This window comes from Microbacterium sp. WCS2018Hpa-9 (assembly GCF_031843745.1).
Classification (GTDB): domain Bacteria; phylum Actinomycetota; class Actinomycetes; order Actinomycetales; family Microbacteriaceae; genus Microbacterium.
In genome coordinates this window covers 1-55,833 of sequence record NZ_JAVTIY010000005.1, presented here as the reverse complement: position 1 = coordinate 55,833, position 55,833 = coordinate 1, and the positions used below count along the sequence as shown (strand labels likewise).

Below are 55,833 nucleotides of genomic sequence, written 5' to 3'. Positions count from 1 at the left end.
GCCCGCGCCGCACACAGTGGAGACCCTCAACGGCAAGACCGAGCAGGAGGCCCGCGACTACCTCGCGGACATCAAGGTCAACGTCACCGAGACTCCCCTGCTCCTCTTCTCCGATGCCGAGGCCGGACGCGTGATCAACGCCTTCGTGACGCCCCGCGCCGGCGGCGAGGCCTATGCGTGCGCTGAGGGCTGCGAGCTGCTCGAGGACGACACCGTCGAACTCTACGTCTCGGCCGGCGCCTTCCCGGACGTCGCGGGGATGAGCGTGGACCAGGCGACGAACACACTCCGCGACAAGGGCGTCGAGGTCAACTCCGATTCGCAGTTCGTCTTCAGCGATTCTGTCGCGAAGGACATCGTCATCGGGGTCACCGACCGTGCCGAAGAGGGCAACCGACGCCCGGGCGACACCGTCCAGCTGATCGTCTCGAAGGGACCCGAGCTGTTCCCGGTGCCGAGTGTCGAGGGAATGAGCCGCGATGAGGCTGCCCAGACCATCCGCGATGCGGGCTTCGAACCGACCTGGAACGGCATCTGGAACGCGTTCCCCAACGACTTCACCGAGGTCACCGGGTCAGATCCCGGGGCAGGATCTCAGCGCGCGAAGGGCACGGAGATCACCCTTCAGATTCGAAGCAGCGCGTTCTAGGGCGGAGCTCGTCCTCGCCCCGCTCGTCCACTCCGCCGTGCGCGCCCTCTGCTGCTGACAGAAAGACGGCCCTCTCCGCGTGCGGAGAGGGCCGTCTTTCTGTGAGGTGAATCGGTCAGCGCTTCTCGAGCTCTTCCGCCACGAGGAAGGCCAGTTCGAGTGACTGCATGTGGTTGAGGCGAGGGTCGCAGAGGCTCTCGTAGCGGGTCGCCAGTGCGGCCTCATCGATGTGCTCGGAGCCTCCGAGGCACTCGGTGACGTCGTCGCCGGTGAGCTCGACATGGATGCCGCCGGGGAACGTCCCCACCGCGCGGTGCGCCTCGAAGAAGCCACGCACCTCGTCGACCACGTCGTCGAAGCGACGCGTCTTGTAGCCGGTGGGCGTCGTGATTCCGTTGCCGTGCATCGGGTCGGTGACCCACAGCGGCTGGGCGCCCGAATCACGGACGGCCTCGAGCAGCGGCGGCAGGGCGTCGCGGATCTTGCCCGCACCCATGCGCGTGATGAAGGTCAGACGACCGGGCTCGCGGTTCGGGTCGAGCTTGTCGATCAGCGCGAGAGCGGTCTCGGGCGTCGTGGTCGGACCGAGCTTGACGCCGATGGGGTTGCGGATCTTCGAGAAGTAGTCGACGTGCGCGCCGTCGAGTTCGCGCGTGCGCTCACCGATCCACAGGAAGTGCGCCGAGGTGTTGAACGGCGTGTCCGTGCGGGAGTCGATGCGGGTCATCGGACGCTCGTAGTCCATCAGCAGGCCTTCGTGGCCCGTGAAGAACTCGACGCGGGTGAGCTCGTCGAAGTCGGCGCCGGCCGCCTCCATGAACTTGATGGCCCGGTCGATCTCGGCTGCCATGCGCTCGTAGCGCTGGTTGGCCGGGTTCTGCGCGAAGCCCTTGTTCCACGAGTGCACCTCGCGCAGGTCGGCGAACCCACCCTGTGTGAAGGCACGGATCAGGTTCAGAGTCGACGCAGCGGTGTGGTAACCCTGCAGCAGACGACCCGGATCGGCTCGACGGGAGGCCTCGGTGAAGTCGTAGCCGTTGACGATGTCGCCCCGGTATGCCGGAAGCGTCACGTCGCCGCGGGTCTCGGTGTCGCTCGAACGCGGCTTGGCGAACTGGCCGGCCATGCGACCCATCTTGACGATGGGCATCGAAGCGCCATAGGTCAGCACGACCGCCATCTGCAGGACCGTCTTGATGCGGTTGCGGATCTGATCGGCGGTGGCGCCCGCGAAGGTCTCTGCGCAGTCGCCGCCCTGAAGCAGGAACGCCTTGCCGGATGCTGCGCGCGCGAGACGATCGCGGAGGTTGTCGACCTCGCCGGCGAACACCAGGGGCGGCAGCGTCGAGATCTGCGCGGATACCTCGGATACACGCTCGGCGTCGAGCCACTGAGGCTGCTGCTTGATCGGGAGCGAGCGCCACGCATCAAGCGCGTCGATGTGGTGCTGGAGCATGATGTCCAGCCTAGTGCTCGCGGCGAAGTCGGGATGCCTCAGGAGCGCTGTGTGACGCGGGCCGGAAGCCTGTCCTTCACGCTCGACGCGTACACGTCGTCGTACTGCTGCTCCCCCAGGCGCTGGAGGGCGACCATGATCTCGTCTGTGACGGATCGGAGGATGTAGCGGTCGTTCTCCATACCCGCGTACCGGGAGAAGTCGAGGGGTTCGCCGATGACGATCCCGACCCTCACCACGCGCGGCAGACGCTGCCCGATCGGCATCGCCGTATCGGTGTCGACCATGATCACGGGAACCACGGGAACCTTCGCCTCCATGGCCATCCGTGCGATCCCGGTGCGGCCGCGGTAGAGCCGTCCGTCAGGGCTTCGCGTGCCCTCGGGGTAGATGCCGAGCAGGTCTCCGCGGCCGAGCACCTGCAGGCCCGTGTTGAGAGACGCCTCCGAGGCCTTGCCGCCTGAACGGTCGATCGGGATCTGCCCTGTGGCCTTCATGAAGAACTTGGTGGCCCAGCCCTTGAGGCCGCGTCCGGTGAAGTAGTCGCTCTTGGCGAGGAAGGACATCGGGCGGTCGATCATCAGCGGAAGGAAGATCGAGTCGGCGAACGACAGGTGGTTGCTGGCGAGGATCGCGGCGCCGTTGGCCGGAATGTTCGCGCGCCCGACCACCCATGGTCGGAATATCGCTTTGACCACAGGGCCGATCGCCACGTACTTCATCAGCCAGTAGAACATCGAGGTGAAGTCTAGCGCCGCGATCGGCATCCGCCAGCGCCATGTACCGACGACGTGCGATTGGCGACTGAGTCCCAGCAAACATGCGACCGAGTCTCATGCTCTAGACTCGTGTGCAACCAGTGCCCGACCGGTACCGAAGGAGCTGCCGTGGTCCAGTTTGAAGTCCCCGCCGTCGTCCCCGCCGATCCCGAGGGGAACATCTCAGACCTCCTGGCGAAGCGCGTCAAGGCGACGCCGGATCGCCCCCTGTTCTCCGTGCCCGAAGGCGAGGGCTGGCGCGACATCACCGCAGCCGATTTCGAGACGGCCGTGATCGCACTGGCCAAGGGCTTCGTCGCCGCCGGCATCCAGCCGGGTGAGAAGGTGGGCTTCCTCGCCCGCACCACCTATGACTGGACCCTCGTCGACTTCGCTCTGTTCTATGCGGGCGCCGTGATGGTGCCGATCTACGAGACGAGCTCTCCGTCCCAGATCCAGTGGATCCTCGAGGACTCCGGCGCCATCGCGCTCGTGCTCGAGTCACCCGAGCATTTCGCGCGCCTCGATGAGGTGCGCGGCGACCTCCCGCTGCTCCGCGAGGTCTGGCAGCTGCACCTCGGCGCGATCGACTCGCTGACCGCTCAGGGCGCATCGGTGCCCGATTCCGAGATCGAGCGCCTGCGCAGCATTGCTGTCGGCTCCGACATCGCCACCCTCATCTACACCTCCGGCTCCACCGGTCGCCCGAAGGGCTGCGTGCTCACGCACAGCAACTTCGTCGAGCTGTGCCGCAACTCCGCCACGGCGCTGGACGCGGTCGTGCAGACGCCCGGCGCATCGACGCTCCTGTTCATCACCACCGCGCATGTCTTCGCCCGATTCATCTCGATCCTGAACATCCACGCCGGCGTCCGCACCGGGCACCAGCCCGACACGCGACAGCTGCTCCCGGCGCTCGGCTCATTCAAGCCGACGTTCCTCCTCGCGGTACCGCGGGTGTTCGAGAAGGTCTACAACTCGGCGGAGCAGAAGGCCGAAGCCGGCGGCAAGGGCAAGATCTTCCGCGCTGCGGCCGACGTCGCGATCCAGCACTCGAAGCTGCTCGAAGAGGGAAAGAGCGTCCCGTTCGGGACCCGTCTCAAGTTCGCGCTGTTCAACAAGCTGGTGTACAGCAAGCTGCGCGAAGCGATGGGCGGCAACGTCGTCTACGCCGTGTCGGGTTCGGCTCCCCTCGGTGCGCGACTCGGCCACTTCTTCCACAGCCTCGGCGTGGTGATCCTCGAGGGCTACGGCCTCACCGAGACGACCGCTCCCGCGACCGTGAACCTCGCAGACAAGTCGAAGATCGGCACCGTCGGCCCGGCCCTCCCCGGAGTGGGTGTGCGGCTCGCTGATGACGGCGAGATCGAGGTGCGAGGCGTCAACGTGTTCAAGGAGTACTGGAACAACCCCGCGGCCACCGCCGACGCGTTCAGCGAGGGCGGCTGGTTCCGCACGGGTGACATCGGCAGCTTCGACTCCGAGGGGTTCCTCACCATCACCGGTCGCAAGAAGGAGATCATCGTGACGGCCGGCGGCAAGAACGTCGCACCCGCCGCCCTCGAGGACCCGATCCGCGCGAACCCGATCATCGGACAGGTCGTGGTCGTCGGAGACCAGCGTCCGTTCATCTCGGCCCTCATCACCCTCGACCCCGAGATGCTGCCGACCTGGCTCGCCAATGCCGGACTCCCCAAGGAGATGTCGCTCGCCGAGGCCGCGAAGAACGACGCGGTCCGAGCCGAGATCCAGAAGGCGGTGGATGCAGCCAACGCCCGGGTGTCCCGCGCCGAGTCCATCCGCAAGTTCACGGTGCTCGACAGCGAGTGGACCGAGGCGTCGGGTCATCTCACGCCCAAGATGTCGATCAAGCGCAACGTGATCATGAGCGACTTCGCCGATGAGATCGCCGCCATCTACGACGAGCCCGTCACCACGACGAACGTCGCCCTCGGCGGCTGAAACCCGCCGGATACGAGAAAGGTCCCGCTTCGGCGGGGCCTTTCTCGTATCCATCTGGAGTTCAGAACCAGGCGCTCTCTCTGACCTCTCGCATCGCACGCTTGCGCGTCTCGGCATCGAGTCTCGTGAGGTAGAGCTTGCCGTCGAGGTGATCGGTCTCGTGCTGAAGCGCCTGAGCCATCAGGCCGCTTCCCTCCAGCACCACCGGCTCACCATCGAGGTCGATGCCCTCGACTCTGGCCCAGGGGTGCCGCAGGGCGTCATGCCAGAGCCCGGGGACGGACAGGCAGCCCTCCCCCGTCGGCACGGGCTCGCCACGGACCTCGGTCAGGACAGGATTGAGCACATAACCGATGTCGCCGTCGATGTTGTAGCTGAAGGCGCGGAGCGCGACACCGATCTGCGGGGCAGCGACGCCGGCGCGCCCCGGCACCTCGACAGTGTCGATCAGGTCGGCGACGAGCGCGCGGACACCGTCGTCGACAGCATCGATCGGCGCACAGACGGTACGAAGCACGGGGTCTCCGAAGACCCGGATCTCACGCACCGCCATCAGTCGACCTTCGCTCGCAGACCCTCGACGAGCAGCGCAGCGAGCTCGCGCGCCGCCACCCGGGTCTCCGGCTGCAGGTTGGCGAAGACGATGGTCCCGCCCCCCGCGATCTGCGCGTCGTACGGCATCCGCACCACATGCTTGGCCCGCGTGCGGAAGTGCGTCTCGAGTTCATTGAGACGCACGAGCGGGGCACCGGGAGTCGACTGGTTGAGCACCACGACGGCCTCGCGCGCCTGCTCGGCGTATCCGTTGCTCTCGAGCCAGGTCAGCGTCTCCGACGCCAGCCGTGCTTCGTCGACACTCAGCCCTGAGACGATCACGATCTGATCGGCGAGATCGAGTGTGGCCGACATCACCGAGTGCACGATGCCCGTGCCGGTGTCTGTGAGCACGAGCGAGTAGTAGTGCGCGGCGACGCCGGCCACGTCCCGGTAGTCGCTGTCACTGAACGCCTCTGCGATCCGCGGGTCGGAATCCGAGGCGAGCACGTCCAGACGCGTGGCGTCTCGCGCGACGATCGCGGAGATGTCGTGATATCCCCTGACCTCGTCGTGGATCCGAACGAGGTCGCGAACGGACTTGTTGTGGTTCGGGCGGACCACACGCTCGGCGAGGGTGCCGCGATCGGGGTTGGCGTCGACCGCGATCACGCGATCGTCACGGGCGTCCGCGAGGGCCATGCCCAGCAGAGCGGTGATCGTCGTCTTGCCGACTCCGCCCTTGCGGGACAGCACCGGAACGAACCGGGCACCGCCGACGATCGGCGCGGCGATCCTGGCGCTCAGCGCCTTGCGCTCGCGCGCGCGCCGTCCGTCTCCGATGTTGATCCGACGGCCGGAGATCGCATAGAGGAAGTGGCTCCAGGCGCCCTCGGGCTCTGGTTTGGTCATGCGGTGCGGATCGAGCAGACGGTCTGCGGTGAGCAGGTCGGCGCTCTCGCGGGAAGATTCGCCGAGATCATCCAGGCGCTTCGCGGAGAGCTGCACGTCGGCGCGGCCCGATCGGGTCGTCGGTGTCGCAGCCCGCTGGGGCTTCTCAACGTTCATGACCGAAGTCTCCTTCTTGGCGAGTGATGCTGCTGCCGACGATCTCCGTGAACTGGGCACGGCGTCGTTGTCGGCTTTCGCCCTGGCGATGAACGCCGCCGCTGCGGCAGCCTCCGCGGCGACGGCGTCAGCAGGCGCAGCATCCGATGCAGCGGAAGGGGCGGTGCCGACGGCTGTCAGGGGCGCAGTCCGCGGAGCGCGTTCACGAGTGCGAGCGGGCTCAGGCACGGGCTCGGGCTCGGGCACGAGGTCGGGCTCGGAAAGTGCTTCTTGCTCGGGCTCGGGCTCGGGCTCCGGCTCGGGCTCCGGAACAACCTCAACCTCGGGCTCGGGCTCCGGCTCCGGCTCCGGCTCCGGCTCCGGCTCAGGCTCGGCTTCGAGCTCCGTCTCCGGCTCGAGCTCAGGTTCCGACTCGAGTTCGGGCTCCGGCTCAGGCTCGGGCTCGGGCTCGAGTTCGGGCTCCGGCTCAGGCTCGGCCTCAGCCTCAGGCTCGGCCTCGGCCTCAGCCTCAGCCTCAGCCTCAGCCTCAGCCTCAGCCTCAGCCTCAGCCTCAGGCTCAGGCTCGATCGCCTCGGCCCGATCCTCATCCGAAGCAGGCTCCGGCGGCAGTTCGATGATCATCGGGGCCGCGCCGAGTGGTGCGGGTGAGATCTCTGCAGCCGCTTTCGCCGCCGCGACCGGCTCGCCGATGATCAGGTCGGCGACGACCTCGCCCTCGACGACGCCATCGTCCTCCAGGTCGTCGTCATCGTCCTTCGGGAGCACGACGCTCACCTGCGCCGTATTGCCGAGTATGCCGATGGCCGAGGTGTCCAGCGACGTAGCGTCGTCGAGCACCCCTCTGGACTCATCGTCCGGGTTCTCTGCCACGTTCTTCGGGGTCACTGTGTCACTCCAAGCTTGTGCGGGCCTCGGGTGCGTCGGGTCGAACGCGGCCTCGCCCGCACAAGATTAGTGCGCTGGGCGGATGACGACCAAAAGATCTCCGGCCTCGACCTGCTGCGTCGCGCCGATCGCGAGCCGCTCCACGACGCCGTCGACGGGCGCGGTGATGGCCGCCTCCATCTTCATCGCCTCGATGGATGCGACCGCCTCGCCCGCGCGCACCGAGTCACCGACCTCTGCCTTCAGGGTCACGACACCCGAGAACGGCGCGGCCACCTGACCGGGCACCGACGTGTCGGCCTTCTCGATCTCGTGCACGTCGACCGCCACTGATCTGTCGCGCACGAACACCGGCCGCAGCTGACCGTTGAGGGTCGTCATGACGGTGCGCATGCCCTTGTCATCCGCGTCTCCGATGGCTTCGAGACCCACGTACAGCTGGACGCCGCGATCGATCTCGACCACGTGCTCCTGGCCCTGCACGAGACCGTAGAGGTAGTCGGCGGTGTCGAGCACCGAGAGATCACCGAACAGTTCTCGCCTCTCGGTGAACTCGCGCATGGGCGCGGGGAACAGCAGCGTATTGAGCCGCGCACGTCGGGTCGCGCTGTCGCCCGCCAACGCTGCCTCGTCGTCGGCGGAGATCTCGGTCATGCCGATGCGCACCGAACGCCCCGTCAGCACCTTGGTGCGGAAAGGCTCGGGCCATCCACCAGGGAGGTCGCCGAGTTCGCCCGCCATGAAGCCGACGACCGAGTCGGGCACGTCGTACTTCTCGGGATTCGCCTCGAAATCAGCAGGATCGGCCTTCACCGCGGCCAAGTGCAGAGCGAGATCGCCGACCACCTTGGACGACGGCGTCACCTTCGGAACGCGTCCGAGAATTCGATCGGCCGCAGCGTACATGTCCTCGATCAGCTCGAAGTCGTCTGCGAGGCCGAGCGCCTTCGCCTGCTGACGGAGGTTCGAGAGCTGCCCGCCGGGGATCTCGTGGTGGTATACCCGCCCGGTGGGGCCGGGAAGTCCGGACTCGAACGGCGCGTACATCCGACGGACCGCCTCCCAGTACGGCTCGAGGTCCGAGACGCTGTCGAGAGAGATGCCGCTGTCACGATCCGTGTGCGCGAGTGCGGCGACGAGGGATGAGAGAGACGGCTGGCTGGTCGTGCCGGAGAGCGGAGCGGATGCCGCGTCGACCGCATCCACTCCTGCGGCGCTCGCAGCGAGCAGCGTGGCGAGCTGGCCGCCCGGGGTGTCGTGCGTGTGCAGGTGCACCGGCAGATCGAAGCGCTCGCGCAGTGCGGCGACGAGCTTCGCCGCCGCTGCCGGGCGCAGAAGCCCTGCCATGTCCTTGATCGCGATGATGTGCGCCCCCGCGGCGACGATCTGGTCTGCGAGGTTCAGGTAGTACTCGAGCGTGTAGAGATCCTCGGCCGGGTTCAGCAGGTCACCGGTGTAGCAGAGTGCCACCTCAGCGACCGCGGTGCCCGTGCTGCGAACTGCCTCGATCGCCGGCCGCATCTGCTCGACGTCGTTGAGCGCATCGAAGATCCGGAAGATGTCGACCCCGCTCGCCGCCGCCTCCCGCACGAACGCCTCGGTCACGGCCGTCGGGTAGGGCGTGTAGCCCACCGTGTTGCGTCCGCGCAGAAGCATCTGGATCGCGACGTTCGGAAGCGCCGCCCGCAGCTTGTCGAGACGCTCCCACGGGTCTTCCCCGAGGAAGCGCAGCGCGACATCATAGGTCGCCCCTCCCCAGGCCTCGACCGAGAGCAGCTCCGGTGTCAGCCGGGCGATGTGCGGTGCGGCTGACACGAGATCCTTCGTGCGCACGCGCGTCGCGAGCAGAGACTGGTGGGCATCGCGGAAGGTCGTGTCGGTGATCGCAAGAGCGCTCTGCGCGCGCAGGTGCTTGGCGAAGCCTTCCGGGCCCAGCTCCAGCAGGCGCTGTCGTGACCCGGCGACCGGGGTCGAGGCGAGGTCGACAGCTGGGAGCTTGGCAGCCGGATCGAGGGAACCCGGGTGTGCCCCGTGGGGCTTGTTGACCGTGACGTCGACCAGCCAGTTCAGGATCCGGGTGCCGCGGTCCTTCGACTCGCGGCCACGGAGAAGATCCGGGCGCTCGTCGATGAACGACGTGCTCACATCACCGGCGATGAACGCGTCATCCTCCAGCAGCGCCTGCAGGAAAGGGATGTTGGTCGAGACGCCACGGATGCGGAACTCAGCCAGCGCCCGCCGGGCGCGCGCCACCGCCGCCGGGTAGTCGCGCCCACGGCAGGTCAGCTTGGCGAGCATCGAGTCGAAGTGCGGACTGATCTGCGCGCCCTGGTGCACGGTTCCGCCGTCGAGGCGGATGCCCGCACCGCCCGGCGAGCGGTAGGTGGTGATCTTGCCCGTGTCTGGCCGGAACCCCTGAGTCGGGTCCTCCGTGGTGATGCGGCACTGCAGCGCCGCCCCGCGCACCTGCAGGTTGTGCTGTTCCAGTCCGAGCTCGGCAAGGGTCTGGCCGGCGGCGATGCGCATCTGGCTCTGCACGAGATCGACGTCGGTCACCTCTTCGGTGACGGTGTGCTCGACCTGGATGCGCGGGTTCATCTCGATGAAGACGACCTCGCCGGTGCGCTCCCCCGCGGTCTCGAGCAGGAACTCGACCGTTCCCGCGTTCTCGTATCCGATCGATCGCGCGAACGCGACCGCGTACCCGTGCAGCGCGGTGCGGATGCCGTCGTCGAGATTCGGGGCCGGTGCGATCTCGACGACCTTCTGATGACGGCGCTGCACCGAGCAGTCGCGTTCGAAGAGGTGGACGGTCTCGCCGGTCTTGTCCGCGAGGATCTGCACCTCGATGTGCCGAGGACGCAGCACCGCCTGCTCCAGGAACATCCGCGGGTCGCCGAACGCGCTCTCCGCTTCGCGCATCGCCTCTGCGAGTGCCGGCGCGAGCTCCGCCGCCGACTCGACCCGGCGCATGCCACGGCCGCCACCGCCGGCGACGGCCTTGGCGAACAGCGGGAAGCCGATGTCCTCAGCCTGGGCCACGAGCGCGTCGACGTCATCGGATGCCTCGGTCGAACGGAGCACGGGAACCCCGGCCTCGATCGCGTGGCGTTTGGCCTCGACCTTGTTGCCCGCCATCTCGAGCACCTTCGAGGGCGGCCCGATGAAGACGATGCCGTTCGCCGCAGCCTTCTCGGCCAGCTCGGGATTCTCCGACAGGAACCCGTAGCCGGGGTAGATCGCGTCTGCTCCCGCATCCTTCGCGACGCGGATGATCTCGTCCACGTTCAGGTATGCGCGGACCGGATGACCCCGCTCGCCGATCTCGTATGCCTCATCGGCCTTGAGCCGGTGGACGGAGCCGCGGTCCTCATGCGGGAAGACGGCGACTGTTCTCGCCCCGACTTCGAATGCCGCACGGAAGGCACGGATCGCGATCTCGCCGCGGTTCGCCACAAGGATCTTCTGGAACATGCACACCTCTGGAAGCTCGATGCGCACTTCTAATCGGCGCGCATGGGGCGGGGCTGAGTGTGCACCCAGCCTAGGGGAAGGTAACGTGGTGTTCGTGCACGTACTCAGCGTCAGCTCTCTCAAGGGAGGCGTCGGCAAGACGACCGTGACCCTCGGCCTGGCCTCAGCGGCCTTCGCCCGTGGTGTCCGAACGCTCGTCGTCGACCTCGACCCTCAGTCCGATGTGTCCACCGGAATGGATATCCAGGTGGCCGGTCGGCTCAACATCGCCGATGTCCTGGCCAACCCGAAGGAGAAGGTCGTCCGTCAGGCGATCACCTCCAGCGGCTGGGCGAAGGTGCACCCCGGAACCATCGACGTGCTGATCGGCAGCCCGTCCGCGATCAACTTCGACGGTCCGCACCCGAGCGTGCGCGACGTGTGGAAGCTCGAAGAGGCGCTGGCATCCGTCGAAGCCGACTACGACCTCGTCCTCGTCGACTGCGCTCCCTCGCTGAATGCCCTCACCCGCACCGCGTGGGCGGCGAGTGACCGCGTGATGGTCGTCACCGAGCCTGGCCTGTTCTCCGTCGCCGCAGCCGACCGCGCGCTGCGCGCGATCGAGGAGATCCGTCGCGGTCTTTCCCCCCGTCTGCAGCCGCTGGGCATCGTCGTCAACCGCGTGCGCCCCCAGTCGATCGAGCACCAGTTCCGCATCAAGGAACTGCGCGACATGTTCGGCCCCCTCGTGCTCTCCCCTCAGCTTCCGGAGCGCACGTCGCTGCAGCAGGCCCAGGGTGCGGCCAAGCCGCTGCACATCTGGCCCGGCGACTCGGCTCAGGAACTCGCTTCTGACTTCGACCAGCTCCTCGATCGGATCATCCGCACCGGGCGCATCCAGGTCGCGGATTCCGGCCCGCAGGCCTGACCCACCGCAGACAGCAGAACGGCCATCCTCTCTCGAGGGTGGCCGTTTCTTCGTGTGGGGCGACTCAGGTCGCAGTCGGTCAGGCGGAACGTTTGGTGCGGCGTGCCGACAGCTCGTCGACAGGGTCGGGTGACGTCGCGTCGAACTCGACGAGGGTCGACTCGACCTCGCGCAGCACCTTGCCCACGGCGATGCCGAACACGCCCTGGCCGCGGCTGACCAGGTCGATGACCTCGTCGTTCGAGGTGCACAGGTAGACCGACGCGCCGTCGCTCATCAGGGTCGTTCCTGCGAGATCGCGGATGCCCGCGCGGCGGAGTTCTTCGACCGCCGTGCGGATCTGCTGCAGAGAGATGCCGGTGTCGAGCAGGCTCTTCACGAGCTTGAGCACGAGGATGTCGCGGAAGCCGTAGAGACGCTGCGACCCCGACCCGCTGGCGCCTCGCACCGTGGGCTCCACGAGCTCGGTGCGTGCCCAGTAATCCAGCTGACGGTAGGTGATGCCCGCTGCACGCGCTGCCACCGCACCGCGGTAGCCGACCTCGTCGTCCATGGCCGGCAGGCCGTCGGTGAAGAGGAGTTCTGGCACGAACCGCGGGTCGCCTGCACGCTCGTCCGCATTCATTTGAAATCCTCCCTGGAGCTGTTACCTCCACGCTAGAGCAGCCCTCCGGCACCGGCAATGACATCCGTGGCACACCGAAGGTGTGTCGCAATCAGTTCGTTACGAAAGCAACCTGGTGAGTGCGTCCTTGACGAAGAGCGAGCGCACTTCGTCGATCTTCGCGGCGAGGTTGGGAGCCATGTCGCTCGCCTTCGCACGCGAGGCGGCGTCTGTGCGACGGAGCAGCGACGACATGGCGGACTCGATCAGCGCGACCTCGCGCTCGGCACCCTGCCTCAGCGACCGCAGGTGGCGCGGTTCGATGCCATGACGGTCGAGCGCGACCAGACCGCGCAGCAGGGTGACGGTCGACTCGGGGTAACTCTCCTGAGCGACGATGACACCGGTGCTGATCGCATCGTTGAGAAGCTGCGGGCCGGCCCCGGCCGCCGACAGCAGCTCACCGCGGCGGTATCGACGAGGCGTCGGCGTGATCGACGGCGGCGGCGCGAGGGCGGCAGAGTCGCCGTTCGCCTCGGCATCGTCGAGCTGCTCTCGGATGATGCTGAGAGGGAGGTAGTGGTCGCGCTGCAGCGTGAGACCGAGGCGAAGTCGCTCGATGTCTGCCTGCGAGAACTTGCGATAGCCCGATTCGGTGCGCGATGGGCTGACGATCCCCTGCACTTCGAGAAAGCGGAGCTTGCTGGAAGTGAGCTCGGGAAACTCCGGCGTGAGCCGAGCAAGCACCTGACCGATGCTCAGAAGGCCCGCGGACGCCGAGCGTTCGCGGGCGGGAGAAGCCGCCATCAGTCGATCGCCGCGACGCGATCGACGGGAGAGGCGAAGAAGTTCAACCGGAACTTGCCGACGCGAAGCTCGGTGCCGTCGACCAGCGCGCTGCGGTCGACGCGCTCGCCGTTGACGTACGTGCCGTTGAGTGAGCGCTGGTCGATGATCTCGAACGTCGAGCCGTTGCGAGTCACCTCTGCATGTCGGCGCGAGACGGTCACGTCGTCGAAGAAGATGTCGGCTTCGGGGTGGCGGCCCACGGTCGTCACGTCGGTGTCGAGCAGGTAGCGGGCCCCCGCGAGAGCGCCGGAGCGCACGAGAAGCAGTGCGGAACCGGAGGGAAGCGCTGCGATGGCGCCCTGCTCCACATCGGTGAGCTCCACGCCGAAAGGCACGAAGGAGAGGTCCGAATCGTGCCCGAACGTCTGCGTCACGTCGTGCCTCTGCTCGCCGGGACGGTGGATCGCGGCGTCTCCGCCCGATCGATTCTGGCTGTCTGTCACTATGCCCTCCTAGTCCTCCAGACTAACTGATCCGACGCCGCTCGCGGGAGCTCGCTTCACACTCAGGCATCGCATACCGACACTTCATAGGCTGGGGATGTGAAAACCACAGCTCGTCGCCTTCCTGCAGCTCCGGTCGCACTCGCCGCCGCCCTTCTGACCGCGTTCCTCGTGCTGTTCGCGCCTCTCTCCGCCTCAGCGCACGACAGTCTGCTCGCGTCGTCGCCCGAGGCCGACAGCACGGTCGACACACTCCCGGCAGAGTTGACGCTCACGTTCAGCGCGAAGCTCATCGACGAGACCGGCGCGACCGAGGTGGTCGTGACCGACCCGTCCGGCAATTCGGTCATCGAGGGCGCTGCGACCGTCGAGGGGGCGATCGTGACGCAGCAGCTCGCCACGGAGGCCGCCGCTGGTGCCTATCACGTGATCTGGAAGGTCGTCTCGAGTGACGGCCACCCGACCTCGGGAGAGTTCGACTTCACGGTTGCGAACAGCTCCGAGCCCGCCCCGACCGCGGAGCCCACCGCGGAGCCCACCCCCTCGGCCACGGCTGCTCCCGCTCCGGTCGCGACAGCAGGCCCCGGCACCGACGCCACTCCCGCCCCCGAGAGCGGCGACTCATCCGCCTCGTCGACGCTGATCTGGGTGCTCGCGATCGTCGGTGTGCTCGTGATCCTCGGCATCGTCGTCTGGCTCGTGGTCCGCGGGCGCCGCGACCCGGCTTCCACCGATTCCGACCTTCCCTCGGAGCGATAGGCTTAAGGCATGCCACATTACGATGTCGTCATCCTCGGTGCAGGTCCTGGCGGATACGTCGCTGCGGTTCGCAGCGCGCAGCTCGGTCTGTCCACCGCCATCATCGAAGAGAAGTACTGGGGTGGTGTCTGCCTCAACGTGGGCTGCATCCCCTCCAAGGCTCTCCTGAAGAACGCGGAGCTCGCGCACACGCTCAACCACAAGGCCGACTTCTTCGGCATCTCGGGTGAGTTCACGATCGACTACGGCAAGGCGTTCGACCGCAGCCGCGTCGTCGCCGACGGCCGCGTCAAGGGCATCCACTTCCTGATGAAGAAGAACAAGGTGACCGAGTACGACGGTCGCGGCACCTTCACCGGCCCGAAGGCGATCTCCGTCGCCAAGGCCGACGGCTCGACCGAAGAGGTCACCTTCGACAACGCGATCATCGCGACCGGCTCGAAGGTTCGTCTGCTTCCGGGCGTCCAGCTCAGCGACAACGTCGTGACCTACGAGGAGCAGATCCTCAGCCGCGAGCTCCCGAAGTCAATCGTCATCGTCGGAGCCGGAGCCATCGGCATGGAATTCGCGTATGTGATGACCAACTACGGCGTCAAGGTCACGATCATCGAGTTCCTCGATCGCGCGCTTCCCAATGAGGATGCGGATGTGTCGAAGGAGATCGCCAAGCAGTACAAGAACTACGGCGTCGACATCCTCACCTCCACCAAGGTCGAGTCCGTCGTCGACAACGGCTCGTCCGTCACCGTGTCGTACACCGGCAAGGACGGCCAGCAGAGCTCGATCGAGGCCGACAAGGTGCTCATGTCGGTCGGCTTCGCCCCCAACATCGAGGGCTTCGGGCTCGAGGCCACGGGCGTCAAGCTCACCGAGCGCGGCGCGATCGACATCGACGACCACATGCGCACCAACGTCGAGGGCATCTACGCCATCGGCGATGTGACCGCCAAGCTGCAGCTCGCCCACGTGGCCGAGGCTCAGGGCGTCGTCGCCGCCGAGACCATCGGCGGAGCAGAGACCCAGACGCTCGGCGACTACCGCATGATGCCTCGTGCGACGTTCTGCTCGCCACAGGTCGCCTCGTTCGGTCTGACCGAGCAGCAGGCGAAGGACGAGGGGCGCGAGATCAAGGTCGCGACCTTCCCGTTCATGGCCAACGGCAAGGCGCACGGCCTCGGCGAGCCCCTCGGATTCGTCAAGCTGATCGCCGACGCCGAGCACCTCGAGCTCATCGGCGCCCACATGATCGGTCCGGACGTGTCCGAGCTTCTGCCCGAGCTGACGCTGGCCCAGAAGTGGGACCTCACGGCTCTCGAGCTGGCTCGCAACGTGCACACCCACCCGACGCTGTCGGAGGCGCTGCAGGAGGGCTTCCACGGCCTCGCAGGTCACATGATCAACTTCTGATCCGAGGATCAGATCGAAGGCCCGGCACGCTCACGCGTGTCGGGCCTTCTTGTCCCAGCGCAGCTCCAGCCGCGAGGGAAGACCGAAGCGCACAGTCCATCCGGACGGCACGAGGGAGGCGAGTTCTGTCGGCGTGTACGAGCGACGGATGCTGATGAGGCCGTCCTCCCGGATGAACGAGCCGCGGAACAGCGTGCCCGAGAAGACCCACGTCGCGGCGTCATACAGCGCATAGGCGAATCGGGTGCGGGCGATGTCCCGGTGCACCACGACGCCGCCGACGCCGACGAGCGCTTCGGAGTCGCGCAGCAGACCGTCGAGCTCTGCCGTGGTGAGGTGATGCAGCACGTGATTCGAGAAGACCACGTCGTATTTCTCCCCCGCCGCCACGAGGTCTGCGGCGAAGGCGCAGCGATATCGAATGCCGGCTCCGTCGTCGTGATCCCCCGCCCAGCGGATCGCCCGCTCGTCGGCGTCGAGCGCCGTGATCTCGGCATCCAGCCCTGCTCGCCTCAACCGCGCCGCGATCATCCTGCATACGTCTCCGCCGCCCGCGCCGATGTCCAGGATCCGGATGGGACCACGACGGGCACGCGGTCGGATCTCCCGGCGATACAGCAGCCCTGGTCGCGAGACGAGCGCGTTCACCAGACGGAAGCGTCTGTAGGTGTGCTCGAGCATCCCGATGTCGGCAGCCGGATCGTCCATGAGCTCGCGCGCCTCGGTGGCGCGCGTCGAGAGGTCGTGTCTCACGAGACGCCGGTGGTGACCGTCATCAAGGCGCTCTCGGCGGTCAGTCCCGGCCCGAAGGCCATCGCCGCGACCCGCGACCCCTCGCTCGCGCCGTCATCGAGGATCCGTTTGATGACGAAGAGCACCGTCGCGCTCGACATGTTGCCGTTCTCGCGCAGCGTCTCTCGCGCCGGGTGCAGCTGCGCGTCGCTCAGGTGCAGTCGTTCCTGCACACGGTCGAGGATGCTGCGTCCACCGGGGTGGATCGCCCAGTGCTCCACGCGCTCCCCCACTCGTCCCTCGTCGAACGCGGCCTCGAGCTCGCCCTCGCGGGCGTAGAGCGGACGGATGGCGCCGTTGATGGTCTCGCCGATGATCTGCGGCACCTTCGTCGACAGGATCATCTCGAAGCCGTGGTCGCCGATGGTCCAGGCCATGTCCTTCTCACCCTCGGCCGCGATCGCCGTGTGGAATCCGTCGAGACGCACGGCAGGCACCGGAGTCGGGAGATCGCGCGCTGTGACGATGCCGGCGGCCGCCCCATCCGCGAAGAGAGAGTTGGCCACGATGAGATCCGGGTCCTCCGACGAGCGAAGGTGCACGGTGCACAGCTCGACGCTGACCACGAGCACCACCGCCGCGGGGTCGGCCGCGCAGAACTGACTCGCGGCACGAAGCGCAGGCATCGAGGCGTAGCAGCCCATGAACCCGAGGTGATAGCGCTGCACGCTGTCGGAGAGGCCCAGCCCCCTCACGATCTCGTACTCGGGGCCCGGTGCGTGGAAGCCCGTGCACGACGCGGTGATGACGTGCGTGATGTCCGCGGCGACGATGTCGGGGTCTGCGTCCAGGGCGCTGCGCGCCACCTCGACGAAGAGACGGGACGCCTCGCGTATGTAGAGGTCATTGCGTGCCCCGGTGCCCGGAGAGTGCAGAAGACCCGACTCTCGATCGAAGAAGACCGGCTCGTGGGTGGTCGCCGTGGGCGAGAGCTCTGCGATGACGGTGTGACGGGTGTCGATGCCCGATCCGTTGAAGGACGCTCCGATGATCCGCTGCGCGAGGCGACCGACGTCGGGCTGCGAGGCGAAGATGTCGCGCACCTCGTGCTGCTCGATGACGGTGTCGGGAACGATCGTCCGCAGCGAGCGGAGTACGGCGGAGCGGGTCATGTCTGTCACTCAAGCATGCGCCCGCGTCCGCACGGAAGGGGCTTGCGGCGTGGGTCAGAAACCCAGAGCGCGGGCGAGCTTGGAGCCGGATGACGAATCGCGACCCCCGACGGCGAAGATCACCGTCTCCACGGCCTCGAACAGGGCTGCTCGCCCTGCCGCGTCGGCGGGTGCCGCGGGCCCGAGCTCGAACTCCCACTCGCGCCATTCACGCTGCACGTCGTGTCGGAGGTCTGTCGCGCGAACGCGATCATCGACGAACTCGGCGACGACTCCGGTGGCTCCGGTCAGCAGATATGCCGTTCGGGTGTTCTCGATCCGAGCGAGGGGCGTCAACGGGCCCGTCGCCCATCGCGAGATGGTCGCGGTCACCGCATCCGGGATCCCGTCGTCGTCACCCAGCGGCCAGCCGATCTCGAGGCGGCCGTCGCCCTCGCGCGGTCCCTTGATATGCCAACCGGCATCAGGGCCGCCGGTGCGCCGACGAAGAGCCACCCCTGAGCGGGAGAGTCCGGCATCTGCAGTGTCGAAGTAGCGTGCGTCGAGTTCGCGCACCTCTCCGGACGACACGGCATCCACTCCGGGAATCCACACCCATTCAGGAAGGAGAGTGGCGTCGTCGACGTCGTACTTGCGCTCGACCTCGATGACCCTGGAGGGTTCGAGCCCGGACTTCGGAGCGTTGTGGTGCTCAGTCATCCGACGGGCTGATGTCCTCGAGGGATTCGTCGAACCAGTAGTCGATCTCGGTGGGACCGTCGGCGTCGCCGGTGTTCTGCTCGTCACCGCGCCGGTTGTACACCACCTGGGTCTCGCTGTAAGGGACGATGAGCTTGTCGTCCGCATCGCCGAGTGGAATGATCTGCCCGTCGAGCGGGCCGCCGTGAAGCCGTGCAAGTGCCATGTGCTCACCCTATCGCCGACGCGCTGCAAGACACCTCACTCCATGAGGATGCCGAGGAGCGCGCCGATGATCATCCACGGCCCGAAGGCGATGCGCGTCGAGCCGTCCGCCCTGCGGAGCATCATCAGCGATACGGAGAACAGAGCGCCGAGGAGGAAGGCGGATGCTGCTCCCACGGCGAGCGCCTGCCAGCTGTGCCAACCGAGGATCAGGCCGATGACGGCGGCGAGCTTGACGTCTCCTCCGCCCATTCCCTCGCGGCTGAGCAGACGGAGCGCCGCATAGAAGCCGCCGAGGATCAACATGCCGAATACGGCCCTGATCATCGCCGTGCTCTCACCGGAGGCGATGGCGTCGGCAACTCCGAGGACGACGAGTGCCGCGAGGGTGGGGAGCACGATCCGGTTCGGCAGTCGATGGGTGCGAATGTCGATGGCGACGAGTCTGCAGGCGATCACGAAGAGCATCAGATGGACGGTCACGACGGCCACGGTGCGGAGATCCATGCCGGAAGGCTAGGAGAAAGGCGGATGCCGACGAGAACGCCGTGTGGATAACCTTCCGTCCCGATGTCGGAGGTTCGAACTATCGTCATCTACTCCAGTTGCTTTATTAGTACATATCTTCGAGGATGGATTCATGGGGATCGGGCTCGATGCGGTGACCGCGCTCTCTCCGGCTGGCGACTCCCGCGCCGGAGAGGTTCTTCGGCTGCGCCGCGAGATCAGCCGAATGCAGCGCAGACGCAGTGAGCACCCGCTGCTCCCCCTCGAACCGGCCTTCGCCTCCCTGCTCCCTGAAGAAGGGCTGCAGACGGGGACGACATACACCGTCTCCCCCTCGCCCAGCCTCGTCCTCGCGTTGCTCGCTGCGGCGTCGCGCAAGGGCCTCTGGTGTGCGGTCGTGGGCATGCCCACGCTGGGCGTCGAAGCCGCAGCGGCGTTCGGAATCGAGCTGCCTCGACTGATCCTCGTCCCCGAGCCCGGAGACCGCTGGCTCGCCGTGACCTCTGCGCTCGCCGAGGTGGTTCCGCTGATCGCCGTGCAGCCGGGAGGCAGAGCACGCGATGCCGACGTGTCACGACTGAGCGCACGTCTGCGAGACCGCGGGAGCACCCTGCTCGTCACCGAGTCGACAGCGTCCGGCGCCTGGCCGCAGAGCGAGGGGTCCATCCGGCTGCACGACCAGCACTGGCTCGGCGTCGGCGAGGGATGGGGGCTGATCGAAGGTTCCACGGCGACGGTGTCGGCCCGAACGCGGCACAGTCCGCTGTCGTCGAGCGTGCGCGTACGCCTTCCCGGCGCCCACGGCGCGGTCGAAGAGCTGCCCGCCGAGCACATCGCCGTCGAGACCTTGGCTGAGATGACAGCTCTGCCCGGCCTGCGCGGTGCCGAGGCCGCTCCGCTCGAGTACCCGCGTCTGGCGGTGGCAGGATGACCGCTGCTCCGCTGCGGGTCCTCGTCCTGTGGTTTCCCGATTGGCCGTTGCGCGCCGCCCTGGGCGGGCCACCGCCTCACCCGCCGACAGCTCTGGTGCATGCGAACACCGTCGTCGCTTGCACCGCATCGGCGAGGGAGCACGGCGTGCGTGCCGGCCAGCGACGCCGCGTCGCTCAGGGGCACATCTCGTCGCTGCGTGTGCTGCCGCACGACGCCGCCCGCGACGAGAGAGCGTTCCTTCCGGTGCTGCAGCTCATCGAGAAGCACGCCCCCGGCGCCGCCCTGCTGCGTCCAGGACTCGCGGCAGTGCGGGCACGGGGCATCTCTCGCTACCACGACGGCGAGGCTGAGGCAGGTCGGGCCCTCATCGACGTCCTCACCGAGGCAGGCTTCCCCGAGGTGCGGGTGGGTATCGCCGACGGCCCCTTCACGGCAGAGCTCGCCGCGAGAGGAAGCCCCCCGTGCACCGTCGTGCCTGCAGGTCTCGCGAAGGACTTCCTCGCCCCGCTCCCCGTGGGGGTGCTGCGAGACGAACAGCTCACCGGTCTGCTCATCCGGCTCGGCGTGCGCACGCTCGGCGACTTCGCCGCCCTCGACGAGATCGAGGTGCGCGATCGCTTCGGCGAGCGCGGTGCCCGCCTGCACTCCCTCGCTGCCGGCGCCGATTCCCGCGCCGTGGTGGCACGACCGCCTGACCCCGAACTCGTGCGCTCCGTCGAGTTCGAACCGCCACTCGCGGGAGCCGATCAGGTGGCCTTCGCAGTGCGGCAGACGGCCGATGCGGTCATGCTCGCTCTCGGCGAAGCCTCGGTGGTCTGCACAGAGGTCCGCATCGACCTGATCGACGACGACGGCAAGGTGTTCTCCCGCCCCTGGCTGCACCCGACCTGCTTCGATGCCGCCGACCTCGTCGACCGGGTGCGCTGGCAGCTCGAGGCGCTGGGGGCGGAGTCCGCGAAGGAGCCGATCGATGAGGCTCGCGCGTTCGGCGGGATCGCCCTGGTGCGGATCGTCCCCGTGGCGGTCGATGATGCCGCCCACCACCAGCCCGGACTCTTCGGGTCGGGCACGGATGAGCGCCTGCACCATGCCATCTCCCGCGTGCAGACCATGCTCGGGCACGAGGGTGTCGTCACCGCCGCTCTTTCCGGCGGGCGCTGGCTCGCCGATCGACAGGTGCTCACTCCGTGGGGTGAACGCGCCGTCGCCCCCAGAGACCCAGGGCACCCCTGGCCGGGAAGCCTTCCCGATCCCCTTCCCGCCGAGGTGTTCCGACCACCTCGGCCTATCGGAGTGCTCGCTCCTGACGGCGAGACCGTCCTCGTCGATGACCGGGGGTCGTTGTCGGCGGCGCCCGCTCGCATCGACGGCGACGACGTCCAGGCCTGGGCTGGCCCCTGGCCCGTCCATGAACGCCGGTGGGAAGCCTCCGGTGGCAAGAGGGGGCACCGCCTGCAGATCATCGACGATCATGATCGCGCCTGGCTCGTCTTCTGCACCGGAGACCGCTGGTGGGCCGAGGGGAGGTACCGCTGATGGGCTGGCACAACCCTCCCCTGTCCTGGAACGAACTGGAGCGCACTCTCAGCGGCGAGGAATCTCCCTACCCGACCGGAGGCATGCCGCCAGGCAGCCGACCGGATCCCGGTCCCGTCAGCACCAAGCGCAAGCGCAACCCTCCGACATCGGTGAACCGACCTGAGGATGCGGTTCCCTATGCCGAGCTGCACGCGCATTCGTCGTACTCCTTCCTCGACGGCGCCTCCTCGCCGGAAGACCTGCTCGCCGAGGCCGAGCGTCTGGGGCTCACCGCGCTGGCGCTCACCGACCACGACGGTTTCTACGGGGCGGCCCGCTTCGCCGAGGTCGCAGAGCTGATGGACGTGAGCGTCCAGACCGTATATGGCGCAGAGCTCTCGCTCGGTCTCGACGCACCGCAGCGGGGCGCCCCCGATCCCGTCGGCGACCATCTGCTGGTGCTCGCCGACGGCCTGGAGGGCTATCACCGTCTCTCCGGCGCCATGACGGCTGCCCACCTGCGCGGGGGCGAGAAGGGTCGCCCCGTGTACGACCTCGATGAGCTGGCAGCCTCCGCCGACGGGCACTGGACGATCCTCACCGGCTGCCGCAAGGGCGGCGTCCGGCGTGGTCTCGAAGCCGGAGACGCGCAGACACCGCTGCGCCGCCTGGTCGATCTGTTCGGCCAGGATCACGTCGCCGTCGAGCTCTTCGACCACGGCGACCCCCAGGACACACGTCGCAACGACGCTCTCGCCGATCTCGCCAGGCGGATGCGTTTGCCGGTGGTGGCGACGAACAACGTGCACTACGCCGCCCCCGAACGTGCATCACTCGCCGAAGCGGTCGCCGCAGTGCGTGCTGTGCGCAGCATGGACGAGCTCGACGGCTGGCTTCCGACCCACGGAGGAGCACATCTGCGCAGCGGTGCGGAGATGTCCGCACGCTTCCGGCGCCACCCCGGCGCGATCTCCTATGGGCTCGAACTCGCCGCAGCGTCGGCCTTCTCCCTCCGTCGAGCACGACCGGCCCTGCCGAAGCAGGAGGTCCCCGACGGTCATACCCCCATGAGCTGGCTGCGCCATCTGGTGTGGGAGGCCGCGCCGACGAAGTATCCGAACCTCGATGACGACGGCCGCCGCAGGATCGGGCGCGAGCTCGACGTGATCGAGGAGAAGGACTTCCCCGGCTACTTCCTCATCGTGCACGGCATCGTCACAGAGGCACGCCGTCGCGGCATCCTGTGTCAGGGGCGTGGCTCTGCCGCGGCGAGCGCCGTCTGCTATCTGCTCGGCATCACCGCCGTCGACCCGATCCTCTACCGACTGCCCTTCGAGCGGTTCCTTGCGACGACCCGTCAGGAAGAACCCGACATCGATGTGGACTTCGACTCCGACCGTCGGGAGGAGATCATCCAGTGGGTGTACCGCGAGTACGGAAGAGAGCGTGCGGCGCAGGTGGCGAACGTCATCCAGTACCGTCCGAAGAATGCCGTGCGCGACATGGCGAGGGCTCTCGGCTTCTCCCCGGGGCAGCAGGACGCCTGGTCCAGGCAGGTCGACGGGTGGAGCACCGGACTCGAGGTGGCCGACGAGCACGACATCCCCGCGAACGTGCTCGACTACGCAGGTGAGCTTCTGAAGGCTCCCCGGCACCTCGGCATCCACTCGGGTGGCATGGTGCTCACGGCACGACCCGTCGGCGAGGTCGTCCCCGTCGAGCATGCGCGCATGGAGAACCGCACCGTGATCCAGTGGGACAAAGACGACGCGGCCTGGATGGGGCTGGTGAAGTTCGACCTCCTCGGGCTGGGCATGCTGGCAGCGCTCCAGCACTGCTTCGATCTCATCGACGACGCCACGGGTGAGCGGTGGACGCTCGAGACTCTTCCGAAAGAAGAGCCGGCCGTCTACGACATGCTCTGCCGCGCTGATTCGATCGGGGTGTTCCAGGTCGAATCCCGCGCACAGATCGGCCTGCTTCCCCGCCTGCAGCCACGCGCGTTCTACGACCTCGCCATCCAGATCGCGCTCATCCGCCCCGGGCCCATCCAGGGCGGAGCCGTGCATCCCTTCGTCCGCCGCAAGATGGCGAAGGATGCGCTCGACGAAGAGAACCGCGCCAGAGCCGCTCGTGGAGAAGAGCCTGTCGTGCTCGATATCCCGTATCCGCATGATGACCTCAAGCCGATCCTCGAGCGGACGCTGGGCATCCCGATCTTCCAGGAACAGCTGATCCAGATGGCGACGGCCATCGGCGACTGCACTGCCGACGAGGCCGATCTGCTCAGACGCGCCATGGGATCCAAACGCGGACTCGAGAAGATCGAGAAGGTGCGCGACAAGCTCTACACAGGGATGACCAGGCGCGGGCTCTCCGCCGAGCAGTCGGATCGCATCTACGCGCAGATCCAGGCGTTCTCGAACTTCGGATTCGCGGAGTCGCACTCGTTGTCCTTCGCACTTCTCGTCTATGCGAGCTCCTGGCTCAAGCTGCACTATCCGGCGGCGTTCCTCGCCGGGCTGCTCCGGTCGCAGCCGATGGGCTTCTACTCCGCCTCGACGCTCACCGCAGATGCGCGACGGCATGGCGTGGAGGTGCGCCGACCCGATCTGCACGCCTCAGGTGTCACCGAGACCCTCGAACCCCTCGAGGGTGCACCGCGGCGGATGCCGACGGGGCTGGACGCCTGTGGCGATCCGGTGCAGCCTCGAGTGCCGCGCTTCGACCGGTCCACGCCAGACGAGTCGGCGGCGCACCGACGGGATGGCGCATATGCGGTGCGCATGGGGCTCAGCGGTGTGCGCGGCATCGGCACACCTCTGGCAGAGAGAATCGTCACCGAGCGCGAGGCCGCCGGCCCTTTCCGCGATCTGAACGATCTGGTGAGGCGCACCGATGCCACCGCTGCGCAGCTGGAGTCCCTGGCGACCGCCGGCGCGTTCGAGTGCCTAGGGCTGCAGCGCAGAGAGGCGATCTGGCTGTCAGGGGCAGCCGCTGAGGATCGTTCGCGGTACCTTCCCGGCACGACGATCTCCGTGCAGCCACCGCTGTTCAGCGATCAGTCCAGCTACGAACAGCTCTCCGCGGATCTCTGGGCGACCGGCGTCTCGACCGACGACCATCCGATGGCACACTTCCGCGGACTCCTGCGCGAGCGGGGTGTGCTCACCTCCACCGATCTCCAGAGCCACGAGACGGGCAGGCGCATCGAGGTCGCGGGCCTCGTGACCCACCGTCAGAGACCTGCGACCGCAGCGGGTGTCACGTTCCTCAATCTCGAAGACGAGAACGGCCTCGTCAACGTCATCTGCTCGACGGGTGTGTGGGGTCGTTACCACCGGGTGGCGCGGGATTCTCCTGCTCTGATCATCCGCGGCATTCTCGAGCGCTCAGCCGAGGGGGTCGTGAACGTCCTCGCTGACGCGTTCGAAGACCTCCGCACCGGAGTGACGCATCGATCGAGGGACTTCCGCTGAGCGGTTCACCAGAAGCGTTCGGGCTCCGGCTCAGGCACGCGGTCGCCACCGCCCCAGCGGTCCGCTTCGGCCTTCGCGGCGTCGACGGCTGCATCCGCACCGTGCAGGGCTGCTCTGGCACTCGTCGCTCCCGATCCGTTCCCCTCGGCGTCGACGGTGAGCGTCGTCTGCGACGAGTGGCCGCCGATCGTCACCGTGCAGTCGATGACACGACCCAGCCACCGGAGGACCTCGCCCCGGGGCTCCTCGACGCGGCGATAGCGGATCCCGGTATCGAGGTCTCTGACAGACAGGATCAGGGACTCCCCGGTCAGCTCGTCGATGCGCTCCGTCACCTCGACTCGGTGCCCGTGGGCGATGGCGAGTTGCGCGTTCAGCACGAGCTTTCTGTCCATGAACCCACTCTATGAGTGGACGTTCTCGCAGCAAGCCCCAGTCTTGGAAGAAACATTCGTAGATTTCTTTGTCCCCCAAATGGCGGACAGAGCGATTAAGCGATATTCTGCTGGGAGTAGCGGGGGCTACCGGCTGAACATCTGGGGATTACCAGCCGAGAGAGCAGCGAAAATCTTTCGCCGCCTCCCCTACCGTCCGGGACGGACGGTGAGCCCTCTCGAGTGATCCAAATGGGGTTGGATGACTCGAGAGGGCAACCAATCCCAGCCTCACCGGCTGAGGCGGGCCCGCAGCGAGTCGACAAGCAGCCCGACTCCGAGTTCGAACGTCCGATCCGCTCGCGCCGTTCCTCGCTCTGCCCCCTCGAGCACGCGACCGAGCGTACGGGTTCCCTCCCCCGGCTCCCAGACCTCGTCCGGTGATGCCAGGTCGAGACCGAAGCCGATCGCGAAGGCGTCGATGATCGCGATCACCGTGAGCACCTCGTCTTCGGGAAAGCCGCCGTCGACGAGGACGGTCGCCAGGTCGTCGTATGCGGTGATGACCGCCGGATGAGTGATCGTCTTCCCGATGAGGAGCGGAACGAGCTGCGGGTGATCGGCGTACATCTGGCGCTGCTGCCTCAGAAGGTCGACCAGGAAGTCGTCCCAGCTGCTCTCACCCGGCCTGACCCGGTAGTCCTCGACCAGTCGGCCTCGCATCAGCTCGATGATGCCGTCCATGCCGTCCACGTGGTTGTACAGCGAAGACGGCCTGACTCCGAGCCTGCGGGCGATCGCGTTCACCCCGAACGGCTCCCCGGCCCTCGACAGCTCGAGGCCGGCCGCCCCGATGATGTCGGGCGAAAGCAATGGGCTCGAGGGCCTGGGCATCGCACGCTCACTTTCTGTTCGCGGGGCCGTCGAGGAAATCTCTTCCCTCCGGCATCCCTCCTGTGCATAATAGTGAACACCATTCGTTGACGAACACCATTCGTTTATGAATTCGCGCCCCACCCGATGCGCACCGGCAGAACCTTCGCGCACATCGCCGTGCCCTCTCAGTGGGAGAACCATGACCGCCATCGACCTCAGCACCCGGGTTCCGCTCCGGCTGCCGACCGCCACCGCCACCTTCGCGATCGGAATCGCGGGCTATCTCGGCGTCAACCTGTCGCCCTACATGATCACCGCTGCTCAGACCGGCCTCAGCATCGACGTGCTCGCCGCGAGCTGGCTCGTCACCGCGACCCTGCTGCTCACCGCGATCACCGGACTCGCGATCGCCCCGCTCTGCGCCGGCAGCCACCGGCGAGCCGTGGCCCGAACCGGACTCGCCATCGCTGCGGTCGGATTCGCCCTCGCAGCACTGTTTCCGGCGCTCATCGTTCCCGCGCTGCTGGTCGGCGGGGCGGGAGCCGGCGGTGCCGTTGCTGCCTCGGGAGCCGCACTCGCCGCCTTCCGGAACCCCGACAGGGTCGCGGGGTTCAACGGTCTCGCGAACCGTGGCGTGATCACGATAGTGCTGGCGGTGATCCCCCTCGTCGGGCTCGCGCCGATCGATGTCTTCGGCGCACTCGCGCTGTTCAGCATCGTCGGACTGGTCGTCTCAGCGTGGTTGCCTGCGGCTCCGGTCGTCGATCCCCAGGCGGGGGCTGCCGTCGCCGAGGCGATGCCGATCGAAGTGCCACCGACTGGCACGGTGCGCCTCTCTCCCGCACGCTCGCGAACCGTCACGATCGCCGGATTCAGCCTCCTCGTCGTGTTCGCGCTGTGGGCGGCGAGCGAGGATTCGCTCTGGGCCATGGCCGGTATCATGGGCGCCGAGCAGACCGGTCTGACGCCCGAGGGACTGGGCCTCGCGCTCAGCGGTGCGACGGCGGGCGGCCTCATCGGGTCTGTGCTGCTCATGATCGTCGGATCCCGGCTGGGTCGAGCAGTGCCGCTCGCAGTGCTGCTGGTGGCAGGAGGACTGCTGAAGATCGTCGAGGGGTTCACCTCTGATCCGGCCGCGTTCATCGTCGTGTTCATCGCCTGGAACACCGTGTATGCGATCGCCTTCATGTACTTCGTGTCGACCTCGGCGGCACTCGATGCCGACGGCCGCTGGTCTGGGCCCCTGCTCGCGGTCTACCTCGTCGGCTCGGCGCTCACCCCCGTGATCGGCGCTGCCCTCGTCGGCGCGCTCGGGTTCCAGGGGTTCGCCGTCGCACTGGGCATCGCGAGCTTCGTGCTCGCCGTGCCGGCGAGCGCCATCGCCCTGCTCTCGACACGCCTCGAGCGCGCAGCCACCACCGAGGAGACGCTCTGATGACCCGCACGCTCTATCGCAACGCCCGCTTCTTCACCGCCGACGAAACCGCCTGGGCCGAGGCGGTAGTCGTCGACGGCACAGAGTTCGCCTTCGTCGGCGCCGAGGCCGACGCACCGCCGACGGATGCCGTCGTCGACCTCGGGGGAAGAGTCGTGTTTCCCGGGTTCACCGACGCGCACACCCATCTGCTGATGATGGGCGAGGCGCTCGGCCAGATCGGGCTCACCGATGCCGGCTCGCTCGACGAGATCCAGCGCAGGGTTCGACAGGCACGCGAGACCTCCACCGGCGCGGTGCGCGGGCGCGGATGGCTCTTCGACGCGATCCCGGGTGGATCGCCGACGGCGGCGATGATCGACGCCGTCGTCGCGGATGTCCCCGTCTATCTCGATGCCAACGATTATCACTCCTGCTGGGTCAACTCGGCGGCGCTCGAGGAGTTGGGGATCACCCGCGAGACACCTGACCCGATCGGTGGCCGGATCGAGAAGGATGCCGACGGCGAGCCGACCGGGATGCTCTACGAGACGGCCGCGCAGCAGCATGCGTGGGCGCACAGGGATGCCACGACCACCGATGAGCAGCGGGATGCGGCGGTGCAGCGCGTCATCGAGTCGTATCTCGCGGCGGGTGTCACCGGCGCCGTCGACATGGCGTTCGACGGGCTCGCGCTCGCGGCGCTCGAGCGGGCGGAAAGGCGAGGCGAACTGCCGTTGCGGATAGCCGCGCACTGGTTCGTCGCGAACGCCGGCGATGACACGCTGAACCTGACTCAGGTCGCCGAGGCGGCAGAGCGGGCCGAGGCTGCCTCGAGCGCTGTTCGGGTGATCGGCATCAAGCTCGTTCTCGACGGCACGATCGACGCGTGCACCGCAGCGATGCGTGCACCGTATGCGGATGGCACCAGCGCGGCGCCGATCTGGCCGGCCGATCGCCTGTTCCCGGTCGTCGCGGCTGCGGATGCCGCGGGGCTGCAGGTTGCGCTGCATGCGATCGGCGATGCGGCGAGCACGCTCGCCCTGGATGCCATCGAGCACGCGGTCACCGTCAACGGCGATCGTCCGCGTCGCCATCGGATCGAGCATCTCGAGTACGCGGCTCCCGGCACGGCCGAGCGGATGGCGCGCCTGGGCGTGACGGCGTCGATGCAGCCGGTGCACGCCGACCCCGCGATCTTCGCCAACTGGGCGGCTCAGCTCGGCGATGATCGCGCGGAGCGCGCATTCGCCTGGCCGGAGTACGAAGACGCAGGTGCACTGCTCGCCTTCTCGACGGACGCTCCCACCGCGCCGCACGCGGCGCTCGCGAACATGTACGTGGCCACGACACGGGCGTCGGCTCTGGACCCGGATGTGCCTGCGGTGCATCCGCAGTTCGCCCTACCTCTCGAACGCGCGATCGCCCATGCGACGCGTGACGCCGCGGTGTCGATCGGAGACGGGGCGTGGCGTGGCCGCATAGCAGTGGGCCAGGCGGCGGACTTCGCCGTGCTCGACGTCGATCCGTTCTCGGAGGGCAGCCGGTCGCTGCTCACAGCCCGCGTTCTGCGCACGGTGATCGGCGGGCGCACCGCGTACGAAGCGTGAGACGTCGCCCCCGCGGCATCCGTCGACGGCCCTCTTGAGCGATATACCGGTCTGTTCGTATAATTCTGGTGAACTCTGGCGGGTAGAGGGCGCCCGCCGATCAGGCGGTGATGTCATCGCCCGGTGGCGGAGCGCTCCCTCTGTCAGCCGATGGCGAATACGACTGATTGGAGTGTTGAGATGTCCGCGATGCCCGATCCGAGGTTCGAGCTCCGCAGGGTGACTGAGACCGAGTGGCTGATCGTCGACCACAAGTACGAGCCGCACGACGCACGTCAGACCGTCGCCTGCATCTACCAGGTTGATGCCGTCGAGGTCGACGTTCTCTGGTTGCGCAATCTTCCCTTGGCGAGCTCGTACATGTCGGCCGAAGAAGTGCTCAGCGATCTGCAGCGGTTCCACAACCCGCCGAGCCGGTCGACGGCGCCGATAACGATCCCTCACCTTCCTCCGCTTGCGACGACGTTCAGTTGATACCCCTACGGAGCGGTACCCCGGCCCGGCGACCGCCGCGCCATAGGCTGGCCTCATGCTCATCGCTCTGATCCGTCCCGTCGAGACCAGCACTGCAGACGTCATCGGAACGACACTCGCCGAGGTGATCGTCGAGCTCGAACAGCACCGCCAGCCCGGTTTCGAGCTGGCCTCGGCGCCGGTGCGGATGCTGAAGGGCGTGGCCAAGATGGAGGCGACCGGCACGTTCACACGGGTCGACGGCGTGCAGGAGATCGAGGCCGACGACATGACCTCGCTCGAGGCGAAGGTGCCAGAAGGATGGCGGATGCTGACGGTGCGCACCGCCTAAGTCGAGAGACCCGCTGCCAGCGAAGAAGACCCCCACCGGCTCAACGCCGGGTGGGGGTCTTCGCTCTTCAGGGCGTGGCCGATTCAGCCGCCCGACGGGTTCTCGAGCGGCGCGCCGTCTTCGTCGGTGGTCTCGTCTTCGAGGATCTCGTCCGTGCTCTTGGACGTCGAATCATCGGGTGCACCACCCGAGGCGGTGTCAGCCTCTTCGTGGCCGTCAGTGGTTCCGTGCGTGTTCTGCAGATCGCTCATTGCATCTCCTCTGTCGATGAGCCGACGGTATGCGCGCGGCCCCGGGTTCGAGGAGGGGGTTGACGCGCAGACGTGCGGAGTGGTGCGCGCCGAACTGCTGACCGTCGGCCGCACGGAGCACGACAACTCCGCGTTCAGCCGGCGACGGCCGGCGATCGTCGACCCCGACTTCGCGCCCGTCTTGCGACTGGGAACGGGCGACCTGATCTGACGCGCCAGTCCGGCAGCGTCGTCTACCCGGGGCCGTCGCTTGCAGCTGCGAGCAGGGGCACGACGACATCGCTGACAGGTGTGGGAATGCCGTGCTTCCGACCGAGTCGCACGATGACACCGTTGCGAATGTCCCATTCGAGAGGTCGACGGGCTTCGCGATCCGTGAGGATCGACGTTCCCATGTCCGCGGGGAAGCCCTGGAACGCGCCTATGATCTCGAGCGGCACTTCGTCGCCCAGATCGGCCCCCTCCGCACGGGCGACCGCCAGACACTCCCGTGCATAGTCCAGAGCAAGTCCGGCGATGTCCTCACGGGCGAACATTCCCGCCCGCCGCCCCGCGAGGACCATGAGCCCTGCCACCGCGTTCTGCAGCAGCTTGCGCCACGCGACAGTCGTGAAGTCGGTCGCCAGCTCGACGGTGCAATGACTCGCGCGCAGCACCTCCTGCACCACCTGGGCGGGGCCGACGTCGGGCAGGGTCAGGCGGGCGTCGCCCCGCAGCCACACGGAGCCGTCGGGTTGTGGCTGTGCGGGGAACCAGACGACCGCCGGCACCACAGGGGAATCCGGGACGTGCGGTGCGACCGCCGTCTCCTGCTCGACGCCGTTCTGCAGGACGCACACCACGGTGTCGGGGCGACACAGCGCGCTGAGCCACGGCGCCGCCGCATCGACCTGCGTCGCCTTCACGGCGAGGAAGACGAGGTCGACGCCCTTTTCGATCTGCCATGGATCGGTCAGCACAGGACCCGGCACGGTGACGAGGTCGTCACCGTGCCGCAGCTCCAGATGTTCGCGTGCGGAGCGACCGCAGAGCATCGGAGTACGTCCCACCTCATGCAGCGCCGCAGCAATCGTGGTGCCGATCGCCCCTGGGCCCACCACTGCGATGAGCTTCTCCCCCGACTTCGATGATTCAGACAGATCGGCCATAACGCTCCCTCACCTGGACGCAGTATCGACAGCCTATCCAGAGCGGTCTCCGGCCCCTGTCGTCAGGGGGCCCTTCGAACACGCTGAGGTCTGAGGTGATCTCGCCCAACTCGACCGGGTGGGTAGTCCCGGCCGGGATGACCTTCAGCGCCGCGAGATGCGTACGGCCGCCGACTGGGCACCTCTGCGTTCTCTTCCGTTCTCTTGCGCTGATCAGATGGTGAGAAGACTGGTCACCTGTCGATGGAGAGCATGTTGGCTTCGTCGTGCCGTTCGCCGGCAGCGGGCTCGAGTGCGGTCAGCCGGTCGGCCTGGTCGGCGGTGAGCACGACAGCATCCGCCGCGGTGTTCTCCTCCACTCGTGCCACGCGGCGCGTGCCCGGGATGGGGGCGATGTCATCTCCGCGGGTGAGGATCCACGCCAGCGCCGTCTGCGCGGGGGTCGCACCGATCTCGGCGCCGATCGCACGCACCTCGTCGACGAGACGGAGGTTGCGGGTGAAGTTCTCGCCGACGAAACGCGGGTTGGTCTTGCGCCAGTCGTCATCAGGGATGTCGGCCGCAGAACGGATCTGGCCTGTGAGCAGCCCGTGACCGAGCGGCGAGTAGGGAACGAAGCCGATGCCGAGCTCGCGCAGCAGCGGCAGGATCTCCGACTCGACGTCACGGGTCCACAGCGAGTACTCGGTCTGCAGCGCCGACACCGGCTGCACGGCGTGTGCGCGGCGGATCGTCTGCGCTGAGGCTTCGGAGAGCCCGAAGTGCAGCACCTTGCCCTCGGCGATCAGGTCGGCGACGGCGCCCGCGGTGTCTTCGATAGGTGTGTTCGGGTCGACCCTGTGCTGGTAGTAGAGGTCGATGTGGTCAGTGCCCAAGCGTCGCAGCGAACCCTCCACAGCAGCCCTGACGTTCTCGGGCGCACTGTCGATCACGCCGGGGCCGCCGCCGGAGTGCGAGACGAGGCCGAACTTGGTGGCGATCTTCACCTGATCGCGGCGCCCTCTGAGGGCCTGTCCGACGATCTCCTCACTGAGATAGGGGCCGTAGATCTCGGCGGTGTCGATGTGGGTGACGCCCAGGTCGAGGGCCCGGTGGATGGTGCGGACGGACTCGTCATTGTCGAGGCCGCCGCCGGTCGTGTAGGTGCCGGCCATGGTCATGGCGCCGAGGCCGATGCGGGAGACTTCGAGGGCTCCGAGGTGTGCGTTCTTCATGTCATGTCCTTCTGTCGGGTGCGTGTCAGGCCTGAGAGGTGGGCATTGCCCACAGCTCGGCGATGGAGGAGCGGCGGTGGCGGGTCACCATGTAGGCGATGCTCTCGGCGATGTCTTCCGGCTGCAGCTTCTCGGGGATGTTCTCGGCGTCTGAGACGGCGAGGTCGTTCTTGATGGTGTCGTTGTTGTGCGAGACCAGTTCGGTGTCGACGGCGCCGGGCTCGAGCACGCCGACTCGCACGTGCTCCTTGGTGATCTCCTGGCGGAGTGCCTCGGTGAAGCCGTTCACACCGAACTTCGTCATGTTGTAGGCGGCGAAGTTCGCCCACGCCTGTCGGCCCGCGATGGAGGAGATGTTGACGATGTCCGCGACTCCGCGCGGGCCGTCTTCCGCTGCACTCAGCAGGTGCGGGAGCGCCGCCTTCGTCATGAAGAGCAGGCCGTTCTGGTTCACGGCGATCATCCGCTCCCATTCCTCGATGTCCTGCTCGACGACGCTCCCCAGCAGCATGAGGCCGGCGTTGTTGACGAGGATGTCGAGGCGCCCGAGGCGGTCGATGACCGTCTGCACGGCGCTCTCTGCTGCAGCGCGGTCGGTGATGTCGGCGGTGACGGCCAGTGCCGATCCGCCTGCCGCTTCGATCTCGGCGACGAGGGCGAGAAGTCGCTCCTGGCGGCGTGCGACGACAGCGACGGTGGCGCCAAGTCCGGCGAGTTCCTTCGCCGTGGCTTCGCCGATGCCGCTGCTGGCTCCGGTGATGATGGCGACGGTTCCGGTGAGGTTGTTGTGTGCCATGAGGAGTGCGTCCCTTTCGTGGAGAGCTGCCGAATTCGAGAGTTGCCTGTCGAGGTCTCGGCGACGGATATCTAGAGTCAACGCTCCTCCGCCGGAGTTAGCGTGGCCCTACGTATGGGTGCCCCAGCAGGGACCCCCAAGATGGTCGACACCGGCGTAGTTTCGATGTCATGGACACTCACGACGCCATCAGCGACTTCCTCACCACGAGGCGCGCGAAACTCACCCCGGAGCAAGTGGGCTTGCCGGACTTCGGCGGTCGTCGCCGCGTCCCCGGGCTGCGTCGCGAAGAGGTCGCCCTCGTCGCCGGGATGAGCTCGGAGTACTACAAGCGCCTCGAGCGCGGGAACGCCGCGGGGGTATCGGAATCGGTCATCGACGGGGTCAGTCGAGCCCTCCAGCTGGATGAGGCGGAACACGCGCATCTGCTCGATCTGATCCGGGCGGCCAACGCCGGCGCCCATCCGCAGCAGCGGCAGCGCCCTGTGCGCAAGACACAGCTCACCTTCGGAATGCGTCAGACAATAGACGCGATGTCCACCGTCCCCGTATACGTGCAGAACGGCCGACTCGACGCTATCGCCACAAACGCCCTGGGCCGGGCCGTCTTCTCCGAGATGCTCGACCATGCCAGCCCGCCCGCGAACGCTGCACGCTTCATCTTCCTCGATGCGCGCGCCCAGACCTTCTATCCCGGCTGGGAGGCACAGACCCGCCAGATCGTCGCCATGCTCCGCGCGGAAGCAGGTCGGTCGCCATACGACCGGCAACTCAGCGATCTCATCGGCGAGCTGTCCACACGTAGCGACCTCTTCCGGAAGCTGTGGGGAGCGCACGACGTCCGCGAACACCGCACCGGACTCAAGACCGTCCACCACCCGATCGTCGGCGATCTCGAGCTCACCTTCCAGGCCATGGACCTCGCCTCAGATCGCGGGCTCCAGATGATCGTCTTCTCCGCACAACCCGGATCTGCCACCCACGAGCGCCTTCAGCTGCTCGCCAATCTGACCGAAACCACCGTCGAGAACGCGCTTCGCTGAGCCGAGGGAACGCAGATGGCGCGGTCATCCCGAGGCAGATGAAACCTCACCGGGAGGCAGGTACCGCAGAAGGCTGTTGAATACGGCAGAGCGCGTCGGACTCCGAAGACACGAAAAAGGGAAGGGCACCTGCTCGAAGCAGGTGCCCTTCCCTTTTTTCTCGCTGTTCTGCAATCAGTATTGCCAACAGCCCTTGTGGTCGGGCTGACAGGATTTGAACCTGCGACCCCTTGACCCCCAGTCAAGTGCGCTACCAAGCTGCGCCACAGCCCGTTGTTCTGCACTCTCGCGCAGGCAACTCCCCTATCTTAGCCCCACTCTCCCGCCCTTCGCGAACCGGGTGAGCGCCGGGCGTTGCGTGGTGTCGGAGGCACAGCGTACGGTCACCTGCATGGCGACGATCACGACAGAGTTGGCCACGACCGCCCGGTGGGACGACGTGCAGCACGCACTTACGGGCGGCGGCGATGGTGCCAGCTGCCAGTGCATCTGGCCGATGCTGAGCAACAAGGAGTGGAACGAGACGAACACGCCGCAGCGCACCGAGATGTTGCGCGATGAGATCGACGCGGGTCCTCCGCCCGGTCTGATCGCCTATGTCGATGGCGACGCCGCCGGATGGATCCGGATCGGGCCGCGTACGAAGCAGCAGCGGGTGCCGCGCACGCGCATGATCGCCGCAGCATCCGCCGAGCCCTTCGACGATGACTCGGTGTGGGCAGTCACGTGCTTCGTGGTCCGTCGCGAACATAGAGGCTCCGGCCTCAACCTCGAACTGCTGCGCGCCGCGGGCGACTTCGCGCGAAGCTCGGGAGCCCGACTCATCGAGGGCTATCCCGTCGACACCCGCGGCGAGAAGAAGCGCACGAACGACCTGTTTCACGGCATGCTCACCACATTCCTGGCTGCAGGCTTCGAAGAGAGAGCCGAGATGAAGCCGGGACGAGCTCTCGTGGCATTGGAGCTCTCCGCGTGACCGAAGCGACAGAGCTGCCCGCATCCATGGGCAAGGTCGCGCGCAGAGAGCTGGCGCTGCAGGGGCTCACCCGTCTCGACCAGTTCGACGGAGTGTCCGAGAGCGCGCTCCTCGCGATTCACGGGGTGGGCCCGAAAGCCATCCGCCTCCTGCGCGAAGAACTCGAGTCTCGCGGCTCGGCTCTCAGACCGTGAGCGACCGCTAGCGTAGGCGACATGAGCGACGAGAACCCGACCATCGAAGACCCCGAACTGGGCACCCTCACGCGCGCGACGACGGAGCTGACTGATGGAACCGTGCTGACCCACGACTGGTACGCCGGTGGCACGGTCGTCAATGGCGCACCCCTCGATCTCATGCTCGAAGGGACCACCGTCGATGAGGCGGCCGCTCTGCTCCCCCACGTGCACGAGACGATCGCCGCCCTCGGCGTGCTGCGACGCTTGGCTACGGATGCCGTCGTGGCCGCCTTCAGCAACGTCACCCCCGAGCAGCACGAGCTCGACGACGCGGCATCCGACCTCAGCCTCGAGACGCTCGAGGCTTCAGCCGACGGCACCGTCGTGCTGCACTTCATCGACACCTGCTCCCAGCACTTCCCCGAGGGGTACTGGCCTGCCGTCCACCTCGGCACCGACGGTCAGATCACCCAGGTCACCGTCGAGTCCTGAGCACGTCAGGCACCGTTCCATCCCGCCCTACGATGGGGAGATGCAGCGCCGCCGCCAGCCTGATCCGCTTCTGTGGGCATTCCTGCCCTACATCGCGGTCTCGGTGACCCACGTGGCACTGCTGGGCCTTGAGAGTCCCGCCGCCGGCCCTACCAAGCTGCTGCTCATGCCCCTGCTCGCTCTGCCGGTGCTGGTGTCGTTGCGCCGGATCCGGGAGCGCGCCGCGCAGGCATTGATTCTCGTGGCCCTCGCGTTCTCATGGCTCGGCGACAGCGCGGGCGCGCTCTTCCCCGCCGCGCCGGAAGTACCGCTGATGTTGGTGTTCTTCGGCATCGCGCATCTGGCATACATCAGCCTCTTCATCCGTCACCTCACGCAGCGTCGGATGCCGTGGTGGGCGCTCGTATACGCCGGATGGTGGGTGGCGATGGTGGCTTTCGTTGGGCCCCATGCCGGTGGGCTGCTGATCGCGGTCGCCATCTACGGACTCGTCCTCGGTGCCACAGCGGCATTCTCGACTCGGTGCCATCCGCTCGTCGCGATCGGCGGCGCCTTCTTCCTCGCGAGCGACACTCTGCTGGCCCTCCGTCTCTTCCTCCCCGACTCGCTCCCCGCCTGGAGCAGCCCTGCCATCATGGCCACCTACACGATCGGACAGGGCCTGATCATCGCCGGCGCCCTGATCGCACTGAGAAACCGAGGTGCCTGATGGCCGATACTGCACGGGTCGACAGCTGGCTCTGGGCGATCCGCGTCTACAAGACGCGCTCGGCTGCGACGACCTCATGCCGTGCAGGGCATGTGCGCCTGAACGGCGATAAGGTGAAGGCCGCTCAGCACGTGCACATCGGCGACGAGCTGCGTGTGCGGATCGCCGGTTTCGATCGGATTCTGATCGTTCGCCAGCTGCTCGTCAAGCGTGTCGGTGCGCCAGTCGCTGCCCTCGCCTACGAGGATCGCACACCCGAGCGCGAGCCTCAGGCTGCTCTCGGGCTGCGCGATCGGGGCGCGGGGCGACCCACCAAGCGCGAGCGACGAGACATCGACAAGCTGCGGGGCCGAGGATATGAGGATGACGGCATATTCCACGGCTGACACTGGGCAGAGTCGAACATATCTTCTAAACTGAGGGCATGGCTCAGCGCACCGATCTCGACCTCGATCTGGAGGAGCGCCGCCGCCTGCTCGACGAGTGGGTCGCCACGCGGCGCCAGATCGCTGCGCTCGAAGCCCAGTCGTACGCGCTCCTCGTAGCGCGCATCAGCGTGCACGACGCTGACGTCTCCGAGAGCCCCCACCACCGTGATGCGATCTATCGATCGATGATCGCGGAGTACTCCGCGGCAGGGCACATCCCGAAGGGATCCATCGAATACGCCTTCACCGATGCACGCACTCTGTCACGGGCCCTACCTGCCGTGTTTGCCTCCTTTGCGGCTGGCTCGATCACCGCGCACCATGTCCGTGAGATCGTGCGAGCCAGCGAGATCGTCGACGACGCCATACGCGACGGACGCGTGGAAGCCGCGACGATGGGTCTCTACGAGGCCGCAGTGCTCGTGGTCGCTGAGCAGGACACCGCGTCGCGCACGAAGCCCCACGCTCGCAAGGTCGCGGCCCGTCTCGTGGGCCAGACCGTCGTCGAGACCCAGCGGCGCGCGGCGACCGAGCGCTGCGTCACCGTCAGGTCGGTCGGTGACGGCCTGGCTGCGCTCACGGCGGTCCTCCCCGAATGGGTCGCCGTGGCGATCTCCGATCGACTCACGCAGATGGCGCGACACATCGCCCGCACGCGTGACGAGCGGGAGCCTATTCTCGATCCACTCGACGACTCCGAGAACTCGCTCTACCTCTCCGATCTCTCCCCCGAAGACCCTCGGTACGACGCCTACTTCGAGGCCGGAGTGATCGCCGCCGACGGTACCTTCGTCACCGATCCGCTCGCCGGCCTGATCGACCCGATGACCGATCCGGCGAGTCCCGACGTCGAGCACCTTTCCGGCGATACCCGCACGTTCGATCAGATCCGCGCCGATCTGCTGTCCGATCTGCTGCTCTCCTCTGATCCGAGCGAAGCGAACGGCACAGGACTCGAGAACGTCTCGGCCCGCATTCAGGTCACGGTCGCTGCGAGCACCCTCGCCGGAGATGATGATCGCCCCTCCGAACTCGACGGACACGGACCACTCGATCCCGATGTCGCCCGCGGGCTTGCGGGGCGCTGCACCGGATGGTCACGCCTGTTCCTCGACGCGACGGGCCTGGTGACAGAGACCGACTCCTACTCCCCCACAGAGCAGATGCGCCGCTTCCTTCGAGCGCGAGATCAGCACTGCAGATTCCCTGGATGCCGGATGCCGGTGCACCGCTGCGAGATCGACCACAACCATGACCACGCTCGCGGTGGACGAACACGCATCGACAACCTCAGCCACTTCTGCACGACGCATCATTCGCTCAAACACCCCGACATCGATGAGCGGCATCGGTGGACGGCCCGTCAGACTCCTGATGGGAGCATCACCTGGACCAGTCCGCTCGGCAGAGATTACGTCGACCCACCTCGTCGACGGGTCATGTTCGTCTGATCGCAGCGCTTCGCTCGGCTGCTGCCGTCTCGGTTGGAGCCATCACAGCTGGAGCCGTCAAGCCTGCTGCGGCAGCACGCCCAACAGCCAGCCAGCGGAGAGCACACGCGCGGCGCCCGCCGCGACGACGCGGTTCTGCAGCTCGCGGTCGCTCGTGACGGCGACGACATACTGTCCCGCGCGCGATCGACGTTCGACCTCCGCGACGATCGCGTCGTCGCCAGCTGCCTCAGCGCGCACTACCGACACCCCTCCTGCAGGGAGCATTTCAGGGGCCTCTGAACCTGCACCACCACCAGCACCAGCACCAGCACCAGCAGCACCACCGGCACCAGCACCAGCACCAGCACCAGCACCAGCAGACGGTGACGGCGACAGCGACGGTGCGGAGATCCCGCGCGCCTGCCCTTCGACGACAAGCGCGACCTCCGGGAACCAGAGCGTCCCGTCGATCCCGAGATCTGACGCAGGAACGGCAAGCCCGTTCAACCGACCAGACAGTCGAGCTGCCGCCCCCGCGCGATCCTTCCACCACCCGTCGGGTACTGAGCCGACCACGTTCGCGGCATCGACGACGAACGACGGACGAACCTCGAGCAGGGCGCGAAGAGCCGGCCATGCGCTGCCGAAACCGGGGTGCAGAGGTCGCGAGTCGACCTCCTCGACCGGCACCCACTCGAGCGCCACGCTCTCAGGGTCACTGATCACGGGTTCGAACGGGCGCACCACATCGGCGATGACGGTCGTGTATGACCACACGTCGAGGTCGAGCACACTGGTGAACCGCGGTCGCACGGAGCCATCGGGCACCCCCGCCTCCTCCTGCGCCTCACGCACAGCACCCACGATCGCACTCTCGCCCTGGTGCATCGCGCCACCGGGCAGTCCCCATGTGCCGCCGAAGTGGCTCCACGAGACTCGGTGCTGCAGCAGGATTCCGCGCTCGGGGTCGAATGCGAGCAGACCGGCGGCACCGTAACGCCCCCAGTACTTCTCTCCCGACGGGGCGACCACCCAGGCGTCACCCGGGTTCCGGGGCCCGTCGGGGCGGCGGGGTTCACCTGGGGCAGGAGGTACGACAGTCACCCCTTCAGCCTGTCACAGCATCCGGGCATCGGCACGCATCCGAGTCACACGCGGGAACAGCAGTCCACGCGTGCGACCCGGCGACGGATCAGCGCTGACGCTTCTCGCGCACCCGCATGTTGATGACGATGGGCGTTCCGTCGAACTCGTAGAGCTCGCGCAGGCGACGCTGGATGAATCGACGGTAACCGGGGTCGAGGAACCCGGTCGTGAACAGCACGAACGTGGGCGGACGAGTCGACGCCTGCGTGCCGAACAGGATGCGCGGCTGCTTTCCTCCACGCAGCGGGTGCGGGTGCTCCGCGACCAGCTCGGCGAGGAACGCGTTGAACTTGCCGGTCGGAATGCGACGGTCCCAGTTCGTGAGGGCGGTCTCGAGCGCGGGCACCAGCTTGTCGAGGTGACGGCCGGTCTTCGCCGAGATGTTCACGCGCGGGGCCCAGGCGACGTGCGCCAGGTCCTTCTCGATCTCGCGCTCGAGGTAGCGGCGACGATCAGCGTTCTCGAGATCGTCGTCGTTCAGACGGTCCCACTTGTTGAACGCGAGCACGAGCGAACGACCCGACTCGAGCACCAGGTCGATGATGCGAACATCCTGCTCGCTGATCGACTCCGACACGTCGAGCACGACGACACCGACCTCGGCCTTCTCAAGCGCAGCCGACGTACGCAGCGAGGCGTAGAAGTCGGCGCCCTGCGCCATGTGCACTCGGCGACGGATGCCGGCGGTGTCGACCAGACGCCACAGCTTGCCGCCGAGCTCGACGATCTCATCGACCGGGTCGCGGGTGGTTCCGGCGAGGTCATTGACGACCACACGCTCTTCGCCGGCGGCCTTGTTGAGCAGCGACGACTTGCCGACGTTCGGGCGACCGAGAATGGCGACGCGACGCGGTCCGCCGATCTCGGCCTTCGCGACGGCCGAGACATCGGGAAGCGTCTTCAGCAGCGCGTCGAGCAGGTCTGCGACGCCACGGCCGTGGATGGCCGAGACCGGGTGTGGCTCGCCGAGACCGAGGTTCCAGAGTGCTGCCGCTTCGGGCTCCTGACGGGCGTCGTCGATCTTGTTCGCGACGAGGAAGACGGGCTTGCCGCTCTTGCGCAGCATCTTCACGACGTGCTCGTCGGTCGACGTGGCGCCGACCATCGCGTCGACGACGAACAGCACGACGTCGGCGAGGTCGATCGCGACCTCCGCCTGCGCGGCGACCGAGCGGTCGATGCCGCGTGCGTCGGGCTCCCAGCCTCCGGTGTCGACGAGCGAGAAGCGACGGTCGGCCCACTCGGCCTTGTACGTCACGCGGTCGCGGGTCACGCCGGGGGTGTCCTCGACGACGGCCTCACGGCGTCCGAGGATGCGGTTCACGAGCGCCGACTTGCCGACGTTCGGGCGACCGACGATCGCGACGACCGGCAGGGCGGGGAAGAACTGGATGCCGTCCTCGCCCATCGTGATGCCGGCGAGCAGCGCGGCATCCTCGTCGTCGAGGTCGTAGTCGGCGAGACCCGCGCGCAACGTCTCGGCACGCGCTTCGGCGAGCTGCTCGTCGAGCTGCGCCATCTTCTCGGCGAGCTGGTCGGGGCCGCCTTCGTATTCGTCGTCAGCCATGGTGTACTCCTCGGGTTCGTTCGATCACCGCGAGGACGGCGTCGATGGTCTGTGTGAAATCGAGCTCCGTCGAATCGACGACCTCGACGCCTTCTGCGGCGTTCAGGAAGTCGACGACGGCGCTGTCTGAAGCGTCGCGCTTGTGCAGCGCGGCCGCGACGGTCTCGGCGTTCTCGCCGGCGAGTTCGCCGGCGCGTCGTGCGGCGCGCACCTCGGGCGCAGCCGTGAGAAGAATGCGCACCGGGGCGTCAGGCGCCACCACGGTGGTGATGTCGCGCCCCTCGACGACGACCGCCGGGTAGGGCGCGTCGGCGACGAGGGTGCGGAACAGACGATTGACCTGCTCGCGCACCTCGGGGACGCGAGCGACGCCGCTGACGGCGCTCGAGACGGAGGGGTCGCGGATCGCGTCCGTGACGTCGACGTCACCGACCCGGACCGTGCGATCGTCGGGGTCGAGGCCGAGGCGCACGGGGAAGTCGGTGACGGCGTCGAGCACCGCAGCAGCATCCGCGGTGTCGGCCCCTCGATCGAGCACATGCCAGGCGAGGGCGCGATACGCCGACCCCGTGTCGAGGTAGCCGAAGCCCAGAGTGCGGGCGACCGCCTTGGAGACACTGGACTTGCCGGAGCCGGCGGGCCCATCGATCGCGATGAAGTCAGTCATTGGTCGTACCTGCAATCCGCCAGCCGCGTTCCTGGAGTCCGGTGATCGCCCCGTGCAATGCCGCAGGGTCGACGCTGATCTCGGCGAGGCCGAACTGCGCGCCCGGCGAATGCTCGAGACGCAGGTCCTCGACGTTGACGCCGAGTTCTCCGAGCTCGCCGAACAGCCGGCCGAGCTGGCCGGCGGTGTCATCGATCATCACGATGAGCGACTCGAACCGCTGGTTCTGTCCGTGCTTTCCCGGGAGCCGCTCGACGCCGTCGTTTCCCTGTCGGATCGTCTCGGCGACCACGCGCCGAGCGCCGGGAGCTTCGGGCGCGCGCAGCGCGTCGGACACCTCCCGGAGGTCGGATGCCAGAGCGTCGAGGATCTCGACCACCGGCGCGGCGTTCGCTCCGAGGATCTGCACCCAGAGCTCAGGGGCCGACGCGGCGATGCGCGTCGTGTCGCGCACGCCCTGGCCGGAGAGGCGCAGCGCGCCCTCATCCGCCTCGGCTAGCCGCCCGGCAAGAAGACTGGCGATGACCTGCGGAACGTGGGAGGTGAGCGCGACCGAGCGGTCGTGCTCCTCGGGGGTCATCTCGAGTGGCATCGCTCCGACGTCGAGAGCCAGCGCCTCGACGAGCGCGAGATCCGCTGCCTTGGTGTCGGCATCACGGCACACGACCCACGGGCGTCCGATGAACAGGTCTGCGCGAGCGGAGATCGCTCCGCCGCGCTCTCGACCGGCGAGCGGGTGCGAACCGATGTAGCGGGTCAGATCGACTCCGCGGCTCTGCAGACTGTGGAGAGGCTCGAGCTTGACGCTCGCCACGTCTGTGACGACGGCGTGCGGGAAACGAGCCAACTCAGACTCGATGACGTCCGCAGTGACGTCCGGCGGCACGGCGACCACGACCAGCACCGGCGAGTCATCGTCGGCAGCCGAGCGACCGGCTCCGTAGTCGATCGCGAGGCGCAGCTGAGCCGGCGAGGTGTCGGCGAGCACCACATCGACGCCCTTGGCGCGAAGCGCGTGGCCGATGCTCGCACCGAGCAGACCGGCGCCGACCACGCGTACGGTGCCGGAGAGCCTGGCCGCGATTCGCGGCGCGACAGAACTCCGAGCCCCCGTGGGCGCACTCGTCGTATCGGTCACTCGTTCTCCTGTTGCTCGCCTGGCGCCTCGGCGACACCGGAATCACGGCGCGACAGAGTCAACAGTGCGCCGAGTTCGATTTTAGTCAGTTCGCGGGTCTTCCCAACCGGGAGGGTTCCCAGGTGCAGCGGACCGAACTGGCGGCGCACGAGTTCGGTCACCGGGTGGCCGACGGCTGCCAGCATCCGTCTGACGATCCGATTGCGTCCCGAGTGCAGTGTCAGCTCGACGAGACTCGACCCGCGCGAGGTGTCGAGCAGCCGCGCCTTGTCTGCCGCGATCGGGCCGTCGTCCAGATCGATGCCCTTGGTGAGCTTCGAGATCGTCTGCGCGGACACCTCACCCTCGACCTTCGCGATGTACACCTTGGTGACACCGAACGACGGGTGAGCGAGCACGTGTGCGAGGTTGCCGTCGTTCGTCAGGACGAGCAGGCCGCTGGTCTCGGCGTCGAGTCGCCCGACGTTGTACAGGCGCTCCTCGTAGTCGTCGGTGAAGACACGCAGATCGGGCCGGCCGTTCTCGTCGCGAAGGCTGCTGACCACTCCGGTCGGCTTGTTGAGCATCACATACCGCTTCGTCACGTCGAGCTGAACCGCAGTGCCGTCCACGTCGATGAGGTCGGTCTCCGGGTCGACGCGGCGGCCGAGCTCGGTGACGGTCTGCCCGTTCACCCGGATGCGTCCCTCGACGATGTACTGCTCGATCACGCGTCGTGAGGCCACGCCCGCCGCCGACAGCACCTTCTGCAGGCGGATGCCCTCTGGTGTCTCGAAGCCGCTCATCGGATGGTCCCTTCGTTGAAACTGAATCTGTGCATCGCGTCCGGGCGACCAGACGTCATCGGACGAATCGGATCAACCGAGGTCATCGGATGGTCCCTTCGTCGAAACCGTCTGCGCCGTCGTCGAGCAGCGGAGATATCGGGGGCAGATCGTCGAGCGAGTTGATGCCCAGGTGCTGCAGGAGCGCGTCGGTGGTGCCGTAGTTGATCGCACCGGTCTCGGAGTCTGCGAACAGCTCGGTGATGAGACCTCGAGCGAGCAGCGTGCGCACGACCGAGTCGACGTTCACCGCACGGATCGACGCCACCTGGCTGCGTGTGACCGGCTGCTTGTATGCGATCACGGCGAGCGTCTCGAGCGCCGCCTGCGAGAGTCGCGCCGGCGCCTGTCCCCCGACGAACTCCGCGACGACATCGTCGTGATCCTCGCGGACGTAGAGGCGCCATCCGCCGCCGACCTCGCGCAGCTCGAAGCCGCGACGCGGGCCCTGGCCCTTGCCGTCGTAGTCGTCGACCAGTGTCTCGATCGTCTGCCGCACCGCTGCCACCGGCGAGCCGACCGCGGCGGCGAGGGCGACGAGGCCGATCGGCTCGTCGATGATCAGCAGGATCGCCTCGATGCGCTCGGACAGCGGGGACTCGCGCACGGCGCCGTCGGTCACTGCACCGGTCGCAGCGTCGGTCACGTCATCGGTCATAGTCGGCTCCCAGCGATGCGAGTGTCTCGTCCGACCAGGAGTCGGCGGCCCAGCGCAGCGTCAGCTCGCCGAGTGGTTCCAGTTGTTCGAAAGAGAGGGCGGCGTGGCGGTAGAGCTCCAACACGGAGATGAATCGCGCGACGACGATCCCCGGCTCGCTCACACCAGCGACCAGCTCGCGAAAGCTCACCGTCTCCGCGGCGCGAAGCAGCGTGACGACGATCGCTGCCTGCTCGCGGATGCTGACGAGCGGCGCGTGCAGGTGATCGAGACCGACGTGCGGTATCTCCTTCGGTGCGAAGGCCAGGAGCGCGAGTGCGGCGAAATCGTCGACACTGAGCGACCAGACGAGCTCGGGCGTCTTCCGCCGGTGCTTCTCGTCGAGCCTGGCCGCGCGCACGTGACGCCGATCCTCTCGCTGCAGGCACCGGGCGAACCAGGCGGACACCTCCTTGAAGGCGCGGTACTGCAGGAGGCGCGCGAAGAGAAGGTCTCTGGCCTCGAGGAGGGCGACGGCCTCGGCATCCACCAGCTCGCCCTGCGGCAGGAGCCCCGCCACCTTCATGTCGAGCAGCGTCGCCGCGACCACCAGGAACTCCGAGGCCTGGTCGAGCTCCTCGTCGTCGTCGAGCTCTTTGAGATACGCGATGAACTCGTTCGTGACCGCGCTCAACGACACCTCGGTGATGTCCATCTCGTGCTTCGAGATGAGGTTCAGCAGCAGATCGAACGGACCGTCGAAGTTCGACAGGGAGACACGGAATCCGACATCCGAGACGGGAGCCTCTTCGGAGACCTCGGAATCGAGATCCGATACGGCCTCGGGTGAGACGGACTCTGCTGGTGAGACGGACTGAGCCGGTGTGTCTGTCGGCTCGAGCTCAGGCGACAGCGCCACGGGTGACCAGCTCCCGCGCCAATCGCAGGTATGCCTGCGCGGCAGCGTGCTCCGGAGCGAACTCGGTGATCGGCACACCGGAGACCGATGCGTCGGGGAACTTGACCGTCCGACCGATCACGGTCTCCAGGACATCGTCGCCGAAGGCCTCGACCACACGCTCGAGAACCTCACGCGAGTGCAGCGTGCGCGGGTCGTACATGGTGGCGAGAAGGCCGTCCATCGTGATCGACGGGTTCAGCCGGTCTCGCACCTTGTCGATGGTCTCGATCAGGAGAGCCACACCGCGAAGCGCGAAAAACTCGCACTCGAGCGGGATGATGACGCCATGAGCCGCGGTCAACGCGTTCACCGTGAGCAGACCGAGCGAGGGCTGGCAGTCGATCAGGATGACGTCGTACTCCCCCGCCACCTGGCGGAGAACGCGGGCGAGGATCGTCTCGCGGGCGACCTCGTTCACGAGGTGCACCTCGGCAGCTGACAGGTCGATGTTCGCGGGCATCACGTCGAGGCCGTCGACCCCGGAGGGGACGATCGCGTCATGCGCGTCGCGCTTGGTGTCGAGCAGCAGGTCGTACACGGTCGGCACGTCGTGCGTCTGGATGCCGAGGCCGGCGGACAGCGCGCCCTGCGGGTCGAAGTCGACGGCCAGGACCTTGCGGCCGTATTCTGCGAGGGCAGCTGCGAGGTTGATCGCGGTCGTCGTCTTGCCGACGCCGCCCTTCTGGTTGCACAGCGCGATGATGCGTGCGGGCCCGTGCGAGGCGAGCGGTTCAGGGGTCGCGAAGCCGTGATAGGGACGCCCGGTGGGTCCCATGGGGGTGTCGTCGTTCTTCGACGTCTTCGCCCTGGACTTCGCCGCGTTCTCAGCCACCGATTCTCCTGCTCTTTCGTGCTCGGTCGAGTCTACCGATCGCCTGGCGGGTTCACCGCCTCAGCCCCGGCGATCCCGCGATTTCGCCGCGTGTGCCGCGATCTCAGCGAGCGCGCGGGTGCGAAGTGGCGTAGATGTCCCGCAGGGTGTCGACCGACACGTGCGTGTAGATCTGCGTCGTCGCGACCGAGGCGTGCCCGAGCAGCTCCTGCACGACGCGCACGTCGGCGCCGCCCTGCAGCAGGTGTGTCGCGAACGAGTGCCGCAGCGTGTGCGGCGACACCTCGGCGGTGATGTGCGCGTGCTCCGCCGCCGAGCGGATGACGAGCCATGCGCTCTGCCGCGACAGCGGGGCACCGCGAGCCCCGAGGAAGAGCCGGGCCGATGCCCTCCCCTTCGCCGCGAGTCCTGGGCGGACGCGAGTGAGATACGCATCCACCGCGTCACGGGCGAACGAGCCGATGGGCACTATGCGCTCCTTCGACCCCTTGCCCCGAAGGCGCAGCATATCGCCGTGTGCGAGGTCGTCGACGTCGAGTCCGACCGCCTCCGACACCCGAGCGCCGGTGGCATAGAGCAGCTCGAGCAGAGCCCGGTCGCGGATCCCTAGCGGATCTTCGGCGCTGGGCGCGCCGAGCAGGCGCTCGACCTGGTCGATCGTCAGCGCCTTGGGCAGGCGACGAGGCGCCTTGGGCGGACGAAGACGGCCGCTCGGATCATCCTGTTCGATGCCCTCGCGCGCCAGGAAGCGGTGCCACCCACGCACGGACGACTGCAGTCGCGCGAGACTGGTCGCAGCAGGGGCGGGATCGGCACCCGATCGATCGGCGATGAACCGGCCGACGACGGCGGCACTGATCTCGGCCGTGTCGGTGATCCCCTCGGCATCCAGCCACCCGAGATAGGAACCGAGATCGCGCCGATAGGCCGCGATCGTGTGCTCGCTGAGACCGCGCTCGATCGTGACGTGGCGCAGATACGTGTCCAACGCACGGTCGAGCTGCATGCTCAGCTCCGGTCGCGCAGCCTCTGGGCGGCTGCGAGCACGCCGATGCCGAGGATGCCGTTGCGCATCCGCCCGTCGAGAACCGCCGTGATCGCGGCGTCGAGCGGAACCCACTCGACGCGGATGTCGGCCTCTTCGTCCTCGCGCGCGTGCGCGTTCTGCGCCGCCGAGACGCCGGTCGCGAGGAAGACGTGGATGAGCTCGTCGTTTCCGCCGGGGGTCGTCCATGACGAGACGAGCGGCTCCCAGTGCGCTGCGACGAGGTCGGCCTCTTCGGCGAGCTCGCGTCGAGCAGCCTCGAGCGGCTCCTCACCTGCCACGTCGAGCAGACCGGCCGGCAGCTCCCAGTCGCGGTGGCGGATCGGATGCCGGTACTGCTGGATCAGCAGCACCCGCTCCTCGTCATCCAGCGCGAGGATCGCGACGGCGCCCGTGTGCGCGACGTACTGGCGCCGGATCTCTCCGTCGCCGTACCGCACCCGATCGTCGCGCACGTTCCAGACGGCGCCCTCGTACGCGAGATCGCTGCGGAGGACCTCTGGCTCGAAGGGCTCGTCGCGCAGTTCGTCGAACTCAGTCATCGGCTTCGACGTCGAACAGCTCGCTCGAGCGGTGACGCTCGATCGCGGCTCCGACCAGGCCGCGGAACAGCGGGTGCGGGGCGGTCGGACGCGAGCGGAGCTCGGGGTGCGCCTGCGTCGCGATGTAGTACGGGTGCACATCACGCGGCAGCTCGACGTATTCGACCAGATCGAGCTCGGGGTTCAGGCCCGAGAACACGAGACCGGCCTCCGAGAGACGCGCACGGTAGGCGTTGTTGACCTCGTAGCGGTGACGGTGACGCTCCGAAGCCTCGGGTGCGCCGTACAGCTCGCGCGCCAGGGAACCCTCGGCGAGTGCTGCCTGGTAGAGGCCCAGACGCATGGTGCCGCCGAGGTCACCGCCGTCGAGGATCTCGACCTGCTCGGCCATCGTGGCGATGACGGGCTCGGAGGTCTGCGGGTCGAACTCGCTCGAGGATGCCTCGGCGATGCCGGCCACGTCGCGGGCGTACTCGATGACCATGCACTGCAGGCCGAGGCAGAGTCCGAGGGTCGGGATGCCCTGCTCGCGCGCGAACTTCAGAGCGCCCAGCTTGCCCTCGATGCCGCGGATGCCGAATCCACCGGGAACGCAGATGCCGTCGAGCTCGCCGAGCTGCTCCTTCGCACCCTCAGGGGTCTCGCAGCGGTCCGACGGGATCCAGCGGATGTTGACCTTGGTCTCCTGCGCGAAGCCGCCGGCCTTGAGGGCCTCGGTCACCGACAGGTAGGCGTCGGGCAGGTCGATGTACTTGCCGACCAGACCGATCGTGACCTCGTGCTTGGGGTTGTGCACGGCGTGCAGCACCTTGCTCCAGCGCGTCCAGTCGACCTCGTCGGCGGCCTTCTCATCGAGACCGAGGCGGCGCACGATGTACGAGTCGAGGCCCTGGTCGTTGAGCGTCGATGGGATGTCGTAGATGCTCGGCAGGTCGACCGTGTTGATGACGCCCTCGGCGTCGACGTCGCACATGAGAGCGATCTTGTTGCGGTTGCTCTCGCTGACGGGACGGTCGCTGCGGAGCACGAGCGCGTCGGGCTGGATGCCGACCTGGCGGAGGGCGGCGACGGAGTGCTGCGTCGGCTTGGTCTTCTGCTCGCCGGAAGCGCCCATGAACGGGACGAGTGACACGTGCACGAAGAAGACGCTGTCGCGGCCGAGCTCGTGACGCAGCTGCCGAGCGGACTCGAGGAACGGCTGCGACTCGATGTCGCCGACCGTGCCGCCGACCTCGGTGATGATCACATCAGGACGCGGGTCCTCTGTCGCCTGCAGACGCATGCGGCGCTTGATCTCGTCGGTGATGTGCGGGATGACCTGCACGGTGTCGCCGAGGTACTCGCCCCGGCGCTCGCGGGCGATCACCTGCGAGTAGATCTGGCCCGTCGTGACGTTGGCGGCCTCGGACAGGTTGATGTCGAGGAAGCGCTCGTAGTGTCCGATGTCGAGGTCGGTCTCGGCACCGTCGTCCGTGACGAAGACCTCGCCGTGCTGGAAGGGGTTCATCGTGCCCGGGTCGACGTTCAGATACGGGTCGAGCTTCTGCATGACGACGCGCAGACCGCGAGCGGTGAGGAGGTTGCCGAGGCTTGCGGCAGTGAGCCCTTTACCCAAAGACGAAACGACACCACCCGTCACAAAGATGTGCTTGGTCGTGTCGTTCTTGGGCCCCGCAGAAGAAGAGTTCATCACGGGCTTCGATCCTATCAGTCGACGGAGGACCCGAGAGCGAGAAGTTCTCGGGCATGGGTGATCGCGGCATCCGAATCCGTCAATCCGGACAGCAGTCGAGCCATCTCGGCCTCGCGCTCCTGGCCCTCGAGACGTCGGACACTCGACGCGGTGACTGCTCCGTCGTTGGATTTCACGACCGAGAGATGGTTGGTGGCGAAGGCGGCGACCTGAGCCAGATGAGTGACTGCGATCACCTGCGACTTCTCGGCGAGTCGGGCGAGTCGTCGGCCGACCTCGATCGCCGCGGCGCCACCGATGCCGGCGTCGACCTCGTCGAACACGAAGGTCGGCACGGGGTCGGTTCCGGCGATCACGACCTCGATCGCGAGCATCACGCGCGAGAGCTCACCGCCCGACGCGCCCTTGCCGACGGAACGGGGTTCGGCTCCGGGGTGGGGCGCGAGCAGGATCGCGACATCGTCGCGACCGTGAGCGGTCTCCGTGCCCGGTGTGACCGCGACCTCGAGGGTCGCGTCGGGCATCGCGAGGGCATGCAGCTCCTCGCTCACGGCGACGCCGAGACGCGCGGCGGCCTTGGTGCGCTCCGCCGTCAGGGCGTCGGCATGTGCATCGAGATCTGCGCGGGCGGCATCACGTTCGGCTTCGAGGCGATCGAGCCGCTCGCCGTCGTCGTCGAGTTCGGCGAGGCGCGCGGAGCCGGTCTGCCAGAGCTGCAGAGCCTCATCCAGCGAACCGTGCGCGCGGATGAGCGTGCCGAGCGCAGCCCGACGCTCTTCGACGGCCGCCAGCTCGTGCGGTCCTGTCTCATCGAGATCGGCGAGGTATGCCGAGAGCTGGCCCGCGACGTCGGCGATGCGGTACCCGATGTCGGCGAGAGCGGCCGAGATCTCTGTGAGAGCAGTGTCGGAGACGCGCTCGAGCACTCGACGGGCTTCAGCGATCAGAGCGGATGCATCCGGCTCGCCCTCGTCGCTCGAGAGCGCGCTGTGTGCGAGAGTGGCGGCCAGGCGCAGCTCTTCGGCGTTCGCCAGGCGTTCGGCCCGTGCCGACAGCTCGACGTCCTCCCCCGGTTCGGGAGCGGCGGCCTCGATGAGTGCCAGCGCCTCGCGGAGGCGCGATGCCTCTTCGGCTCTGCGGTCGCGGTTCTCGGTGATGTCGGCGATCTCGGCATCCAGCTCGCGCCAGCGCGTGAACGACGATGTGTAGGCGTCGAGCGCCGTGGCGATCGGGGCGCCTCCGAAGCGGTCGAGTGCGTCACGCTGAGCGGCGGATGAGCGCAGGCGAAGCTGCTCGGACTGGCCGTGCACGACGACGAGTTCCTCGGCCAGCGCCGAGAGCACGCCGGCCGGCGCCGCACGACCGCCGACGCTCGCGCGGCTACGGCCCTCGGCGCTCAGTGTGCGAGAGACGTACAGCTCAGCGACGCCGGAACCCGCAGGCTCCAGCTCTCCGCCGGCATCCGAGACGATGTCGGCGACGTCGCCCGTCTCGGGCACGACCCACACGCCCGCGACGGATGCCTGAGCAGCACCCGCTCTCACGGCTCCGGAGTCTGCGCGCTGCCCGAGCAGCAGCCCGAGGCCGGTCACGACCATCGTCTTGCCCGCACCGGTCTCGCCGGTGATCGCGGTGAAGCCCGCGCCAAGGGGCAGCACGGCGTCGGCGATCACGCCGAGCCCCTGCATCCGCATCTCCTCGATCACGAGGCCGTCCCCTGTCCGCGCCACCCGGCGACCGGCAACTGGAACTTGCGCACGAGACGGTTGGTGAACTCGGTGGGGTGCAGGCGCGCGAGGCGCACCGGACGAGAAGACCTGCGCACCACGACACGCGCGCCCGGCGGCAGGTCGTGCGATCGGCGACCATCGCACCAGAGGATGCCGGAACCCGAGGTGCCCTCGAGCATCTCGATGGCCACGGCAGCGTCGGGGCTGACGACGAGCGGCTTAGCGAACAGCGCGTGAGCCGACAGCGGCACGACAGCGATGGCCTCGACGCTGGGCCAGATGACCGGCCCGCCAGCGGAGAAGTTGTAGGCCGTCGACCCGGTCGGCGTGGACACGACCATGCCGTCGCAGCCGAAGCTCGACAGGGGCAGACCGTCGATCTCGAGCACGACCTCGATCATGCGCTCACGGCTGGCCTTTTCGACCGTGGCCTCGTTGAGCGCGAAGGTCTCGTATACGACAGCACCGTCTACGTCTTTGACGCGCACCGACAGCGCCAGGCGCTCTTCGACCTCGTAGTCGCGATCGATGACGCGCCGCACAGCGGCATCCATGTCGTCTCGGTCGATCTCGGCGAGGAACCCGACGTGACCCATGTTGATCCCGAGCACGGGGGCCGAGCAGCCGCGCACGAGTTCGGCTGCGCGCAGGATCGTGCCGTCGCCTCCGAGCACGATCGCGAGTTCGAGCTCATCCTGCTGCACCGTCTCGCCGAGGATGTCGACATCGGCGAAGTGCGGGTCGACTGCTCGCAGGTCGCCGCTCTCATCGGGCGGGAGCACAGGGCGCGCTCCAGCCTCGCGGAGTTCGTCGACCACCTTGCGGGCCGCCTCGACGGTGGCCTCCCGGCCGGCGTGGGCGACGACCAGGATGTTGCGCTCGTTCATCGTCTCCCTGCCAGTGCGTTGATGCGGTCTGACCATTCTGACGGATCGCTGCCACGCCCCGGCGCGAGGTGCAGAAGATACTCCGAGTTGCCGTGCGTTCCGAGGATCGGCGAGGTGAGGATGCCGAGCATGCCCAGGCCCGCGTCCCAGGCGCTCCAGGCCGTTCGCGCGACCGCATCCGCGCGCGTGGCCGGGTCGGTGACGAGTCCGCCGCGCACCGCGGTGCGCCCGACCTCGAACTGCGGCTTCACGAGCAGGACGATGTCTGCCCCGGCAGCGGCAACGCCGGCGACAGCGGGCAGCACGTGCTCGAGGGAGATGAAGGACAGGTCGCCGACGATGAGGTCAGGAGCCGCCGACTCACCCGTGACCTCCTGCAGGTTCTCGGGAGTCATGTGACGGACGTTGTAGCCCTCGACGACCACGACGCCGGCGTCGGATGCCACGGCGGCGGCCATCTGGTCGTGGCCCACGTCGACGGCGAGGACGCGTCGCGCTCCGCGCTCACGAAGCACCTGGGTGAAGCCCCCGGTCGAGGCGCCCATGTCGAGCGCGAGGCGGCCGTCGGCAGAGATGCCGAATCCGTCGAGAGCGGCGATCAGCTTGTGCGCGCCACGACCGACGTAATGATCGGCGCCTGCGACGGTGATCTCTGCGGCATCCGCGACCGGGGTCGAGGCCTTCACGACGGGGCGTCCGTCGATGCTCACGAGGCCGTCCGCGATGAGCGTGGCCGCATGCGTGCGCGAACGAGCGAGTCCTCGTGCGGCGAGGGCGGCGTCGAGTCGCGTCATCGGGTGCCCGGCGCGTCGCGCTGGTCGAGCTTCGCGCCGCTGTCGAGGCGGCGCGACAGCTCATCGTGAAGTCCGGAGTACGCGCCTGCGCGGTCAGCGAGAGGCTGACCCTCGATCAGGTGCAGCCGACTCCACAGACCGTCGGTCGGTGCGTTGGTCGTCTCGTCGGTCACTCTTCCACTGTACGCGGCGAGGGCGACACGTCGGTGGAGCCACGGCGGCGCGAGGCGGCTGTCAGGGCCGATGGAACGGGTCGTCGTAGAGACGCTCGGGCACACGCAGCACGAACACCGGTGTTCCGGATGCCCAGATCGCAGATGCGCCTGCCCGAAGCAGATCGATCTGCGAATCGCCCTCCGCGACGATCTCGACGTCGGCTCCGACGACCCGCACGGATGCGCCGTTGACCGAGTGGATGCCGTCTTTCGACGTGACCTCGGGATACGGCTGGTGCAGTTCGCGCAGATCGCTGAGGATGTACGTCGGACGCGATCCCTCAGGCGCAGCGAGCACGTGCTTGGGTCGATCGATGCCGGTGAGCACCAGCGCCGAGTCGATGCCCGCGCGGACGGCTCCGAGGATGTCCGTGTCGAGACGGTCGCCGATGAACAGCGGCTTCTTCGCACCGAAGCGCTCTGTGGCCTCTTCGAAGATCGGCGTCTCAGGCTTGCCTGCGACGGTCGCGAGCCGGCCGATCGCCGTGTGCACGGCAGACACGAGCGTCCCGTTGCCAGGTGCGACGCCGCGCTCGCGCGGGATCGTCCAGTCGGTGTTGGTGGCGATCCAGGGGATGCCACCCTCCTCCTCGGGAACCTTCAGCGCGAACGCCGCCTCGGCGAGATCCGTCCACGCGACCTCGGGGGCGAAGCCCTGCACCACGGCATCCGGAGCATCCTCGGCGCTGCGCGTGACGGTGTAGCCCGCCTTCTCCGCCTCGTCGACGAGCCCGGCTCCACCGATGATCAGCAACGTCGCAGGCGGCGGCACGATTCCGGCGAGCAGCCGCATCGCAGCCTGCGGGCTGGTGATCACGTCAGCGGGCGCGACGTCGAGACCCAGGCTGCTCAGGTGCTCGGCGACCGACGCATCTGTGCGAGATGCGTTGTTCGTGATGTACCCGAGCCGAGCGGTCGCCGCCGCGGCATTGAGGCTCTCCACCGCATGCGGCAGAGCGCCAGGACCCGCGTAGACGACGCCATCCAGATCGGCCAGCACGGCGTCCACGCCCTCAAGCGGGGTGCGCAGCGCAGGCTTCTTGGAGAACAGCCCCACTACGCCTCCTTCGACGAATCGGATGCTGCGGAGGCCTCGGCCGTGTCATCGGCAGCGGCGTCTCCTGCGCTGTCGGAGTCAGCGTCGTCTTCGCCGAGGAGCTCACGGACCTCGTCGTCGATGGACGGCTCAGGCTCGACGTCATCAGCGGCGGCGTCAGCGTCGTCATCCGAGCCAGCGATGTCATCATCGTCAGACTCAGAATCGTCGTCGTGGTCAGCATCCGCGTCAACGTCAGCATCCGCATCCGCATCCGCATCCGCATCCGCATCAGCATCAGACTCAGAGTCGTGCGTGTCGTCCTGGTCGTCACTGAAGTCGCCTTCGATGAGGCCGTCTTCGATGATGATCTCCTCGTCACCGGCCTCGTCGACACCGAGTGCCTCGGCAGCGACCTCTGCACGATGTGCCCAGAACTCGGCTTCGTCGGTTCGTCCGAGATCCTCGAGCACCGCTGCACGAGCAGCGAACAGCGCAGGGCTCCATTCGAACGCGCGGTCGGGGTCGAGTTCAGGAATCTCGAGTTCGCCGAGCGCGAGCTCGAGGTCACCCTGATCCAGGCGCGCACCCGACATCGCGATCGCCAGAGAGACGCGAACGGGCGTGGTGAGCGCAGCCCGGTCCACAGCGCGACCGGTTTCGAGGGCGCGGTCGGGGCGTCCGATGCCACGCTCGCTGTCGACCATCAGTGCGATCTGATCGTCCTTGCCGGAGATGCGACGGTACGTGCGCAGCTCGCGAAGGGCCAGAGCGAAGTCCTCAGTGGCGTATGCGGTGATACCGAGCGTCTCGCGGACGATCGCGATACGGCCTGCACGGCGGGAAGCCGCGAGGGCGTGCTCGTGTGCACGGGCCGGATCCTCGTCGATGAGCTGAGACGCCATGGCGAGGTGACGCGCGACCAGTTCGGCGTTCTCCTTGCTGAGGGTCTTCAATTCGTTGCGGGCAGAGGTGTGCAGGTCACGGGCCGTGACCTCATCCGGGATGTGCGGATCGTTGAAGCGCGGACGATCCCCGTCTGCCTGAACCGGACGTTCGCGGCCTGCTCCCCCGCGCTGCGGGTAGGAACGCGAAGAGTCGCGGTCCTGTCCACCGTCGCGGTTGTACCCGCCCGAGCGAGGTGCACCGCCGTCGCGGTTGTAGCCACCGGAGCGGGGTGCGTCGTTGTCGCGGCGCGGAGCGCCACCATCCCGGTTGTACCCACCGGAACGAGGGGCATCGTTGTCGCGGCGCGGGGCGCCACCATCGCGGCTGTAGCCACCCGAACGAGGTGCACCGCTATCGCGGTTGTAACCGCCCGAACGAGGTGCACCGCTATCGCGGTTGTAACCGCCCGAACGAGGTGCACCGC

General features: G+C 67.6%; 56 protein-coding genes and 1 tRNA gene (1 of these 57 only partly in view). 20 read left to right on the top strand and 37 right to left on the bottom strand.

The window, feature by feature from the left end; all coding sequences use genetic code 11:
* Positions 1-649, top strand: the 3' end of a protein-coding gene (gene pknB / locus RQG82_RS11455; RefSeq protein WP_311259209.1) for a Stk1 family PASTA domain-containing Ser/Thr kinase. 1,298 nt of this gene lie to the left of the window's left edge; 649 of the gene's 1,947 nt are visible here — the last part of the coding sequence; the start codon falls outside the window, past its left edge; the stop codon is at positions 647-649.
* Between the two features lie 115 nt (positions 650-764).
* Here pknB and RQG82_RS11450 read toward each other — a convergent pair whose 3' ends face one another.
* Together RQG82_RS11450 and RQG82_RS11445 are read right to left on the bottom strand one after the other, a co-directional pair.
* On the bottom strand, positions 765-2,105 hold the full coding sequence (locus RQG82_RS11450) for a class II 3-deoxy-7-phosphoheptulonate synthase (protein WP_042538465.1): 1,341 nt from the start codon (positions 2,103-2,105) through the stop codon (positions 765-767).
* A gap of 38 nt (positions 2,106-2,143) precedes the next feature.
* Positions 2,144-2,842: a 1-acyl-sn-glycerol-3-phosphate acyltransferase gene (locus tag RQG82_RS11445; RefSeq protein ID WP_042538590.1), complete on the bottom strand. Its 699-nt coding sequence runs from the start codon at positions 2,840-2,842 to the stop codon at positions 2,144-2,146.
* 150 nt (positions 2,843-2,992) lie between these two features.
* Here RQG82_RS11445 and RQG82_RS11440 point away from each other — a divergent pair, with 150 nt between their 5' ends.
* The gene (locus tag RQG82_RS11440; RefSeq protein WP_311259208.1) at positions 2,993-4,825 is read left to right on the top strand and encodes an AMP-dependent synthetase/ligase; all 1,833 of its coding nucleotides are present in this window, start codon (positions 2,993-2,995) and stop codon (positions 4,823-4,825) included.
* A 61-nt stretch (positions 4,826-4,886) separates the two neighbouring features.
* On the opposite strand, the gene def is transcribed toward RQG82_RS11440, so the two are convergent.
* The 3 genes from def to RQG82_RS11425 form a co-directional block, all read right to left on the bottom strand.
* A complete protein-coding gene (gene def / locus RQG82_RS11435) occupies positions 4,887-5,378 on the bottom strand; it encodes a peptide deformylase (protein WP_311259207.1) in 492 nt (163 codons plus the stop codon).
* Positions 5,378-7,312 carry a MinD/ParA family protein gene (locus RQG82_RS11430; protein WP_311259206.1) on the bottom strand — a complete coding sequence of 645 codons (1,935 nt, stop codon included), beginning with the start codon at positions 7,310-7,312 and terminating at the stop codon, positions 5,378-5,380. The genes def and RQG82_RS11430 overlap by 1 nt, the downstream gene beginning before the upstream one ends.
* A gap of 66 nt (positions 7,313-7,378) precedes the next feature.
* Positions 7,379-10,786, bottom strand: coding sequence for a pyruvate carboxylase (locus RQG82_RS11425; protein WP_311259205.1), 3,408 nt, complete (start codon positions 10,784-10,786; stop codon positions 7,379-7,381).
* Between the two features lie 94 nt (positions 10,787-10,880).
* Between RQG82_RS11425 and RQG82_RS11420 the strand changes: the two genes are divergently transcribed.
* The gene (locus RQG82_RS11420; protein ID WP_290161951.1) at positions 10,881-11,693 is read left to right on the top strand and encodes a ParA family protein; all 813 of its coding nucleotides are present in this window, start codon (positions 10,881-10,883) and stop codon (positions 11,691-11,693) included.
* Between the two features lie 79 nt (positions 11,694-11,772).
* On the opposite strand, the gene RQG82_RS11415 is transcribed toward RQG82_RS11420, so the two are convergent.
* The 3 genes from RQG82_RS11415 to RQG82_RS11405 all read right to left on the bottom strand — a co-directional run bounded on the left by RQG82_RS11415 (position 11,773) and on the right by RQG82_RS11405 (position 13,589).
* The gene (locus RQG82_RS11415) at positions 11,773-12,318 is read right to left on the bottom strand and encodes a MerR family transcriptional regulator (RefSeq protein ID WP_079113096.1); all 546 of its coding nucleotides are present in this window, start codon (positions 12,316-12,318) and stop codon (positions 11,773-11,775) included.
* A 99-nt stretch (positions 12,319-12,417) separates the two neighbouring features.
* Entirely contained in the window at positions 12,418-13,104 is a 687-nt protein-coding gene (locus RQG82_RS11410; protein ID WP_311259204.1) for a MerR family transcriptional regulator, read from the bottom strand.
* A complete protein-coding gene (locus RQG82_RS11405) occupies positions 13,104-13,589 on the bottom strand; it encodes an FHA domain-containing protein (RefSeq protein WP_311259203.1) in 486 nt (161 codons plus the stop codon). The genes RQG82_RS11410 and RQG82_RS11405 overlap by 1 nt, the downstream gene beginning before the upstream one ends.
* 99 nt (positions 13,590-13,688) lie before the next feature.
* On the opposite strand from RQG82_RS11405, the gene RQG82_RS11400 reads away from it, so the two are divergent.
* Positions 13,689-14,348 (top strand): copper resistance protein CopC, encoded by a 660-nt coding sequence (locus RQG82_RS11400; protein ID WP_311259202.1) that lies wholly within the window; start codon positions 13,689-13,691, stop codon positions 14,346-14,348.
* Positions 14,349-14,357: 9 nt separating this feature from the next.
* Positions 14,358-15,755, top strand: a complete 1,398-nt coding sequence (gene lpdA / locus RQG82_RS11395; protein WP_311259201.1) for a dihydrolipoyl dehydrogenase — start codon at positions 14,358-14,360, stop codon at positions 15,753-15,755.
* Positions 15,756-15,785: 30 nt separating this feature from the next.
* Here lpdA and RQG82_RS11390 read toward each other — a convergent pair whose 3' ends face one another.
* The 5 genes from RQG82_RS11390 to RQG82_RS11370 are packed head-to-tail and all read right to left on the bottom strand — an operon-like array spanning position 15,786 to position 19,069.
* A complete protein-coding gene (locus RQG82_RS11390) occupies positions 15,786-16,508 on the bottom strand; it encodes a methyltransferase domain-containing protein (RefSeq protein WP_311259200.1) in 723 nt (240 codons plus the stop codon).
* A complete protein-coding gene (locus RQG82_RS11385; RefSeq protein ID WP_311259199.1) occupies positions 16,505-17,659 on the bottom strand; it encodes a type III polyketide synthase in 1,155 nt (384 codons plus the stop codon). The genes RQG82_RS11390 and RQG82_RS11385 overlap by 4 nt, the downstream gene beginning before the upstream one ends.
* 54 nt (positions 17,660-17,713) lie before the next feature.
* A complete protein-coding gene (locus RQG82_RS11380; protein WP_311259198.1) occupies positions 17,714-18,358 on the bottom strand; it encodes a CYTH domain-containing protein in 645 nt (214 codons plus the stop codon).
* Positions 18,351-18,563: a response regulator gene (locus RQG82_RS11375; protein ID WP_215174787.1), complete on the bottom strand. Its 213-nt coding sequence runs from the start codon at positions 18,561-18,563 to the stop codon at positions 18,351-18,353. The genes RQG82_RS11380 and RQG82_RS11375 overlap by 8 nt, the downstream gene beginning before the upstream one ends.
* Before the next feature lie 35 nt (positions 18,564-18,598).
* Positions 18,599-19,069: an A24 family peptidase gene (locus tag RQG82_RS11370; protein ID WP_311259197.1), complete on the bottom strand. Its 471-nt coding sequence runs from the start codon at positions 19,067-19,069 to the stop codon at positions 18,599-18,601.
* A gap of 133 nt (positions 19,070-19,202) precedes the next feature.
* Between RQG82_RS11370 and RQG82_RS11365 the strand changes: the two genes are divergently transcribed.
* The 3 genes from RQG82_RS11365 to RQG82_RS11355 are packed head-to-tail and all read left to right on the top strand — an operon-like array spanning position 19,203 to position 24,999.
* The gene (locus tag RQG82_RS11365; RefSeq protein WP_311259196.1) at positions 19,203-20,000 is read left to right on the top strand and encodes a hypothetical protein; all 798 of its coding nucleotides are present in this window, start codon (positions 19,203-19,205) and stop codon (positions 19,998-20,000) included.
* Entirely contained in the window at positions 19,997-21,538 is a 1,542-nt protein-coding gene (locus RQG82_RS11360; RefSeq protein ID WP_311259195.1) for a DNA polymerase Y family protein, read from the top strand. The genes RQG82_RS11365 and RQG82_RS11360 overlap by 4 nt, the downstream gene beginning before the upstream one ends.
* Positions 21,538-24,999 carry an error-prone DNA polymerase gene (locus RQG82_RS11355; protein ID WP_311259194.1) on the top strand — a complete coding sequence of 1,154 codons (3,462 nt, stop codon included), beginning with the start codon at positions 21,538-21,540 and terminating at the stop codon, positions 24,997-24,999. The genes RQG82_RS11360 and RQG82_RS11355 overlap by 1 nt, the downstream gene beginning before the upstream one ends.
* A gap of 5 nt (positions 25,000-25,004) precedes the next feature.
* Here RQG82_RS11355 and RQG82_RS11350 read toward each other — a convergent pair whose 3' ends face one another.
* Positions 25,005-25,394: a hypothetical protein gene (locus tag RQG82_RS11350; RefSeq protein WP_311259193.1), complete on the bottom strand. Its 390-nt coding sequence runs from the start codon at positions 25,392-25,394 to the stop codon at positions 25,005-25,007.
* A 270-nt stretch (positions 25,395-25,664) separates the two neighbouring features.
* Positions 25,665-26,267, bottom strand: coding sequence for a TetR/AcrR family transcriptional regulator C-terminal domain-containing protein (locus tag RQG82_RS11345; protein ID WP_311259192.1), 603 nt, complete (start codon positions 26,265-26,267; stop codon positions 25,665-25,667).
* 181 nt (positions 26,268-26,448) lie between these two features.
* Between RQG82_RS11345 and RQG82_RS11340 the strand changes: the two genes are divergently transcribed.
* The 4 genes from RQG82_RS11340 (at position 26,449) to RQG82_RS11325 (ending at position 30,078) form a co-directional block, all read left to right on the top strand.
* Positions 26,449-27,684: an MFS transporter gene (locus RQG82_RS11340; protein ID WP_311259191.1), complete on the top strand. Its 1,236-nt coding sequence runs from the start codon at positions 26,449-26,451 to the stop codon at positions 27,682-27,684.
* Positions 27,684-29,273 carry an amidohydrolase gene (locus tag RQG82_RS11335; RefSeq protein WP_311259190.1) on the top strand — a complete coding sequence of 530 codons (1,590 nt, stop codon included), beginning with the start codon at positions 27,684-27,686 and terminating at the stop codon, positions 29,271-29,273. Before RQG82_RS11340 ends, RQG82_RS11335 begins: the two co-directional genes overlap by 1 nt.
* Positions 29,274-29,462: 189 nt before the next feature.
* Entirely contained in the window at positions 29,463-29,747 is a 285-nt protein-coding gene (locus tag RQG82_RS11330) for a hypothetical protein (RefSeq protein ID WP_311259189.1), read from the top strand.
* 55 nt (positions 29,748-29,802) lie between these two features.
* Complete coding sequence (locus tag RQG82_RS11325; RefSeq protein WP_311259188.1) at positions 29,803-30,078, top strand: hypothetical protein; 276 nt, start codon at positions 29,803-29,805, stop codon at positions 30,076-30,078.
* An 83-nt stretch (positions 30,079-30,161) separates the two neighbouring features.
* On the opposite strand, the gene RQG82_RS11320 is transcribed toward RQG82_RS11325, so the two are convergent.
* A complete protein-coding gene (locus RQG82_RS11320; protein WP_311259187.1) occupies positions 30,162-30,329 on the bottom strand; it encodes a hypothetical protein in 168 nt (55 codons plus the stop codon).
* A 16-nt stretch (positions 30,330-30,345) separates the two neighbouring features.
* On the opposite strand from RQG82_RS11320, the gene RQG82_RS11315 reads away from it, so the two are divergent.
* Positions 30,346-30,540, top strand: a complete 195-nt coding sequence (locus RQG82_RS11315; protein WP_311259186.1) for a hypothetical protein — start codon at positions 30,346-30,348, stop codon at positions 30,538-30,540.
* Positions 30,541-30,562: 22 nt separating this feature from the next.
* On the opposite strand, the gene RQG82_RS11310 is transcribed toward RQG82_RS11315, so the two are convergent.
* From RQG82_RS11310 to RQG82_RS11300, 3 genes are all read right to left on the bottom strand, one after another.
* Entirely contained in the window at positions 30,563-31,477 is a 915-nt protein-coding gene (locus tag RQG82_RS11310) for an oxidoreductase (RefSeq protein ID WP_311259185.1), read from the bottom strand.
* Between the two features lie 233 nt (positions 31,478-31,710).
* Entirely contained in the window at positions 31,711-32,691 is a 981-nt protein-coding gene (locus RQG82_RS11305; RefSeq protein ID WP_311259184.1) for an aldo/keto reductase, read from the bottom strand.
* A gap of 25 nt (positions 32,692-32,716) precedes the next feature.
* Entirely contained in the window at positions 32,717-33,487 is a 771-nt protein-coding gene (locus RQG82_RS11300; RefSeq protein ID WP_311259183.1) for an SDR family NAD(P)-dependent oxidoreductase, read from the bottom strand.
* Between the two features lie 170 nt (positions 33,488-33,657).
* Here RQG82_RS11300 and RQG82_RS11295 point away from each other — a divergent pair, with 170 nt between their 5' ends.
* On the top strand, positions 33,658-34,530 hold the full coding sequence (locus RQG82_RS11295) for a helix-turn-helix transcriptional regulator (RefSeq protein ID WP_311259182.1): 873 nt from the start codon (positions 33,658-33,660) through the stop codon (positions 34,528-34,530).
* Between the two features lie 196 nt (positions 34,531-34,726).
* On the opposite strand, the gene RQG82_RS11290 is transcribed toward RQG82_RS11295, so the two are convergent.
* Positions 34,727-34,803 (bottom strand) — tRNA-Pro (locus tag RQG82_RS11290).
* Between the two features lie 118 nt (positions 34,804-34,921).
* Between RQG82_RS11290 and RQG82_RS11285 the strand changes: the two genes are divergently transcribed.
* The 6 genes from RQG82_RS11285 to RQG82_RS11260 are packed head-to-tail and all read left to right on the top strand — an operon-like array spanning position 34,922 to position 38,765.
* Positions 34,922-35,506: a GNAT family N-acetyltransferase gene (locus tag RQG82_RS11285; protein ID WP_311259181.1), complete on the top strand. Its 585-nt coding sequence runs from the start codon at positions 34,922-34,924 to the stop codon at positions 35,504-35,506.
* Positions 35,503-35,700: a hypothetical protein gene (locus RQG82_RS11280; RefSeq protein ID WP_311259180.1), complete on the top strand. Its 198-nt coding sequence runs from the start codon at positions 35,503-35,505 to the stop codon at positions 35,698-35,700. The genes RQG82_RS11285 and RQG82_RS11280 overlap by 4 nt, the downstream gene beginning before the upstream one ends.
* Before the next feature lie 21 nt (positions 35,701-35,721).
* Complete coding sequence (locus tag RQG82_RS11275) at positions 35,722-36,177, top strand: hypothetical protein (protein WP_311259179.1); 456 nt, start codon at positions 35,722-35,724, stop codon at positions 36,175-36,177.
* 40 nt (positions 36,178-36,217) lie between these two features.
* A complete protein-coding gene (locus RQG82_RS11270) occupies positions 36,218-36,886 on the top strand; it encodes a lysoplasmalogenase (protein WP_311259178.1) in 669 nt (222 codons plus the stop codon).
* The gene (locus RQG82_RS11265; RefSeq protein WP_311259177.1) at positions 36,886-37,272 is read left to right on the top strand and encodes an RNA-binding S4 domain-containing protein; all 387 of its coding nucleotides are present in this window, start codon (positions 36,886-36,888) and stop codon (positions 37,270-37,272) included. Before RQG82_RS11270 ends, RQG82_RS11265 begins: the two co-directional genes overlap by 1 nt.
* Positions 37,273-37,310: 38 nt before the next feature.
* Entirely contained in the window at positions 37,311-38,765 is a 1,455-nt protein-coding gene (locus RQG82_RS11260; RefSeq protein WP_311259176.1) for a DUF222 domain-containing protein, read from the top strand.
* A 57-nt stretch (positions 38,766-38,822) separates the two neighbouring features.
* Here RQG82_RS11260 and RQG82_RS11255 read toward each other — a convergent pair whose 3' ends face one another.
* The 17 genes from RQG82_RS11255 to RQG82_RS11175 form a co-directional block, all read right to left on the bottom strand.
* A complete protein-coding gene (locus tag RQG82_RS11255; RefSeq protein WP_311259175.1) occupies positions 38,823-39,851 on the bottom strand; it encodes an NUDIX domain-containing protein in 1,029 nt (342 codons plus the stop codon).
* Positions 39,852-39,939: 88 nt separating this feature from the next.
* Positions 39,940-41,460 (bottom strand): ribosome biogenesis GTPase Der, encoded by a 1,521-nt coding sequence (der, locus tag RQG82_RS11250; protein ID WP_311259174.1) that lies wholly within the window; start codon positions 41,458-41,460, stop codon positions 39,940-39,942.
* Positions 41,453-42,127 carry a (d)CMP kinase gene (gene cmk / locus RQG82_RS11245; protein WP_311259173.1) on the bottom strand — a complete coding sequence of 225 codons (675 nt, stop codon included), beginning with the start codon at positions 42,125-42,127 and terminating at the stop codon, positions 41,453-41,455. Before cmk ends, der begins: the two co-directional genes overlap by 8 nt.
* Entirely contained in the window at positions 42,120-43,265 is a 1,146-nt protein-coding gene (locus RQG82_RS11240) for a prephenate dehydrogenase (protein ID WP_311259172.1), read from the bottom strand. The genes cmk and RQG82_RS11240 overlap by 8 nt, the downstream gene beginning before the upstream one ends.
* Positions 43,262-44,050 carry a pseudouridine synthase gene (locus RQG82_RS11235; protein WP_311259171.1) on the bottom strand — a complete coding sequence of 263 codons (789 nt, stop codon included), beginning with the start codon at positions 44,048-44,050 and terminating at the stop codon, positions 43,262-43,264. Before RQG82_RS11235 ends, RQG82_RS11240 begins: the two co-directional genes overlap by 4 nt.
* Positions 44,051-44,132: 82 nt before the next feature.
* The gene (gene scpB, locus RQG82_RS11230) at positions 44,133-44,747 is read right to left on the bottom strand and encodes an SMC-Scp complex subunit ScpB (RefSeq protein WP_311259170.1); all 615 of its coding nucleotides are present in this window, start codon (positions 44,745-44,747) and stop codon (positions 44,133-44,135) included.
* The gene (locus tag RQG82_RS11225) at positions 44,737-45,645 is read right to left on the bottom strand and encodes a segregation and condensation protein A (protein ID WP_396653609.1); all 909 of its coding nucleotides are present in this window, start codon (positions 45,643-45,645) and stop codon (positions 44,737-44,739) included. Before RQG82_RS11225 ends, scpB begins: the two co-directional genes overlap by 11 nt.
* Positions 45,629-46,462: a ParA family protein gene (locus tag RQG82_RS11220; RefSeq protein WP_140038740.1), complete on the bottom strand. Its 834-nt coding sequence runs from the start codon at positions 46,460-46,462 to the stop codon at positions 45,629-45,631. The genes RQG82_RS11225 and RQG82_RS11220 overlap by 17 nt, the downstream gene beginning before the upstream one ends.
* Before the next feature lie 160 nt (positions 46,463-46,622).
* The gene (gene xerD, locus RQG82_RS11215; protein WP_311259169.1) at positions 46,623-47,525 is read right to left on the bottom strand and encodes a site-specific tyrosine recombinase XerD; all 903 of its coding nucleotides are present in this window, start codon (positions 47,523-47,525) and stop codon (positions 46,623-46,625) included.
* Positions 47,526-47,527: 2 nt separating this feature from the next.
* Positions 47,528-48,106 carry an NUDIX hydrolase gene (locus tag RQG82_RS11210; protein WP_311259168.1) on the bottom strand — a complete coding sequence of 193 codons (579 nt, stop codon included), beginning with the start codon at positions 48,104-48,106 and terminating at the stop codon, positions 47,528-47,530.
* On the bottom strand, positions 48,099-49,796 hold the full coding sequence (locus tag RQG82_RS11205) for a CTP synthase (protein WP_311259167.1): 1,698 nt from the start codon (positions 49,794-49,796) through the stop codon (positions 48,099-48,101). Before RQG82_RS11205 ends, RQG82_RS11210 begins: the two co-directional genes overlap by 8 nt.
* Positions 49,797-49,813: 17 nt before the next feature.
* A complete protein-coding gene (gene recN / locus RQG82_RS11200; RefSeq protein ID WP_311259473.1) occupies positions 49,814-51,505 on the bottom strand; it encodes a DNA repair protein RecN in 1,692 nt (563 codons plus the stop codon).
* On the bottom strand, positions 51,502-52,416 hold the full coding sequence (locus RQG82_RS11195; RefSeq protein WP_311259166.1) for an NAD kinase: 915 nt from the start codon (positions 52,414-52,416) through the stop codon (positions 51,502-51,504). Before RQG82_RS11195 ends, recN begins: the two co-directional genes overlap by 4 nt.
* A complete protein-coding gene (locus RQG82_RS11190; RefSeq protein WP_311259165.1) occupies positions 52,413-53,210 on the bottom strand; it encodes a TlyA family RNA methyltransferase in 798 nt (265 codons plus the stop codon). The genes RQG82_RS11195 and RQG82_RS11190 overlap by 4 nt, the downstream gene beginning before the upstream one ends.
* Positions 53,207-53,383 carry a hypothetical protein gene (locus RQG82_RS11185; RefSeq protein ID WP_311259164.1) on the bottom strand — a complete coding sequence of 59 codons (177 nt, stop codon included), beginning with the start codon at positions 53,381-53,383 and terminating at the stop codon, positions 53,207-53,209. Before RQG82_RS11185 ends, RQG82_RS11190 begins: the two co-directional genes overlap by 4 nt.
* 61 nt (positions 53,384-53,444) lie before the next feature.
* Positions 53,445-54,482 carry an HAD-IIA family hydrolase gene (locus tag RQG82_RS11180; RefSeq protein ID WP_311259163.1) on the bottom strand — a complete coding sequence of 346 codons (1,038 nt, stop codon included), beginning with the start codon at positions 54,480-54,482 and terminating at the stop codon, positions 53,445-53,447.
* On the bottom strand, positions 54,482-55,833 hold a 1,352-nt coding region (locus RQG82_RS11175; RefSeq protein ID WP_311259162.1), incomplete at its 5' end, for a hypothetical protein. The genes RQG82_RS11180 and RQG82_RS11175, both read right to left, overlap by 1 nt.

What these genes read in the sequence shown, in the direction of transcription:
- RQG82_RS11210 (WP_311259168.1), bottom strand. Translation starts at nt 48,106, where the DNA reads ATGACTGAGTTCGACGAACTGCGCGACGAGCCCTTCGAGCCAGAGGTC.
- xerD (WP_311259169.1), bottom strand. Translation starts at nt 47,525, where the DNA reads ATGCAGCTCGACCGTGCGTTGGACACGTATCTGCGCCACGTCACGATC.
- scpB (WP_311259170.1), bottom strand. Translation starts at nt 44,747, where the DNA reads ATGACCGATGACGTGACCGACGCTGCGACCGGTGCAGTGACCGACGGC.
- RQG82_RS11295 (WP_311259182.1), top strand. Translation starts at nt 33,658, where the DNA reads ATGGACACTCACGACGCCATCAGCGACTTCCTCACCACGAGGCGCGCG.
- RQG82_RS11190 (WP_311259165.1), bottom strand. Translation starts at nt 53,210, where the DNA reads ATGACGCGACTCGACGCCGCCCTCGCCGCACGAGGACTCGCTCGTTCG.
- RQG82_RS11305 (WP_311259184.1), bottom strand. Translation starts at nt 32,691, where the DNA reads ATGAAGAACGCACACCTCGGAGCCCTCGAAGTCTCCCGCATCGGCCTC.
- RQG82_RS11375 (WP_215174787.1), bottom strand. Translation starts at nt 18,563, where the DNA reads ATGGCACTTGCACGGCTTCACGGCGGCCCGCTCGACGGGCAGATCATT.
- cmk (WP_311259173.1), bottom strand. Translation starts at nt 42,127, where the DNA reads ATGACTGACTTCATCGCGATCGATGGGCCCGCCGGCTCCGGCAAGTCC.
- RQG82_RS11275 (WP_311259179.1), top strand. Translation starts at nt 35,722, where the DNA reads ATGAGCGACGAGAACCCGACCATCGAAGACCCCGAACTGGGCACCCTC.
- RQG82_RS11195 (WP_311259166.1), bottom strand. Translation starts at nt 52,416, where the DNA reads ATGAACGAGCGCAACATCCTGGTCGTCGCCCACGCCGGCCGGGAGGCC.
- RQG82_RS11270 (WP_311259178.1), top strand. Translation starts at nt 36,218, where the DNA reads ATGCAGCGCCGCCGCCAGCCTGATCCGCTTCTGTGGGCATTCCTGCCC.
- RQG82_RS11345 (WP_311259192.1), bottom strand. Translation starts at nt 26,267, where the DNA reads ATGCCCAGGCCCTCGAGCCCATTGCTTTCGCCCGACATCATCGGGGCG.
- def (WP_311259207.1), bottom strand. Translation starts at nt 5,378, where the DNA reads ATGGCGGTGCGTGAGATCCGGGTCTTCGGAGACCCCGTGCTTCGTACC.
- RQG82_RS11235 (WP_311259171.1), bottom strand. Translation starts at nt 44,050, where the DNA reads ATGAGCGGCTTCGAGACACCAGAGGGCATCCGCCTGCAGAAGGTGCTG.
- RQG82_RS11330 (WP_311259189.1), top strand. Translation starts at nt 29,463, where the DNA reads ATGCCCGATCCGAGGTTCGAGCTCCGCAGGGTGACTGAGACCGAGTGG.
- RQG82_RS11385 (WP_311259199.1), bottom strand. Translation starts at nt 17,659, where the DNA reads ATGACCCGCTCCGCCGTACTCCGCTCGCTGCGGACGATCGTTCCCGAC.
- RQG82_RS11310 (WP_311259185.1), bottom strand. Translation starts at nt 31,477, where the DNA reads ATGGCCGATCTGTCTGAATCATCGAAGTCGGGGGAGAAGCTCATCGCA.
- RQG82_RS11370 (WP_311259197.1), bottom strand. Translation starts at nt 19,069, where the DNA reads ATGGATCTCCGCACCGTGGCCGTCGTGACCGTCCATCTGATGCTCTTC.
- RQG82_RS11205 (WP_311259167.1), bottom strand. Translation starts at nt 49,796, where the DNA reads ATGAACTCTTCTTCTGCGGGGCCCAAGAACGACACGACCAAGCACATC.
- RQG82_RS11365 (WP_311259196.1), top strand. Translation starts at nt 19,203, where the DNA reads ATGGGGATCGGGCTCGATGCGGTGACCGCGCTCTCTCCGGCTGGCGAC.
- RQG82_RS11450 (WP_042538465.1), bottom strand. Translation starts at nt 2,105, where the DNA reads ATGCTCCAGCACCACATCGACGCGCTTGATGCGTGGCGCTCGCTCCCG.
- lpdA (WP_311259201.1), top strand. Translation starts at nt 14,358, where the DNA reads ATGCCACATTACGATGTCGTCATCCTCGGTGCAGGTCCTGGCGGATAC.
- RQG82_RS11340 (WP_311259191.1), top strand. Translation starts at nt 26,449, where the DNA reads ATGACCGCCATCGACCTCAGCACCCGGGTTCCGCTCCGGCTGCCGACC.
- RQG82_RS11410 (WP_311259204.1), bottom strand. Translation starts at nt 13,104, where the DNA reads ATGGCGGCTTCTCCCGCCCGCGAACGCTCGGCGTCCGCGGGCCTTCTG.
- RQG82_RS11415 (WP_079113096.1), bottom strand. Translation starts at nt 12,318, where the DNA reads ATGAATGCGGACGAGCGTGCAGGCGACCCGCGGTTCGTGCCAGAACTC.
- RQG82_RS11445 (WP_042538590.1), bottom strand. Translation starts at nt 2,842, where the DNA reads ATGTTCTACTGGCTGATGAAGTACGTGGCGATCGGCCCTGTGGTCAAA.
- RQG82_RS11320 (WP_311259187.1), bottom strand. Translation starts at nt 30,329, where the DNA reads ATGAGCGATCTGCAGAACACGCACGGAACCACTGACGGCCACGAAGAG.
- RQG82_RS11265 (WP_311259177.1), top strand. Translation starts at nt 36,886, where the DNA reads ATGGCCGATACTGCACGGGTCGACAGCTGGCTCTGGGCGATCCGCGTC.
- RQG82_RS11325 (WP_311259188.1), top strand. Translation starts at nt 29,803, where the DNA reads ATGCTCATCGCTCTGATCCGTCCCGTCGAGACCAGCACTGCAGACGTC.
- RQG82_RS11350 (WP_311259193.1), bottom strand. Translation starts at nt 25,394, where the DNA reads ATGGACAGAAAGCTCGTGCTGAACGCGCAACTCGCCATCGCCCACGGG.
- RQG82_RS11335 (WP_311259190.1), top strand. Translation starts at nt 27,684, where the DNA reads ATGACCCGCACGCTCTATCGCAACGCCCGCTTCTTCACCGCCGACGAA.
- RQG82_RS11380 (WP_311259198.1), bottom strand. Translation starts at nt 18,358, where the DNA reads ATGACTGAGCACCACAACGCTCCGAAGTCCGGGCTCGAACCCTCCAGG.
- RQG82_RS11355 (WP_311259194.1), top strand. Translation starts at nt 21,538, where the DNA reads ATGGGCTGGCACAACCCTCCCCTGTCCTGGAACGAACTGGAGCGCACT.
- RQG82_RS11220 (WP_140038740.1), bottom strand. Translation starts at nt 46,462, where the DNA reads ATGGGACCCACCGGGCGTCCCTATCACGGCTTCGCGACCCCTGAACCG.
- RQG82_RS11300 (WP_311259183.1), bottom strand. Translation starts at nt 33,487, where the DNA reads ATGGCACACAACAACCTCACCGGAACCGTCGCCATCATCACCGGAGCC.
- RQG82_RS11360 (WP_311259195.1), top strand. Translation starts at nt 19,997, where the DNA reads ATGACCGCTGCTCCGCTGCGGGTCCTCGTCCTGTGGTTTCCCGATTGG.
- RQG82_RS11315 (WP_311259186.1), top strand. Translation starts at nt 30,346, where the DNA reads ATGAGCCGACGGTATGCGCGCGGCCCCGGGTTCGAGGAGGGGGTTGAC.
- RQG82_RS11425 (WP_311259205.1), bottom strand. Translation starts at nt 10,786, where the DNA reads ATGTTCCAGAAGATCCTTGTGGCGAACCGCGGCGAGATCGCGATCCGT.
- der (WP_311259174.1), bottom strand. Translation starts at nt 41,460, where the DNA reads ATGGCTGACGACGAATACGAAGGCGGCCCCGACCAGCTCGCCGAGAAG.
- RQG82_RS11285 (WP_311259181.1), top strand. Translation starts at nt 34,922, where the DNA reads ATGGCGACGATCACGACAGAGTTGGCCACGACCGCCCGGTGGGACGAC.
- RQG82_RS11260 (WP_311259176.1), top strand. Translation starts at nt 37,311, where the DNA reads ATGGCTCAGCGCACCGATCTCGACCTCGATCTGGAGGAGCGCCGCCGC.